This is a genomic window from Pseudomonas fluvialis (assembly GCF_014207935.1).
Lineage (GTDB): Bacteria > Pseudomonadota > Gammaproteobacteria > Pseudomonadales > Pseudomonadaceae > Aquipseudomonas > Aquipseudomonas fluvialis_A.
Genome location: NZ_JACHLL010000002.1, coordinates 1 through 55,780 on the forward strand (window position 1 = coordinate 1; position 55,780 = coordinate 55,780).

56 protein-coding genes, 2 tRNA genes and 1 pseudogene (1 of these 59 cut by a window edge) are annotated in these 55,780 nt (G+C 62.1%); 14 read left to right on the forward strand and 45 right to left on the reverse strand.

Translation table 11 applies throughout. From position 1 onward, the window contains the following. Window positions 1-126: 126 nt before the first annotated feature. From HNP49_RS05010 to HNP49_RS05030, 5 genes are all read right to left on the reverse strand, one after another. Window positions 127-3,195 carry an efflux RND transporter permease subunit gene (locus HNP49_RS05010; RefSeq protein ID WP_184681206.1) on the reverse strand — a complete coding sequence of 1,023 codons (3,069 nt, stop codon included), beginning with the start codon at window positions 3,193-3,195 and terminating at the stop codon, window positions 127-129. Further along, the gene (locus HNP49_RS05015) at window positions 3,192-4,217 is read right to left on the reverse strand and encodes an efflux RND transporter periplasmic adaptor subunit (RefSeq protein WP_184681207.1); all 1,026 of its coding nucleotides are present in this window, start codon (window positions 4,215-4,217) and stop codon (window positions 3,192-3,194) included. The genes HNP49_RS05010 and HNP49_RS05015 overlap by 4 nt, the downstream gene beginning before the upstream one ends. Before the next feature lie 83 nt (window positions 4,218-4,300). Beyond that, window positions 4,301-5,080, reverse strand: coding sequence for an ABC transporter permease (locus HNP49_RS05020; protein WP_184681209.1), 780 nt, complete (start codon window positions 5,078-5,080; stop codon window positions 4,301-4,303). Further along, on the reverse strand, window positions 5,077-6,009 hold the full coding sequence (locus HNP49_RS05025) for an ABC transporter ATP-binding protein (protein ID WP_184681210.1): 933 nt from the start codon (window positions 6,007-6,009) through the stop codon (window positions 5,077-5,079). The genes HNP49_RS05020 and HNP49_RS05025 overlap by 4 nt, the downstream gene beginning before the upstream one ends. A gap of 71 nt (window positions 6,010-6,080) precedes the next feature. Beyond that, window positions 6,081-6,737 (reverse strand): transglutaminase family protein, encoded by a 657-nt coding sequence (locus HNP49_RS05030; protein WP_184681212.1) that lies wholly within the window; start codon window positions 6,735-6,737, stop codon window positions 6,081-6,083. Between the two features lie 110 nt (window positions 6,738-6,847). Between HNP49_RS05030 and HNP49_RS05035 the strand changes: the two genes are divergently transcribed. Beyond that, window positions 6,848-7,258, forward strand: coding sequence for a PA2817 family protein (locus HNP49_RS05035; RefSeq protein ID WP_184681214.1), 411 nt, complete (start codon window positions 6,848-6,850; stop codon window positions 7,256-7,258). 98 nt (window positions 7,259-7,356) lie between these two features. Here HNP49_RS05035 and HNP49_RS05040 read toward each other — a convergent pair. Both HNP49_RS05040 and HNP49_RS05045 read right to left on the reverse strand, forming a co-directional pair. After that, a tRNA-Gly gene (locus HNP49_RS05040) sits at window positions 7,357-7,432 on the reverse strand. Between the two features lie 4 nt (window positions 7,433-7,436). Further along, window positions 7,437-7,512 (reverse strand) — tRNA-Glu (locus HNP49_RS05045). Between the two features lie 221 nt (window positions 7,513-7,733). Between HNP49_RS05045 and HNP49_RS05050 the strand changes: the two genes are divergently transcribed. Together HNP49_RS05050 and HNP49_RS05055 are read left to right on the forward strand one after the other, a co-directional pair. Continuing rightward, window positions 7,734-8,504 carry a hypothetical protein gene (locus HNP49_RS05050; protein WP_184681216.1) on the forward strand — a complete coding sequence of 257 codons (771 nt, stop codon included), beginning with the start codon at window positions 7,734-7,736 and terminating at the stop codon, window positions 8,502-8,504. 20 nt (window positions 8,505-8,524) lie between these two features. Next, window positions 8,525-9,187, forward strand: a complete 663-nt coding sequence (locus HNP49_RS05055; RefSeq protein ID WP_184681218.1) for a glutathione S-transferase family protein — start codon at window positions 8,525-8,527, stop codon at window positions 9,185-9,187. A 36-nt stretch (window positions 9,188-9,223) separates the two neighbouring features. On the opposite strand, the gene HNP49_RS05060 is transcribed toward HNP49_RS05055, so the two are convergent. Beyond that, window positions 9,224-10,108, reverse strand: a complete 885-nt coding sequence (locus HNP49_RS05060; RefSeq protein WP_184681219.1) for an ATP-binding protein — start codon at window positions 10,106-10,108, stop codon at window positions 9,224-9,226. A gap of 96 nt (window positions 10,109-10,204) precedes the next feature. On the opposite strand from HNP49_RS05060, the gene HNP49_RS05065 reads away from it, so the two are divergent. Further along, entirely contained in the window at window positions 10,205-12,523 is a 2,319-nt protein-coding gene (locus tag HNP49_RS05065; protein ID WP_184681221.1) for a response regulator, read from the forward strand. Here HNP49_RS05065 and HNP49_RS05070 read toward each other — a convergent pair. The 3 genes from HNP49_RS05070 to msrB all read right to left on the reverse strand — a co-directional run bounded on the left by HNP49_RS05070 (window position 12,504) and on the right by msrB (window position 13,963). Then, entirely contained in the window at window positions 12,504-12,977 is a 474-nt protein-coding gene (locus tag HNP49_RS05070; protein ID WP_184681222.1) for a MarR family winged helix-turn-helix transcriptional regulator, read from the reverse strand. The genes HNP49_RS05065 and HNP49_RS05070 overlap by 20 nt on opposite strands. After that, window positions 12,974-13,459, reverse strand: a complete 486-nt coding sequence (locus HNP49_RS05075) for a glutathione peroxidase (protein WP_184681224.1) — start codon at window positions 13,457-13,459, stop codon at window positions 12,974-12,976. The genes HNP49_RS05070 and HNP49_RS05075 overlap by 4 nt, the downstream gene beginning before the upstream one ends. A gap of 99 nt (window positions 13,460-13,558) precedes the next feature. Continuing rightward, window positions 13,559-13,963: a peptide-methionine (R)-S-oxide reductase MsrB gene (gene msrB, locus HNP49_RS05080; protein WP_184681226.1), complete on the reverse strand. Its 405-nt coding sequence runs from the start codon at window positions 13,961-13,963 to the stop codon at window positions 13,559-13,561. 178 nt (window positions 13,964-14,141) lie between these two features. Here msrB and HNP49_RS05085 point away from each other — a divergent pair, with 178 nt between their 5' ends. From HNP49_RS05085 to htpX, 4 genes are all read left to right on the forward strand, one after another. Continuing rightward, the gene (locus HNP49_RS05085) at window positions 14,142-15,353 is read left to right on the forward strand and encodes a pyridoxal phosphate-dependent aminotransferase (RefSeq protein WP_184681227.1); all 1,212 of its coding nucleotides are present in this window, start codon (window positions 14,142-14,144) and stop codon (window positions 15,351-15,353) included. Between the two features lie 12 nt (window positions 15,354-15,365). Continuing rightward, window positions 15,366-16,109 carry an SDR family NAD(P)-dependent oxidoreductase gene (locus tag HNP49_RS05090; protein WP_184681229.1) on the forward strand — a complete coding sequence of 248 codons (744 nt, stop codon included), beginning with the start codon at window positions 15,366-15,368 and terminating at the stop codon, window positions 16,107-16,109. Between the two features lie 11 nt (window positions 16,110-16,120). After that, window positions 16,121-16,567, forward strand: coding sequence for a hypothetical protein (locus HNP49_RS05095; RefSeq protein WP_184681231.1), 447 nt, complete (start codon window positions 16,121-16,123; stop codon window positions 16,565-16,567). A 90-nt stretch (window positions 16,568-16,657) separates the two neighbouring features. Next, a complete protein-coding gene (gene htpX, locus HNP49_RS05100; RefSeq protein ID WP_184681233.1) occupies window positions 16,658-17,530 on the forward strand; it encodes a protease HtpX in 873 nt (290 codons plus the stop codon). A 28-nt stretch (window positions 17,531-17,558) separates the two neighbouring features. Here the strand turns inward: htpX and HNP49_RS05105 are convergent, their stop codons facing one another. Beyond that, window positions 17,559-18,233 (reverse strand): thiopurine S-methyltransferase, encoded by a 675-nt coding sequence (locus HNP49_RS05105; protein ID WP_184682488.1) that lies wholly within the window; start codon window positions 18,231-18,233, stop codon window positions 17,559-17,561. A 128-nt stretch (window positions 18,234-18,361) separates the two neighbouring features. Between HNP49_RS05105 and HNP49_RS05110 the strand changes: the two genes are divergently transcribed. Further along, window positions 18,362-19,129 carry a dioxygenase gene (locus tag HNP49_RS05110; protein WP_184681235.1) on the forward strand — a complete coding sequence of 256 codons (768 nt, stop codon included), beginning with the start codon at window positions 18,362-18,364 and terminating at the stop codon, window positions 19,127-19,129. A gap of 59 nt (window positions 19,130-19,188) precedes the next feature. Here HNP49_RS05110 and HNP49_RS05115 read toward each other — a convergent pair whose 3' ends face one another. Then, window positions 19,189-20,118 (reverse strand): electron transfer flavoprotein subunit alpha/FixB family protein, encoded by a 930-nt coding sequence (locus tag HNP49_RS05115; RefSeq protein ID WP_184681237.1) that lies wholly within the window; start codon window positions 20,116-20,118, stop codon window positions 19,189-19,191. Beyond that, window positions 20,118-20,867, reverse strand: a complete 750-nt coding sequence (locus tag HNP49_RS05120; protein ID WP_184681239.1) for an electron transfer flavoprotein subunit beta/FixA family protein — start codon at window positions 20,865-20,867, stop codon at window positions 20,118-20,120. Before HNP49_RS05120 ends, HNP49_RS05115 begins: the two co-directional genes overlap by 1 nt. A gap of 322 nt (window positions 20,868-21,189) precedes the next feature. On the opposite strand from HNP49_RS05120, the gene HNP49_RS05125 reads away from it, so the two are divergent. Continuing rightward, window positions 21,190-22,845, forward strand: a complete 1,656-nt coding sequence (locus HNP49_RS05125) for an electron transfer flavoprotein-ubiquinone oxidoreductase (RefSeq protein ID WP_184681241.1) — start codon at window positions 21,190-21,192, stop codon at window positions 22,843-22,845. Window positions 22,846-22,897: 52 nt separating this feature from the next. Here HNP49_RS05125 and HNP49_RS05130 read toward each other — a convergent pair whose 3' ends face one another. From HNP49_RS05130 to HNP49_RS05210, 17 genes are all read right to left on the reverse strand, one after another. Then, window positions 22,898-23,467, reverse strand: a complete 570-nt coding sequence (locus tag HNP49_RS05130; protein ID WP_184681243.1) for a DUF1285 domain-containing protein — start codon at window positions 23,465-23,467, stop codon at window positions 22,898-22,900. An 11-nt stretch (window positions 23,468-23,478) separates the two neighbouring features. After that, window positions 23,479-24,084, reverse strand: coding sequence for a DUF4823 domain-containing protein (locus HNP49_RS05135; protein ID WP_184681245.1), 606 nt, complete (start codon window positions 24,082-24,084; stop codon window positions 23,479-23,481). Window positions 24,085-24,152: 68 nt separating this feature from the next. Next, window positions 24,153-25,049: a radical SAM protein gene (locus tag HNP49_RS05140; protein ID WP_184681247.1), complete on the reverse strand. Its 897-nt coding sequence runs from the start codon at window positions 25,047-25,049 to the stop codon at window positions 24,153-24,155. A gap of 170 nt (window positions 25,050-25,219) precedes the next feature. Then, window positions 25,220-25,858 (reverse strand): TetR/AcrR family transcriptional regulator, encoded by a 639-nt coding sequence (locus HNP49_RS05145; RefSeq protein WP_184681249.1) that lies wholly within the window; start codon window positions 25,856-25,858, stop codon window positions 25,220-25,222. Window positions 25,859-26,239: 381 nt separating this feature from the next. Then, complete coding sequence (locus tag HNP49_RS05150; RefSeq protein ID WP_184681251.1) at window positions 26,240-27,019, reverse strand: TatD family hydrolase; 780 nt, start codon at window positions 27,017-27,019, stop codon at window positions 26,240-26,242. Between the two features lie 46 nt (window positions 27,020-27,065). Beyond that, window positions 27,066-27,422 carry a PilZ domain-containing protein gene (locus HNP49_RS05155; protein ID WP_184681253.1) on the reverse strand — a complete coding sequence of 119 codons (357 nt, stop codon included), beginning with the start codon at window positions 27,420-27,422 and terminating at the stop codon, window positions 27,066-27,068. Between the two features lie 34 nt (window positions 27,423-27,456). Then, complete coding sequence (locus HNP49_RS05160) at window positions 27,457-28,443, reverse strand: DNA polymerase III subunit delta' (protein WP_184681255.1); 987 nt, start codon at window positions 28,441-28,443, stop codon at window positions 27,457-27,459. After that, on the reverse strand, window positions 28,436-29,068 hold the full coding sequence (gene tmk, locus HNP49_RS05165) for a dTMP kinase (RefSeq protein ID WP_184681257.1): 633 nt from the start codon (window positions 29,066-29,068) through the stop codon (window positions 28,436-28,438). Before tmk ends, HNP49_RS05160 begins: the two co-directional genes overlap by 8 nt. Continuing rightward, window positions 29,065-30,114: an endolytic transglycosylase MltG gene (gene mltG, locus HNP49_RS05170; protein WP_184681259.1), complete on the reverse strand. Its 1,050-nt coding sequence runs from the start codon at window positions 30,112-30,114 to the stop codon at window positions 29,065-29,067. Before mltG ends, tmk begins: the two co-directional genes overlap by 4 nt. A 3-nt stretch (window positions 30,115-30,117) precedes the next feature. Beyond that, complete coding sequence (pabC, locus tag HNP49_RS05175) at window positions 30,118-30,933, reverse strand: aminodeoxychorismate lyase (protein ID WP_184681261.1); 816 nt, start codon at window positions 30,931-30,933, stop codon at window positions 30,118-30,120. Further along, on the reverse strand, window positions 30,933-32,177 hold the full coding sequence (fabF, locus tag HNP49_RS05180) for a beta-ketoacyl-ACP synthase II (RefSeq protein WP_184681263.1): 1,245 nt from the start codon (window positions 32,175-32,177) through the stop codon (window positions 30,933-30,935). The genes pabC and fabF overlap by 1 nt, the downstream gene beginning before the upstream one ends. Before the next feature lie 102 nt (window positions 32,178-32,279). After that, entirely contained in the window at window positions 32,280-32,516 is a 237-nt protein-coding gene (gene acpP / locus HNP49_RS05185; protein ID WP_095938962.1) for an acyl carrier protein, read from the reverse strand. A gap of 191 nt (window positions 32,517-32,707) precedes the next feature. Beyond that, on the reverse strand, window positions 32,708-33,451 hold the full coding sequence (gene fabG, locus HNP49_RS05190; protein ID WP_184681265.1) for a 3-oxoacyl-ACP reductase FabG: 744 nt from the start codon (window positions 33,449-33,451) through the stop codon (window positions 32,708-32,710). A 14-nt stretch (window positions 33,452-33,465) separates the two neighbouring features. Further along, window positions 33,466-34,404 (reverse strand): ACP S-malonyltransferase, encoded by a 939-nt coding sequence (fabD, locus tag HNP49_RS05195; RefSeq protein WP_184681267.1) that lies wholly within the window; start codon window positions 34,402-34,404, stop codon window positions 33,466-33,468. A 98-nt stretch (window positions 34,405-34,502) separates the two neighbouring features. Next, on the reverse strand, window positions 34,503-35,513 hold the full coding sequence (gene plsX, locus HNP49_RS05200; protein ID WP_184681269.1) for a phosphate acyltransferase PlsX: 1,011 nt from the start codon (window positions 35,511-35,513) through the stop codon (window positions 34,503-34,505). Window positions 35,514-35,515: 2 nt separating this feature from the next. Further along, window positions 35,516-35,698 (reverse strand): 50S ribosomal protein L32, encoded by a 183-nt coding sequence (rpmF, locus tag HNP49_RS05205; protein WP_184681271.1) that lies wholly within the window; start codon window positions 35,696-35,698, stop codon window positions 35,516-35,518. A 13-nt stretch (window positions 35,699-35,711) separates the two neighbouring features. Beyond that, a complete protein-coding gene (locus HNP49_RS05210; RefSeq protein WP_184681274.1) occupies window positions 35,712-36,239 on the reverse strand; it encodes a YceD family protein in 528 nt (175 codons plus the stop codon). Between the two features lie 106 nt (window positions 36,240-36,345). Between HNP49_RS05210 and HNP49_RS05215 the strand changes: the two genes are divergently transcribed. After that, complete coding sequence (locus HNP49_RS05215) at window positions 36,346-36,924, forward strand: nucleoside triphosphate pyrophosphatase (protein WP_184681276.1); 579 nt, start codon at window positions 36,346-36,348, stop codon at window positions 36,922-36,924. 47 nt (window positions 36,925-36,971) lie between these two features. Here the strand turns inward: HNP49_RS05215 and HNP49_RS05220 are convergent, their stop codons facing one another. Genes HNP49_RS05220 through rluC form a run of 3 tightly spaced genes read right to left on the reverse strand, consistent with a single transcriptional unit; the run spans window position 36,972 to window position 39,565 of the window. Next, complete coding sequence (locus tag HNP49_RS05220; protein ID WP_184681278.1) at window positions 36,972-37,937, reverse strand: S49 family peptidase; 966 nt, start codon at window positions 37,935-37,937, stop codon at window positions 36,972-36,974. Further along, window positions 37,927-38,619 (reverse strand): HAD-IA family hydrolase, encoded by a 693-nt coding sequence (locus HNP49_RS05225; protein WP_184681280.1) that lies wholly within the window; start codon window positions 38,617-38,619, stop codon window positions 37,927-37,929. Before HNP49_RS05225 ends, HNP49_RS05220 begins: the two co-directional genes overlap by 11 nt. Beyond that, complete coding sequence (rluC, locus tag HNP49_RS05230) at window positions 38,612-39,565, reverse strand: 23S rRNA pseudouridine(955/2504/2580) synthase RluC (RefSeq protein ID WP_184681282.1); 954 nt, start codon at window positions 39,563-39,565, stop codon at window positions 38,612-38,614. The genes HNP49_RS05225 and rluC overlap by 8 nt, the downstream gene beginning before the upstream one ends. Window positions 39,566-40,126: 561 nt before the next feature. Between rluC and rne the strand changes: the two genes are divergently transcribed. Together rne and HNP49_RS05240 are read left to right on the forward strand one after the other, a co-directional pair. Continuing rightward, window positions 40,127-43,192, forward strand: coding sequence for a ribonuclease E (rne, locus tag HNP49_RS05235; protein WP_184681284.1), 3,066 nt, complete (start codon window positions 40,127-40,129; stop codon window positions 43,190-43,192). Between the two features lie 100 nt (window positions 43,193-43,292). Then, a complete protein-coding gene (locus HNP49_RS05240; RefSeq protein ID WP_184681285.1) occupies window positions 43,293-43,730 on the forward strand; it encodes a YqaA family protein in 438 nt (145 codons plus the stop codon). Here HNP49_RS05240 and HNP49_RS05245 read toward each other — a convergent pair. From HNP49_RS05245 to HNP49_RS05285, 9 genes are all read right to left on the reverse strand, one after another. After that, the gene (locus HNP49_RS05245; RefSeq protein WP_184681286.1) at window positions 43,691-46,219 is read right to left on the reverse strand and encodes a cation-translocating P-type ATPase; all 2,529 of its coding nucleotides are present in this window, start codon (window positions 46,217-46,219) and stop codon (window positions 43,691-43,693) included. The two genes, HNP49_RS05240 and HNP49_RS05245, sit on opposite strands and share 40 nt — an antisense overlap. 53 nt (window positions 46,220-46,272) lie before the next feature. Further along, the gene (murB, locus tag HNP49_RS05250; RefSeq protein ID WP_184681287.1) at window positions 46,273-47,292 is read right to left on the reverse strand and encodes a UDP-N-acetylmuramate dehydrogenase; all 1,020 of its coding nucleotides are present in this window, start codon (window positions 47,290-47,292) and stop codon (window positions 46,273-46,275) included. Next, entirely contained in the window at window positions 47,289-47,753 is a 465-nt protein-coding gene (locus tag HNP49_RS05255) for a low molecular weight protein-tyrosine-phosphatase (RefSeq protein WP_184681288.1), read from the reverse strand. The genes murB and HNP49_RS05255 overlap by 4 nt, the downstream gene beginning before the upstream one ends. Before the next feature lie 110 nt (window positions 47,754-47,863). Continuing rightward, window positions 47,864-48,625 (reverse strand): 3-deoxy-manno-octulosonate cytidylyltransferase, encoded by a 762-nt coding sequence (gene kdsB, locus HNP49_RS05260; protein WP_184681289.1) that lies wholly within the window; start codon window positions 48,623-48,625, stop codon window positions 47,864-47,866. A gap of 2 nt (window positions 48,626-48,627) precedes the next feature. Continuing rightward, complete coding sequence (locus tag HNP49_RS05265; protein WP_095938947.1) at window positions 48,628-48,813, reverse strand: Trm112 family protein; 186 nt, start codon at window positions 48,811-48,813, stop codon at window positions 48,628-48,630. Window positions 48,814-48,847: 34 nt separating this feature from the next. Continuing rightward, window positions 48,848-49,852: a tetraacyldisaccharide 4'-kinase gene (gene lpxK / locus HNP49_RS05270; RefSeq protein WP_184681291.1), complete on the reverse strand. Its 1,005-nt coding sequence runs from the start codon at window positions 49,850-49,852 to the stop codon at window positions 48,848-48,850. A gap of 1 nt (window position 49,853) precedes the next feature. Then, complete coding sequence (locus tag HNP49_RS05275) at window positions 49,854-50,285, reverse strand: biopolymer transporter ExbD (protein ID WP_095938945.1); 432 nt, start codon at window positions 50,283-50,285, stop codon at window positions 49,854-49,856. Further along, on the reverse strand, window positions 50,282-50,950 hold the full coding sequence (locus HNP49_RS05280) for a MotA/TolQ/ExbB proton channel family protein (protein ID WP_184681292.1): 669 nt from the start codon (window positions 50,948-50,950) through the stop codon (window positions 50,282-50,284). The genes HNP49_RS05275 and HNP49_RS05280 overlap by 4 nt, the downstream gene beginning before the upstream one ends. A 130-nt stretch (window positions 50,951-51,080) precedes the next feature. Next, on the reverse strand, window positions 51,081-53,297 hold the full coding sequence (locus tag HNP49_RS05285; RefSeq protein WP_260407078.1) for a DNA internalization-related competence protein ComEC/Rec2: 2,217 nt from the start codon (window positions 53,295-53,297) through the stop codon (window positions 51,081-51,083). A gap of 109 nt (window positions 53,298-53,406) precedes the next feature. Here HNP49_RS05285 and HNP49_RS05290 point away from each other — a divergent pair. Beyond that, window positions 53,407-53,947, forward strand: a pseudogene (locus HNP49_RS05290) (DUF2062 domain-containing protein). A 26-nt stretch (window positions 53,948-53,973) separates the two neighbouring features. On the opposite strand, the gene HNP49_RS05295 reads toward HNP49_RS05290, so the two are convergent. Then, the gene (locus tag HNP49_RS05295; RefSeq protein WP_184681294.1) at window positions 53,974-55,218 is read right to left on the reverse strand and encodes a lipoprotein-releasing ABC transporter permease subunit; all 1,245 of its coding nucleotides are present in this window, start codon (window positions 55,216-55,218) and stop codon (window positions 53,974-53,976) included. Window positions 55,219-55,225: 7 nt separating this feature from the next. After that, window positions 55,226-55,780: the 3' portion of a lipoprotein-releasing ABC transporter ATP-binding protein LolD gene (gene lolD, locus HNP49_RS05300; protein WP_184681295.1), read on the reverse strand. Its footprint extends 129 nt past the window's final position; only the last 555 of its 684 coding nucleotides appear in the window; its start codon lies beyond the right edge, outside the window — the gene reads right to left on this strand; it ends in the stop codon at window positions 55,226-55,228.

Consider the following 55,780-nt stretch of genomic DNA (forward strand, 5'->3'; position numbering starts at 1 on the left):
TCCCTGGATAAAACGCTTCATCGGCATTCCCCACTGATTTGAATCCATCAAATCACAGCAAGGTCGATGCCAGCGTTTTTACACAGCCTGGGCCGCTAGCCGCCCCAGGTACAGCCCTCAAACGACCTAACTCAACCCCACCTCGCCCTGCTCCACTTTGATCGGTTTCCAGCGCCGCAGCAGGCTGTAGAGCGTCGGCACCACGAACAGGGTGAAGAAGGTGCCGAGCAGCAGGCCGCCGACGATCACCATGCCGATCTGCTGGCGGCTCTCCGCGCCCGCGCCAGTGGCGATGGCCAGCGGCAGCGAGCCGAGCACCATGGCGCCGGTGGTCATCAGGATCGGGCGCAGGCGTTGCAGGGAAGCCTCCAGCACCGCCTCCTGCAGCGCCTTGCCTTCGCGCAGCAGGTGATTGGCGAACTCGACGATGAGGATGCCGTGCTTGGTGATCAGGCCGATCAGGGTCACCAGGCCGACCTGCGAATAGATGTTCAGCGTGCCACCGAACAACTGCAGTGCCAGTAGAGCGCCAGCCATCGACAGCGGGACGCTGAAGAGGATGATCAGCGGATCGAGGAAGCTCTCGAACTGCGCGGCCAGCACCAGGAAGATGAACACCAGGGCAAGGGCGAAGATCAGCGCCACGCCACTGCCGGAATCCTTGAAGTCCCGCGAGATGCCGGTGTAATCGAACTGGGTGTCGGCCGGGAAGATCGCACGCGCCTTGTCTTCCAGATGCTCCAGCGCTTCGCCGAGGGTGTAGCCGGAGCCGACGTTGGCGGTCACCGTCACCGCGCGCAGCTGGTTGAAGTGGTTGAGCTCGCGGGGCGCCACGGTTTCGCGCACCTCGATCAGGTTCGACAGCTGCACCATGCTGTCATCGCGCCCGCGCACGTAGATGCGGTTGAGGTCCTGCGGGTTGCTGCGATCGACCCCGGCCAGCTGCACCAGCACGTCGTACTGCTCGCCATTCTGCTTGAAGCGCGTCACCTGACGGCTGCCGAACAGGCTCTCCAGACTGCGACCGATGGTGGCGACATCGCTGCCCACCACCACCGCCTGCTCGCGGTTGACGCTGATCTTGAGCTGCGGCGTATTCAGCTTGAGGTCGGTATCCAGGCTCTCCAGCCCCGGATAGCCGCGCACCTCGGCCAGCAGCTTGTCGACGTACTGTTGCAGCTCGGCATATTCCAGCGAGGAGCGGATGACGAAGTTCACCGGCTGGCTACGGGCACTCTGCCCCAGCGGCGGACGGTTGATGGGAAAAGCGCGCACGCCGGGAATGTCCTGCAGTTTGGGCAGCAGCTCGTCGCGGATCTCGAACTGGCTGCGCTCGCGCTTGTCCCAGTCCTCCAGCTTCATGAACGACAGGCCCTGGGCCACCGTGGGGAAACCGACGATGACCATGTAGCGGTTGGTTTCCGGAATCGCCGCATAGGCCGCTTCCAGTTGCTCGGCATAACGGCTGGTGTACGCCAGGGTGGCGCCATCCGGGCCGTTGATGGAGCCGACGATGGTGCCGGTATCCTCGGTCGGCGCCAGTTCGCTGCGCAGGTTGGCAAACAGCACGGCGCACAGCACGAGAATTCCCGCCAACAGCGCCAGCACCAGCCACCAGGCCTGCAGCACGCGTCGCAGCATACGGCCATAGGCCAGGGTCAGGCGTTCGAGCACCTGCTCAATGGCCACATAGGCCCGCCCATGGCTGGCCGCGGCGCGGTGGGGTTTGAGCAGATAGGCGCACATCATCGGCGACAGCGTCAGGGCGACAAAGCCGGAAACCAGCACCGCACCGGCCAGGGTCCAGGCGAATTCGGTGAACAGTTTGCCCGAGGTGCCCTGCATGAAGCCGATTGGCGCATACACCGCGGCCAGGGTCAGGGTCATGGCGATCACCGCGAAGGCGATCTCGCGGCTGCCGGTGAAGGCTGCCTGCAGCGGCGCCATGCCGCGCTCGATATGACGGTGGATGTTTTCCAGCACGACGATGGCGTCATCCACCACCAGGCCGATGGCCAGGACCATGGCCAGCAGTGTCAGGTTGTTGATGGAAAAGCCCATCAGCGCCATCAGCGCGCAGGCACCGATCAGCGACACCGGTATGGTCACCAGCGGAATCAGGGTGGCGCGCAGCGAACGGAGGAACAGGAAGATGATCAGCACCACCAGCAACACCGCTTCCCAGATGGTGCTGTAAACGTTGCCGATCGACTCGCGGATGAACAGCGAGTTGTCGTTGGCCACGGCCATCTGCATGCCGTCCGGCAGCAGGCTGCGGATTTCCGGCAACGCCGCCTCAAGACCGGCGGAAATATCCAGCGGGTTCGCGGTGGCCTGCTTGACCAGCCCCACCGCCACCGCCGAACGGCCCTTGAAGCGCACCAGGGTGCGCTCGTCGGCGGCGCCCAGCTCGGCGTAGCCGACATCGGCCAGTCGCAGCAGGTAGCCGCGCGAATCGTCGAGGATCAGCTGGTTGAACTGCTCGGCAGTCTGCAGATCGGTTTCCGACAGCACGGAAAATTCGCGCTGCTGCGACTCGATACGCCCGGCCGGAATCTCTACGTTCTGCCGGCGCAGCGCGGCTTCGATGTCCTGCACGGTCAGGTCATGGGCGGCCAGCTTTTCCGGATCCAGCCAGATGCGCATGGCATAGGTGCGCGCGCCACGGATCTGCACCTCGGACACGCCGGGAATGGTCTGCAGGCGATCCTGCACCACCCGTTCGAGCACATCGGTAATGGCCATGGCCGACAGCTGCTCGCTGTAGAAGGCCAGCCAGATCACCGGCTGCGCATCGGCCTCGACCTTCTGCACCAGCGGTTCGCGGATTTCTTCCGGCAACAGCGCACGCACGCGACCGAGGCGGTCACGCACGTCGTTGGCGGCTTCGTCGGCATTGGTGTCCAAGCGGAACTGGGCCGTGATCTGGGTGTTTTCCGCCCGGCTGATAGAACTGACGAAATCCAGGCCTTCGATGCCCGACAGCACATCCTCGATTGGCTGGGCGACCTGGGACTCCATGATTTCCGGGCTGGCGCCGGGGTAGATGACGTTAACCGTGACGATCGGCACGTCGATGTTGGGGTACTCGCGCACGGTCAGGCGCTGGTAGGCCAGAAGGCCGAGCAGGACGATGATCAGCGACAGGACACTGGCAAAGACCGGACGACGGATGCAGATATCCGACAGGGTCATGCGCCCTGCCCCCGCGGCACGCTGCGCACCTCGCGTCCGGGCACGACCTTCTGCCAGCCGGCACTGATCACCGTTTCACCACCCTGAAGGCCCTCGACCACCTCGGCCCAGCCGTTCAGACGCTGGCCGATGCGGATCACCCGCCGCTCGACCTTGCCTGCCACCAGCAGATTGATCATCAGTTGCTGGCCCATGGGCATGATCGCCTCCTCGGGGATCAGCAGAGCCTGGGGACGTTCAGCAAGAATGACCGAGACCTTGACGAACTGGCCGGGCTTAAGCCGCTGATCGCGGTTGGCCACCTGGGCGCGAATCGCCTGGCTGCGGCCCACTTCATCCAGCCGAGGATTGAGGGCAATGATCTCGCCTTGGAAGCGCTCATTGGGGTAGGCATCCAGGCTCAACTCGATACGCTGCTGCAGGCGCACCTGGCTGACTGCCTTCTGCGGCACGCGGAAGTCGACCTTGAGCGGGTCCAGCACTTCCAGGTTGACGATATTGTCACCGGCGCTCAGGTAATCGCCGACGCTGACCTGGCGCAAGCCCAGCACACCGTCATAGGGCGCGCGGATCAGGGTCTTGTCCAGGCGCGCCTGAGCCAGGGCCAGGCTGGCGCGAGCGGCCTGCTGCTGCGACTGCGCCTCATCGAGAGCCTGAGCATTACTGGCTCCGCGCTTGAACAGCAGCTGGGCGCGCTGGAAGCTCTTTTCCGCCAGATCGAGGTTAGCCCGCGCCTGCGCCAACTCGGCACGGGCAATCGAATCATCCAGGCTGACCAGCAAGGCGCCGCCCTTGACCGCCATGCCCTCCTGAAAGTGCAGGGCCGCCACCCGCCCTTCAACCTCCGGGCGAATCAGGGTCGACTCATCCGAGCGCAGCGAGCCAAAGGTCACCAGTTCGTCACGCACCAGCCGCTGCTCGGGCTGCACCACCTCGACCAGTGGCGCCAGTTCGGCCTGAGCAGAACTGAACGGTGCCAGCAAAAAGAGCAGCAGCAGAATGACGGAGCGGCAGACGGACATGGGTAAACCTCGGCACAGGGCAGACCGGCAAGTCTACCGCCAGTCGGGCCCGCCGCCGACCATCGGAGATGTAACCCGGTGTATTACTGACGCATGCCCCGCCCGCTTTTCAGCAGGTTGATACACACACCGTAGAGCAGTGCCGCCGCCACCAGCATGGACGCCATCGCCCAGCCGATATTGATATCGGAAAACCCGAGAATGCCGTAACGGAAAGCATTGACCATGTGCAGGATGGGGTTGGCCATCGACACCTTCTGCCAGAACTCGGGCAGCAGCGTGATCGAGTAGAACACCCCGCCCAGGTAGGTCAGCGGCGTCAGCACGAAGGTCGGGATGATCGAGATATCGTCGAAGCTGCGGGCGAACACCGCGTTGATGAAACCGCCCATGGAGAAGATGGTCGCCGTCAGCAGCATCACCAGCACGGTCACGCCCAGGTGATGCACCTGCAACTTGGTGAAGAACAGCGACAGCAGCGTGACGATGAACGCCACCGCCAGGCCGCGCAGCACGCCACCCACCAGATAGCCCACCAGAATGGTATGCGGCGACACCGGAGACACCAGCAGCTCCTCGATATTGCGCTGGAACTTGCTGCTGTAGAAGCTCGACACCACGTTGCCGTAGGAGTTGGTGATCACCGACATCATGATCAGCCCCGGCACGATGAACTCCATATAGCTGAACTGGCCGACACCACCGACCTGGCTGCCGATCAGCCGGCCGAAGATGACGAAATACAACGCCATGGTGATCGCCGGGGGCAGCAGCGTCTGCGGCCAGATGCGGGTGAAACGGCGCACCTCGCGGATCACGATGGTTTGCAGGGCAATCAGGTTGGAACGCAGCTCGGGACTCATTTCGCCACCTTGGCCAGGTTTTTCTCGACCAGGGAAACGAACAGTTCCTCCAGGCGGTTGCTCTTGTTGCGCAGGCTCAGCACCTCGACCTTCTGCGCCGCCAGTTGGCGGAACAGCTCGGTAATGCCCAGGCTCTTCTCGACCTGCACTTCCAGGGTCTGCGCATCGACCAGCTGGCTCGGGTAGCCATTGAGCTGCGGCGCCACCAGTTGCGCCTCCTTGAGGTCCAGCAGAAAGGTCTCCACATGCAGGGTCTTGAGCAGCGCCTTCATGCTGGTGTTCTCGACGATGCGGCCGTGATCGATGATGCCGATATTGCGGCAGAGCTGCTCGGCCTCTTCCAGGTAATGGGTGGTGAGAATGATGGTGATGCCCTTGTCGTTGAGCTCGCTGAGAAAGCTCCACATCGAGCGGCGCAGCTCGATGTCCACGCCGGCGGTGGGCTCGTCGAGAATCAGCAGGCGCGGCTCGTGGATCAGCGCCCGGGCGATCATCAGGCGGCGCTTCATGCCGCCGGAGAGCATCCGTGCCGGCACATCGCGCTTGTCCCACAGGCCCAGCTGCTGCAAGTATTGCTCGGCGCGCTGGCGCGCCAGCTTGAGGGGAATGCCGTAGTAGCCGGCCTGGGTCACGACAATGTCGAAGACCTTCTCGAACTGGCTGAAATTGAACTCCTGCGGCACCACGCCGAGGCAGCGCTTGAGGGCATAGGGGTCCCGGTCGAGATCATGGCCGAACACGCTGACCGAGCCGCTGCTCTTGTTGACCAGTGTGGAAATGATGCCGATGGTGGTGGACTTGCCGGCACCGTTGGGGCCGAGCAGCGCAAAGAAATCGCCCTCGGCCACTTCCAGATCGATGCCATCGAGGGCCTTGAAGCCATTGGCGTAGGTTTTGGTCAGCTGACGAATACTGAGGGCGGCGCTCATACAGGACTACTTGGCTGGCAGGGAGATAGGCCTAGATAAGGCCAGTCCCCGCCAATTGCAAGGCCGCCCCCTCAGCCAAGCGCCACCTCGGCCTGCAAATCCCCGCTCAGGAGGGCCGCTCCCTCACTGAACAGATGCGGATAGACCTTGGCCAGATGCGCAAAGAACAGGTCTACCGGCAAATCGGCGAACTGGCCGTGGTCACACAGGTACTCCATGTAGCGTTCGCCGCTGGCGTTATAAGGATGAAAGACGCTGTCCTGGCGGCCATCGAATTCCAGCGGTGCCACCTTGAAAGCCTTGCACAGCGCAGCGTTGAACGCCGGCGTGGCCTTGACCCAGCGTCCGTCCAGATACAGTTCGGTATAGCCATGCATGGCGAACACTTCGCTGCGTAGCAGTTCCAGCAGGCGCGGCGACGACAGGTGATTACGCACATCGGCCAGCCCGATGCGCGCCGGGATGCCACAGTGACGAGCGCAAGCGGCAAGCAGCAGCGCCTTGGGCACGCAATAGCTCTCTCCAGCCTGCAGCGCGTGGCTGGCCTTCAGCGTTTCGCGCTCGGCACTGAAGCTGTAAGGGTTGTAGCGAATCTGATCACGCACCGCGAGGTACAGGGCGACCGCCTGCTCGCGCGGACTACCCGTGCCACGCCAACGCTCGGCAAAGGCGACGACCGCCGGGTGATCACTGTCGATGAAGCTGGCGGGTTGCAGATAGTCATGCATGCAGGCGTCCTCCGTGTCGTCAGTCTATGCCGAGGAGGCGGCCAGACCAGCAGGCATACCGGCCAGATGGCAGGTATACTCCGCCACCGTTTTCAGCCCGGAGCCCCGTCATGGTCAACGCCCACCTCAATTACCACCTGGCCCTGCTCGCCCACCTGCGTGGCATCCTGCAAGCCCTGGGCGAAGCTGAACAGGTCGCCGACGATACCCATGCCCTGTTTCTCGAGCGCTATGACGAGCTGCTCAGCGAACTGCCGCGCGACATGGAAAACAGCCTTTACCTGGGCCAGGACCTGATTCGCCAGATTTTCCACCGCTACCCGCAGATCGCCCACCTGGTACCGCGTGACCTGCTGTGGTTCTTTGGTGGCGACTGCCTGCACTTCATGCCGGACGAGGAAATCGAGCTGTACCAGCAACTGGACGAGCGCCGCTATGCCGCCGCCGAAGCCGGCGAGCCCTTCGACTGGGCGCAGGAGAAGCAATTGCTGGCCCTACCGGAGCAGAGCCCCAAGCACTGACCAGCCGCTACCCAAGAGCCCGCACCCGCGGGCTTTTTTAGGTCTGGTTTTTACGGACAAACAAAAACGCCGCTCAATGAGCGGCGTTTTTGTGAATTTGGAGCGGGAAACGAGACTCGAACTCGCGACCCCGACCTTGGCAAGGTCGTGCTCTACCAACTGAGCTATTCCCGCAAACTGGCGTCCCCTAGGGGACTCGAACCCCTGTTACCGCCGTGAAAGGGCGGTGTCCTAGGCCACTAGACGAAGGGGACGCGGCCCGGAACTTACAACAGCTTTTCCGGCTCCCTCAGCTGGCTTCGTGAAGTTCGCTGCGGGAGTGGCGCGCATTCTATGGATGCCTCAAAAGGTCGTCAACCCCTAATCTAAAATTTTTTTAAATCAACGACTTCCAACGTTTATCAAGGCGGGCCTATGAGCCAGAAAGACAACACACTACACTCCGAAGAAACATAAAAGCGCGGGAGCAAGCCTGGTGTCACCACTTCTGATAACCGTACTCATCGTTGCCGGCATTGTTGTCCTCGGCCTGATTGCCTTTATCAATCACAGCCTGGAAGCCGGCAAGCTGGAGCGCGCCCGGCAGAAGGCCGAGCTGACCGACCGCATCCGTCGCTGCAGCAACTTGTCCGAAAGCATGCCCGGACAGTTCATGACCCCGCCCCTCAAGCAACTGCTCAACCGTCTAGAAATGCAGCTATCGATCAACCTGAACAAGGTCGACCGCAGCAACCCACAACTGAGCGGACGGATTCAGGACCTGCGCACGCAGATCGCCATGGGCGAGGCGGTGCCGATTCGCAATCCCGCCCAGCCGGTACAGAACGAAGCCCAGGCCAAGGAAGTGCGCTTCCAGCTGGAAGCACTGCACGCCATTCTCAGTCACGCACAGCAGGAAGCACTGCTACCGCCACAGGAAGCCAAGCAGTGGGCCGGCGAGATCCGTCACATGCTGGTCATGCTGCATTGCGAGTTCTTCAACAACCAGGGCCAGCAGAACCTGCAACAAGGCCAGGCACGCCAGGCTCGACTGGCCTTCGAGCGTGGCGTGCAATACCTGCGCAAACAACCGGATATCAAGCGCTACGAGCAGCAGCTCAAGCAGCTGGAAACCCAACTGGCTCGCGCCAACGCCATGGTGCTCGAGACCGCGCAACCGGTCGCGGATGAGCCGAGCGAACTGGGTGAAGGCCTGAAGACGCTGGACGAAGAAGACACCTGGAAAAAGAAGAACATCTACGACTGACCGTCGCCAAGGAAATCTGCATGAGCCTGATCGTCTACGGAGCCCCACTCTCGCCGTTCGTGCGCAAGGTGCGCCTGTGCCTGCTGGAAAAGGACCTGCCCTATCAGCTGGAGATCGTCACGCCCTTCGGCCAGCCCGACTGGTACCGCGAGATCAACCCACTGGGCCGCATCCCGGCTCTGCGTGACGGTGAGTTGACCCTGGCTGACTCCAGCGTGATCTGCCAGTACCTGGAAGACAAGCACCCGGAGCAGGCCGCCCTGTATGGCAGTGAACCGGCCCACAGCGCTCAGATTCGCTGGCTGGAAAAATATGCCGACTACGAACTGGCGCCACTGTGCACCTTCACGGTCTTTCGCAACCGCGTGCTCAAGCCAACCATGGGCAAGAGCAGTGACGAAGCCAGCATTGCAATGGCGCTCAACGACAAGCTGCCACCCCACTTCGACTACCTGGAGCAGCAACTGGGTAACAAGGAGTACTTCGTCGACGGGCAGCTGAGCATGGCCGACCTGGCCCTGGCCTGCCAACTGGTCAACATGGAACATGGCGGCGAGCAGCTCGACGCTAACCGCTGGCCGGCTCTGGCTGCGCATTACGCGCGCATGAAGGCCCGCACGAGCCTGCAAAGCGTGCTGCCAGGCGAGCAACGCACCGTCGCCAAGCTCTGTGGTCAGGCGTGATTCAACGGGGACGAAAGCCCCCGTCAACCCGCTTCACTACCGATCCAGCAGCGCCCGCCCTACCCAGCTTCTGGCGAACTGACTGGCGCAACGGCCGTTGCGGTTGCCGCGGCCACCAGCCCAGCGGATGGCTTCCAACTCCAGCGCACGCCCCCACTCCCAAGCCAGACCGGCTGCGGCCGCATAATGCTGCAGCCAATGGCGAACCACCGCCAGGTACTGATCCTGAGTAAAGGGATAGAAGGACAGCCACAGCCCAAAGCGATCCGACAGGGCCACCTTGTCCTCTACCGCCTCACTGGGGTGCACTTCGCCCTCCACGGTCTGCCAGTGCTGATTGTCACTCTGCCGCTCTGGCAAAAGGTGCCGGCGATTTGAGGTGGCATACAGCAGCACGTTGTCCGGTGCCTGTTCCAGCGAGCCATCCAACACACTCTTGAGCTGGCGGTAGTCCCCCTCGCCCGCCTCGAACGACAGATCATCACAGAACAGCACGAAGCGCTGCGACAACCCGGCCAGACCCTCCACTATCCGCGGCAGATCGGCCAAATGATCACGCTCGATCTCGATCAGGCGCAGGCCCTGTCCGGCATACTCGGCCAGCAAGGCCCGCACCAGCGATGACTTGCCGGTGCCACGCGCGCCCCAGAGCAAGGCATGGTTGGCCGGCAGCCCCTGCAGGAACTGCCGGGTATTCCCAGCCAGCTGTGCGACCTGACGTTCCACCCCACACAGATCACTGATGCGCAACTGCAAATTGACCTGCAGCGCCTGCAGGCGCCCCTGACGCCCATCCCTCTGCCAGCGCGCCGCCAGGCACTGCTGCCAGTCGATACTGGCAGCCGGCGACGGCAGCCAGTTTTCAAGGCGCGCCAGCAAACCTTCGGCACGTGTCAGCAGCGGGCCCAATGATTCGTCCATTTCACTCTCTCTCACTACATGGCGTGACAGACTCGCTGCCGTTCAGCGGCAACGATCGGCTATGCTTTAGCAGCATTCTCTCAAGGCACCGTGCCGATGGTCATTCCTTTAAGTAATCGTCTGTCCTACAAACAGGCACGCCTGACCGTGGTGGTGGCCTTCATTCTCGGCACGCTGCTGAGCCTGGTACAGGTCAGCATCGATTATGCCAACGAAGATGCCTCGATCAATCGCGAAATCCACGCCCTGCAGCAGATCAGCCACAACCCCGCCGCACGCATCGCCTACAACATCGACAGCGAACTGGCTCAGGAACTGCTGCTTGGCTTGCTGCAATCGCCTTCGGTGATCCGCGCCGAGATCATTGACAGTTCCGGCGGCACCCTGGCCTCGGTCAGCCGCCCACGCATCGACAGCCGCTACCGGGTATTCAGCGACTTCCTGTTTCGTGACAGCCGCATCTTCGAAGATCCGCTTTTTGTCAGCCATGCTCCCGACGAGCCCCTTGGCGTATTGCGTCTGGAGGTCGACACCTACCCCTATGGCGCAACCTTCCTCAGCCGCGCGGCGCTGACTATGGTTTCAGGCTTCGTGCGCAGCCTGCTGCTGTCAATCCTGCTGCTGGTGCTGTTCTATTACACCCTGACCAAACCCCTGGTCAGCCTGATTCATGCCCTCAGCGAACGCGACGAGAAAAGCAGCAAGCGCACGCCGGTCGCCTGCCCCAGTGGCCACGAGAAAGATGAGATCGGCGTGCTGGTGACGGTCACCAACCATCAGCTGGAAAGCGTCAGCAAGGAAGTCGATCAGCGCCGCGAGGCTGAGAACCGCCTGACCGAGTACCTTGGCGAGCTGGAAAACATCGTCTCGGCGCGCACCGCTGAGCTCAAGGCCGCCAACAACCGCCTGCTGCAATCCAACGCCGACCTTGACCAGGCCCGCGAGCAGGCCCTGCATACGGCCCAGCTGCGCTCGGCCTTCCTGGCCAACATGAGCCATGAAATCCGTACTCCGCTCAACGGCCTGCTGGGAATGGTCGCCCTGGCCAGTGACGGCCCGCTCAACGATGAACAGCGTGAACAGCTGAGCGTGGCCCGCGAGTCGGGCAAGGTCCTGATGGACCTGCTCAACGACATCCTCGACCTGTCCAAGTTCGAGGCCGGCGAGCTGCAGCTCGAAAACATTCCCTTCGACCTGGCCAGCCTTGGCGAGGAGTGCGCCACCCTGCTCTCGCAGAATGCCGCCAGCGGTGTAGAGCTCAGCTGTCTGATCAGCCCACAGCTACCGACACAACTGCTGGGCGATCCGACGCGGGTTCGCCAGATCATCAACAACCTGCTGTCCAATGCCCTGAAGTTCACCCGCCAAGGGCAGGTGACCCTGGAGCTGCGCATGAATGCCCGGCAGGTCGAGATCGAGCTGTGCGACACCGGCATCGGCATTGCCGAGGACGCCATGCAGCGCATCTTCCAACCCTTCGTCCAGGCGGCCCCCGGCATCACCCGCCAATATGGCGGCACCGGCCTTGGCCTGGCGCTGACCCGCCGCCTGTGTGAAGCCATGCATGGCGAACTGCTGGTGCAATCGACCCTGCATCAGGGCAGCCGCTTCTGCGCGCGCTTACCCCTCCCGGTGCACACACCAGCCGCCGCATTGCCGCAACTGCAAGGCAGCGTATTCGCCCTGTGCCCTGACAGCAGTGGCCTGCAGCGTCAGCTGAGCCTGTGGCTGCCAGCCCTTGGCCTGCGCTATGAGCACAGCGCCCACCTGCCCGAGTCGATGCCGGACTGCGATCTGCTGATCTGCAACACCCCCGAACAGCTTGTCGCACTGCGCGAAAAAACCAGTACGCCACTGATCCTGGTCAGCAGCTATGGTCACTTCCTCAGCCAAACGGCCAGCAGTACCCTTGCCCCGCTGCAGCAGATCGCCCAGCCGCTAACCCGGCAGACGCTGCTCAGTCAGCTGCGTGAACACGTGCTACATCAGCCCAGGCTGCAGGTGGTCAATGAGCAGCAGGCGCCGCTGCAGCACGCCGACATCCTGCTCGTCGAAGACAATCCGGTGAACCAGATGGTGGCCAAGGGCATGCTGCTCAAGCTCGGCTGCCGCGTGAGCCTGGCAGAGAACGGCGAAGAAGCCCTGCAGCAGCTGGCCCAGCAGCGCCCCGACCTGATCCTGATGGACTGCAACATGCCGATCATGGATGGCTACGAGGCCACCCTGCGCATTCGCCAAGATAGCCGCTGGGCCGATCTGCCGATCATCGCACTCACAGCGAACGCCCTCGCCGATGAGCGCGAGCGCTGCCTGCAACTTGGCATGAACGACTACCTGGCCAAGCCGTTTCGCCGCGAGGACCTGATCAGCACACTGCGGCGCTGGTTGCCGCCAACTAGCGGCAACCAGGCGTGAGCCGGAGAAACTGCCCAAGCAGTTGATCGAGCTGCTGGCGCAGGGCGGATGGCTCCTCGCCATCCAGCCCGGCGCCCCCGATCAGTTGCTGGCGCAGCGGCAATACCCGCTCGCGCAACTGCACCCCAGCGGGTGTTAACTGCAGACAGACTTCACGTTCATCGACCTGCGAGCGCTGGCGCAGCAGCAACCCCTGCTGCTGCAGACGCTTGAGCAATGGGGTCAACGTGCCGGAGTCGAGCATCAGACGCTCGCCCAACGCCTTGACCGTCGCCTGCGCCGGTGGCTGCTGCTGCCACTCCCACAGCACCAGCATGGCCAGGTACTGCGGATAGGTCAGGCCGAGCGCATCGAGCATCGGCCGGTAGCCACGGATGATCGCCCGCGAGGCGGCATACAGCTTGAAGCACAGCTGGTGATCCAGCTGCAGCTGAGGATCCAGCCCCTGGTTCATTTGAGCAGTGCTTCAATCTCGGCAGTCAGCTCTTCCGGCTTGGTGGTGGGCGCAAACCGCTTGACCACCTTGCCATCGGCGCCGATCAGGAACTTGGTGAAGTTCCACTTGATGCCCTGACTACCGAGCAGGCCCGGAGCGCGCTGTTTCAGCTGGACAAACAGCGGATGGGCATCGCTGCCATTGACGTCGACCTTCTTGAACAGCGGAAAGCTGACGCCGAAGTTCAGCTCGCAGAACTCGGAAATGGCCCCTTCGTTGCCGGGCTCCTGCTTACCAAACTGGTTGCAAGGAAAGCCCAGCACCACCAGCCCCTTGTCCTTGTAGTCCTGCCACAGGGTTTCAAGGCCCTTGTACTGCGGGGTAAAGCCGCATTTGCTGGCGGTATTGACCACCAGCACGGCCTTGCCACCGAAGTCGGCAAGGGTCTTCTGTTCACCCTTGATGGTGGTGCAGGGGATGTCGAGCAGTTGGTCGGTCACGGTGAAATCCTCGGTATGCGGATAAATGTTGGCGCGACTTTAATGCCCAATTAGATTGCGCGCAATCTAATTTCCTAAAATCACACACTCAATAACACCTCACGACGCCTGATCGCGCGGGCGCAGCTTAAGTGCCACCGAGTTGATGCAGTAGCGCAAGCCGGTCGGCCGCGGCCCATCGGGAAAGACATGCCCGAGATGGGCATCGCAGCGGGCACAGAGCACCTCGACGCGCTGCATGCCGTGGCTGCTGTCCTCTTTCTCGCTGATCGCCGCCGCACTGACCGGCTGGAAATAGCTCGGCCAGCCACTGCCTGAATCGTACTTGGCATCCGAATCGAACAAGGCTGCGCCGCAGCAGGCACAGTGATAGGTGCCCGGCGTCTTGGTGGCGTAATACTCGCCACTGAACGGGTGCTCGGTGCCTTTCAGCCGGCAGACCTGAAACTGCGTGGGCGACAGCTCCTCGCGCCAGCTCTCCAGCGGTTTGTCCAGTTTGTCCACAATCACACCTCCACTGCCGAAAAATGCCACCGCGTACCTTTTCCCTGCCTGCCCCCGCACGTATCATGCGGGCTCTTTTTCACCGCCCGTCTGGTTGCTGCAAACGGGGCAGCCAGGGTGCATGGATTCATGCAGTTCGCCGAAATTACTGGCGGCTCACCTTGGGATATACAGGATCATGCAGGTCAGCAAATCGAACAAGCTCGCCAACGTCTGCTATGACATTCGCGGGCCGGTGCTCAAGCACGCCAAACGCCTGGAAGAGGAAGGCCAACGCATCCTCAAGCTGAATATCGGCAACCCAGCGCCGTTCGGTTTCGAAGCCCCGGAGGAGATTCTCCAGGACGTGATCCGCAACCTGCCCACCGCCCAGGGCTACAGCGACTCCAAAGGTCTGTTCAGCGCACGCAAGGCGGTGATGCAGTACTACCAGCAGAAGCAGGTGGAAGGCGTTGGCATCGAGGACATCTACCTCGGCAACGGCGTGTCCGAGCTGATCGTCATGGCCCTGCAGGCGCTGCTCAACAACGGCGATGAAGTGCTGATCCCCGCACCTGATTACCCGCTGTGGACCGCCTCCGTGGCCCTGGCCGGCGGCAAGCCGGTGCATTACCTGTGCGACGAGCAGGCTGGCTGGTTCCCGGATATCGCCGACATGCGCGCCAAGATCACACCGAACACCAAGGCACTGGTGCTGATCAACCCGAACAACCCCACCGGCGCGGTGTATTCCAAGGAAGTGCTGTTGGATATCGTCGAGCTGGCACGCCAGCACAATCTGGTGCTGTTCTCCGACGAGATCTACGACAAGATCCTCTACGACGACGCCGTGCACATCTGCACCGCCTCGCTGGCCCCGGACGTGCTGTGCCTGACCTTCAACGGCCTGTCCAAGTCCTACCGCGTGGCGGGTTTCCGCTCTGGCTGGGTGGCCATTTCCGGGCCCAAGCACAAGGCGCAGAGCTACATCGAAGGACTGGATATCCTGGCCAACATGCGCCTGTGCGCCAACGTACCGAGCCAGCACGCCATCCAGACCGCGCTGGGCGGCTACCAGAGCATCAACGATCTGGTGCTGCCCAATGGGCGCCTGCTGGAGCAGCGCAACCGCACTTGGGAGCTGCTCAACGACATCCCCGGGGTCAGCTGCGTCAAGCCCATGGGCGCACTGTACGCCTTCCCCAAGATCGACCCCAAGGTCTGCCCGATCCACAACGACGAAAAATTCGTGCTCGATCTGCTGCTCTCCGAGAAGCTGCTGATCGTCCAGGGAACGGCCTTCAACTGGCCATGGCCTGATCACTTCCGCGTCGTCACCCTGCCCCGCGTGGATGATCTGGAGCAGGCCATCGGCCGCATCGGCAACTTCCTCAAGTCCTACCGCCAATAAGAGGCCATCGCCATGGACAGGGCCAAGCGTTACCTGCTGACCGGCGCCAGCTCGGGCATCGGCGCGCAACTGGCTCGCGAGCTGGCCAGCCAGGGCTATGACCTGGCTCTGGCGGCGCGTCGTACCGACAGCCTGCAGGCATTGGCCAGCGAACTGCAGTCACGCCATGGCCGCAAGGTGGTGGTACTGCCGCTGGACGTCACCGACTACGACGCCTGCGCCGATGTCGTCGGCCTAGCTGCCAATGCCCTCGGCGGCCTCGACGGCATCATTGCCAATGCCGGTATCGCCCTTGCCGGCAAAGCGGGCGGCGGGCATTTCGAACGCATTCGCCTGACCCTGGAAACCAATCTGCTGGGGGCCATCGCCTGCCTGGAGGCCGCCGCCGTGCTGTTCCGCCAGCAGGGCCACGGTCACTTGGTTGGCATTGCTTCGGTGGCAGGCAAGCGCGGCCTGCCGCGTAGCCTGGGCTATTCGGCGAGCAAAGCCGGACTGATCGCCTACATGGAATCGCTGGCCGCCGAATTCCACGGCAAGCCGATCGACACTACCCTGCTGCTACCAGGGTTCATCGATACGCCGCTGAACGAAGACATGGCTAAGCGCCCCTTCCTGATAAGCGTCGAGCGCGGCGCCCAGCTGATTGCCAGGCATATCGATCGCCGCAGTCGCAGCGCCTATGTGCCCGGCTGGCCCTGGGCCCTGCTCGGACGCCTGCTGCCTTATCTGCCCAGCGCCTGGCTGGCCCGTTTTTGAGTACTGCCGCGATGGACCTGCAGATTGATGACTTCTACCACGATTGCGCGGCCGGGCTGCTCAACCTGTACCTGGCCTTCCCGCGCAAGGTAGCGCTGTACATCGAGGACCTGATCGGCCGCGAGGAGCCTGACGAGTTCGGCCTGCCCAGCAAGCGCCATCAGAGTTGCCTGGGCGCCCTGCTGTGGCTGGCCGATGAAGGTTATCTGCGCTACGAGAGCACCATCCATTACGAAGCCCTGGACCAGGCTACACTGACCGAAAAAGGCTTCGTCCGCCTGACCCGTTACATCCCCACCCTGGTCAGTGATGCCTGCCTCACGCCAAGTATTCGCCGCCAGCAGGGCACTCTCGCCCACCACCTGCGCCAAGCCCTGCACAACCGCGACAGCGAACAGGTCGCACGCCTGACCCGCCTGGTACTGGATCAGCGCAGCCCCGCCAGCGACATAGCTTGAAATAGTCTGCGCTTGAAGCGTTGGCGTTGCCGCCCTTATATACACGCCCATGACTATTCCGTTTTCTGCAGTTAGGAGTTCGACCCAACCATGATGCGCATCGCCCTGTTCATCGGCACCAACCTGGCGGTTCTGTTGATCGCCAGCCTCACGCTCAAGCTACTCGGCGTTGATCGGTTCACCGGCCAGAACTACGGCAGCCTGCTGGTTTACTGCGCCGTGTTCGGCTTTGCCGGCTCGCTGATTTCGCTGTTCATCTCCAAGTGGATGGCGAAGATGAGCACCGGCACCGAAATCATCAGCCAGCCACGCACCCGCCACGAGCAGTGGTTGCTGCAGACCGTCGAAGAACTGGCCCGCGATGCCGGCATCAAGATGCCTGAAGTGGGTATCTTCCCTGCCTACGAGGCCAACGCCTTCGCTACTGGCTGGAACAAGAACGATGCCCTGGTAGCCGTCAGCCAGGGCCTGCTGGAGCGCTTCTCGCCCGACGAAGTGAAAGCCGTACTGGCCCACGAAATCGGCCACGTAGCCAATGGCGACATGGTCACCCTGGCCCTGATTCAGGGGGTGGTGAACACCTTTGTCATGTTCTTCGCACGCATCTTCGGCAACTTCGTCGACAAGGTCATCCTGAAGAACGAGGAAGGCCCGGGCATTGGCTACTTCGTCGCAACCATCTTCGCCGAACTGGTACTGGGCATCCTGGCCAGCATCATCGTCATGTGGTTCTCGCGTAAGCGCGAATTCAAGGCCGACGAAGCGGGCGCCCGCCTGGCAAGCACCGCCTCGATGATCGGCGCTCTGCAACGCCTGCGTGCCGAGCAAGGCGTACCGGTGAATATGCCCAGCAGCATGACTGCCTTCGGCATCAATGGCGGTCTGAAGAACGGCCTGGCCGGCCTGCTGATGACCCACCCGCCGCTGGAAGACCGCATCGAAGCACTGCGCCGCCTGGCATAAGCCAATCGGCAACAAGCAAAAGCCGCCTTTAAAGGCGGCTTTTCTTTTCGCGGCGGGAAAGGCTGAAAACCGACTCATCCAGACGCGTCAGCCCGCGCTGGAGAAATCTCCAGTTCTCGCCCAGCACATCCTCCCGCGCCAGCAGATGCACATCCCAGCCATCAGCATAAAACGCCTGCACTTGCTCAGCAGGCACCGCAAAGGGCGGCCCATTCATCTGCTCCTGCGGATAATCCAGCGTCACCAGCAGGCCACGACAGACCTGCGGCAAAATCGCCTGCAAATGAGCCGCATAGCGCTGACGCATGTCCAGTGGCAGTGCGATCAGTGCCGCCCGATCGTAGAACAGATGGCATTGCGCTACATCGGCGGCCGTCAGGGCAAAGAAGTCGCCGCACCAGAGTTCAATGGCATCCGCACGAAAACGCACGAAAGCACCCTGCTCTTCAATCTGCGGCTGCAATCCCTGCTCTGCAAAGAAGTCCTCAATCGCCTTGCGTGACAGCTCAACACCCAGCACCTGCAGCTCCTGAGCCGCTAGCCAGCGCAGATCGAGAGTCTTGCCACACAGCGGCACCAACACCCGCTCGCCAGGCTGCACTGACAACTGTGGCCAGTAGCGCAGCAGGTAGGGATTCACCTCATACAGGTGAAAACCGATTTCATCGCGCGCCCAGCGCGCCTGCCAGAAGTCCTCGTGCAACACGCACCTCCTCTTGAACCACCCACCTGCCTGAAAACATCGAATAAAGCGATTAATCCGGCGCAAAAATGCCGTTATTAAAACGATACCAACGGCACGACAATAGCCTCAACGCGAAGGAGGCCATCATGCTACCCAGCCTGTTCATTTCCCACGGTGCACCGCTGCTTGCCCTGCAACCCGAAGCCACTGGACCGGCACTGCGTCAACTCGCAGACAGTCTGCCACGCCCAGAACTGATCCTGATCGTGTCGGCACATTGGCAGAGCCAGGCATTGCAAATCAGCAGCGCCGCGCAGCCTGACACCTGGCATGACTTTTATGGTTTCCCCCAGCCCCTCTACCAACTGCGCTACCCGGCGCCAGGCGCTCCAGGGCAGGCCCGCGTAATCGCCGAACACCTGGGCAATGCGGGATACCCCACTCAGCTCAATGCACAGCAGCCACGTGATCATGGCGTCTGGGTGCCCATGCTGCTGATGTACCCACAGGCGGATATTCCGGTCCTGCAACTGTCACTCCCCTATTCCGCCACACCGGAGTGGCTGATCGGGCTCGGACTGGCGCTCAAAGACCTGCGCACCAAGGGCGTATTAGTGATTGGCTCAGGTAGCCTGACCCACAATCTGGCGGAACTGGACTGGCAGGCCGGAAAGGATAATGTGGCCGACTGGGCAGCCAGTTTCTGCCAATGGCTGCTTGCCCGGCTTGAGAGCAACGACAGCGGGGCACTGCAAGACTATCGCCGCCTGGCGCCGCACGCCGTGCGCAACCATCCTACCGACGAACACCTGCTACCACTATTCTTCGCCTACGGCGCCGGCGGTGCCATGCATCCCGTGCATCAGGGTTTCAGCTATGGCGCCCTAGCCATGGACATCCTGCGCTTCGATTGAAGTCGTAAACAAAAAGCCCGCTCAGAGAGCGGGCTTTTTGCTGGAATGGAAACGCTGGATCAGACCAGGTTTTCCAGCTCCGGTACGGCTTCGAACAGGTCAGCCACCAGGCCGTAATCAGCCACCTGGAAGATCGGGGCTTCTTCGTCCTTGTTGATAGCAACGATGACCTTGGAGTCTTTCATACCGGCCAGGTGCTGGATGGCACCGGAGATGCCCACAGCCACGTAGAGCTGCGGAGCAACGATCTTACCGGTCTGACCAACCTGCATGTCGTTCGGTACGAAACCGGCGTCGACGGCGGCACGGGAAGCACCAACAGCAGCACCGAGCTTGTCGGCCAGGCTGTACAGCAGCTTGAAGTTGTCGCCATTCTGCATGCCACGGCCGCCGGAAACGACGATCTTGGCAGCAGTCAGTTCCGGACGGTCGGACTTGGCCAGCTCTTCGCCAACGAAAGCCGACTTGCCGGCATCGCCAGCACCGGAAACCTGCTCAACAGCAGCCGAACCACCTTCAGCAGCAGCGGCGTCAAAGCCGGTGCCACGAACGGTGATGACCTTGACCGCAGCCGAGGACTGCACGGTAGCGATGGCGTTACCGGCATAGATCGGACGCTTGAAGGTGTCAGCGCTTTCTACAGCAATGATTTCGGAGATCTGGTCAACGTCCAGCAGTGCAGCAACGCGCGGCAGGAAGTTCTTGCCATTGGTGGTGGCAGCAGCCAGTACGTGGCTGTAACCCTTGCCCAGTTCGGCAACCAGGGGAGCAACGTTCTCCGGCAGTTGGTTGGCGTAGGCAGCGTTGTCAGCAACCAGAACCTTGGATACGCCGGCTACCTTGGCAGCAGCTTCGGCAACTGCGCCGCAACCAGTACCGACCACCAGAACGTGGATGTCGCCACCGATTTTCTGGGCTGCGGTCACGGTGTTGAGGGTGGCAGCGCCCAGGGTAGCGTTATTGTGTTCAGCAACAACCAGGATAGCCATCAGATTACCTTCGCCTCGTTCTTCAGTTTCTCGACCAGTTCAGCCACGGACTTGACCTTGATGCCGGCGCTGCGGGCAGCCGGAGCTTCCACTTTCAGGGTCTTGACGGAAGAAGCGGTGGAAACACCCAGAGCGTCCGGGGTAACCACATCCAGCGGCTTCTTCTTGGCTTTCATGATGTTCGGCAGAGATGCGTAGCGCGGCTCGTTCAAACGCAGGTCGGTGGTGACGATTGCCGGCAGGCTCAGGGCAACAGTCTGCAGACCGCCGTCGATTTCACGGGTCACGTTAACCTTGTCGCCAGCCACTTCCACCTTGGAGGCGAAAGTGCCTTGCGGCATGCCGGTCAGCGCACCGAGCATCTGACCAGTCTGATTGTTATCGCTGTCGATGGCTTGCTTGCCCATCACAACCAGTTGCGGTTGCTCTTTATCGACAACGGCCTTGAGCAGCTTGGCCACGGCGAGGGAGTTCAGCTCCTCGTTCGACTCGACCAGGATAGCGCGGTCAGCACCCAGAGCCAGCGCGGTACGCAGTTGCTCCTGGGCAGTGTTCGGGCCGATGGAAACCACGACGATCTCAGTCGCAACACCCTTTTCCTTCAGACGAACTGCTTCTTCCACGGCGATTTCGCAGAAGGGGTTCATCGACATCTTGACGTTGGCGAGGTCGACGCCGGAGTTGTCCGCCTTGACGCGAACCTTGACGTTGTAGTCGACCACTCGTTTGACAGCTACAAGAACCTTCATGGATTCCTCGTTACTCTCCGGTGAATATAAGGGTGTCGCCTAGGCGAACCTGGCCGGTGATGCATGTCGGCCGGGACCGACGAGCTCAAAAATAGGGAGCGCAAAACCGCCCGTATCTTGACCGTAACAGGGGTTACGGTCAATACGAAGACGCCCGCAGGCAAGCGTCCGCGCGGGCATATTACCAGCCTCGGAAAAAATTCAAACAAACGTTTGTATTGGACCTAGACTTGCCTATAGATATAATGCTGCGGCTCGGGCTAGGGAACGCCAGGGCTCACCCTAAGAAAAGCACAGATTAGCCTTGAGTAGGAGATTGACTGTGGAACGCGAATACATGGAATTCGACGTCGTCATCGTCGGCGCCGGCCCCTCCGGCCTGTCCGCCGCCTGCCGACTGAAGCAGAAGGCCGCCGAAGCCGGTCAAGAGATCAGCGTTTGCGTGGTCGAGAAAGGTTCCGAAGTCGGCGCCCACATTCTCTCCGGCGCAGTATTTGAGCCCCGCGCCCTGAATGAACTGTTCCCTGACTGGAAGGAACTGGGCGCACCGCTGAATACCGAAGTCAAGCGCGACGACATCTATCTGCTCAAGAGCGAAGAGAAAGGCGTCAAGGTCCCGAACTTCTTTGTGCCTAAGACCATGCACAACGAAGGCAACTACATCATCTCCCTGGGCAACCTGTGCCGCTGGCTGGCTCAGCAGGCCGAAGGCCTGGGCGTTGAGATCTACCCGGGCTTCGCCGCCCAGGAAGCCCTGATCGACGAGAACGGTGTGGTGCGCGGCATCATCACCGGCGACCTGGGCGTCGACCGTGAAGGCCATCCGAAGGAAGGCTACTACACCCCGGGCATGGAACTGCGCGCCAAATACACCCTGTTCGCCGAAGGCTGCCGTGGCCACATCGGCAAGCAACTGATCAAGAAGTACAACCTCGACAGTGAAGCCGATGCCCAGCATTACGGCATCGGCATCAAGGAAATCTGGGATATCGATCCGGCCAAGCATGAGCAGGGCCTGGTGGTGCATACCGCCGGCTGGCCACTGTCCGACGAGAACCCAGGCGGCTCCTTCCTCTATCACCTGGAAAACAACCAGGTGGTGGTCGGCCTGATCGTCGACCTGTCCTACGGCAATCCGCACCTGTCACCGTTCGACGAGTTCCAGCGCTACAAGCACCACCCGGTGATCAAGCAGTACCTGGAAGGCGGCAAGCGCGTCGCCTACGGTGCTCGCGCCATCTGTAAGGGCGGCCTCAACTCCCTGCCGAAGATGGTATTCCCGGGCGGCGCGCTGATCGGTTGCGACCTGGGCACCCTGAACTTCGCCAAGATCAAGGGCAGCCACACCGCCATGAAGTCTGGCATGCTGGCCGCCGAATCCGTGGCCGAAGCCCTGCTCGGCGGCAAGGAAGGCGGCGACGAACTGACCAACTACGTCGACAACTTCAAGTCCAGCTGGCTGTATGAAGAGCTGTTCTGCAGCCGCAACTTCGGCGCTGCGATCCACAAGTTCGGCGCCATCGTCGGTGGCGCCTTCAACTTCATCGATCAGAACATCTTCGGTGGCAAGATTCCGTTCACCCTGCACGACAACAAGCCGGACTACGCCTGCCTGAAGCCGGCCGCAGAGTGCCAGAAGATCAGCTATCCGAAGCCGGACGGCAAGATCAGCTTCGACAAGCTCTCCTCGGTATTCCTCTCCAACACCAATCATGAAGAGGAACAACCCTGCCACCTGAAGCTGACCGATCCGAGCATCCCGCTGGGCAAGAACCTGCCGCTGTACGATGAACCGGCACAGCGCTACTGCCCGGCCGGCGTGTACGAAATCGTCACCCAGGAAGACGGCAATCAGCGCTTCCAGATCAACGCGCAGAACTGCGTACACTGCAAGACCTGTGACATCAAGGATCCTTCGCAGAACATCACCTGGGTGGCTCCGGAAGGCACCGGCGGCCCGAACTACCCCAACATGTAAGACCAGTAAAAAAGGCTCCCTAGGGAGCCTTTTTTATTTCCGCGTTTGCCTTCTAGGCCGGTAACAGCCCGATCGGGAAAAACTGCCCCGCGCTCCACACCCCCAGCCATTGCTGTCCCTCGATCTCGCGCTCTACCGCCATCTCCACCAGTTGGTAGAACACATTGCGATGGATCAGTGCCTCCAGGTTGCTACGCACCAGCAGGTAGGGGGACGGCTCACCAGACTGCTCATCCAGCACGACGCGCAGTGGATGATCTGCATCGGCCACCACCTCATCCTCGACATTGGTGATAAAGCGCAGGCACTGCTGCTCATCCTCGCCCTCCACACGCAATTCCACCGCGACAAAGGGCGCATCGTCGACCTGGATACCAACCTTCTCGACTGGCGTAACCAGCACGTAGTCGTCGCCATCGCGACGAATGATGCTGGAGAACAGCTTGACCATCGGCTTACGCCCGATCGGTGTGCCCTGGTAAAACCAGGTACCGTCGCGGGCAATGCGCATGTCGATATCGCCACAGAACGGTGGATTCCACAGATGCACCGGCGGCAAACCCTTGCCGGCGGCGGCAGTCACCTGACTCAACAGATCGCCCGCCTTGCCCACGCCCACCATGTCTGACTCCGTTATTGATCGTTAAGCCCCAGCAGACGCCGGGCATATTCCTGCAACGGCGGCCCGAGGAAATCCTCCGGGTTACTGTCGTACCAGGAGAACAGACCACCACGATTACGAATCCGCGCCGTATCAACCAACTGCCGGGTATTGGCCTCGATCAACATAATCTGAATCACCCCGCGATCAGTACCGAGGCGATCGACCGCCTCCTGATCCGCCCACTCGTCATAGGTGCCGATACGATCATCGACACTGGCAAAACGACAATACAGCAGGTAATGCGCTCCGGCCATGCGGGTTTCTGCCATGGCCTTTTCCAGCCCAAGCGGTCCGCTGGCCCGCCGCACCAAGGGGAAATACTCGACAAATCCTTCGAACGCCTCATCCGCGACCACGTTCGGCCGCACAACGCCATTACCCTGCGGTGCAAAAGTGCCCTGGGCGATATAGATGAAAGAGTCCGGCTGCAGGCGCCAGTTATAAGCTCGCCGAATGTCGCTGTGATCCAGCACACCAGCATCGCGCAGCTGATACTCGGTACCGGCGGCCATGTCACTGACCTTCATGCAACCAGCCAGCATGACCAGCAACAGCGCAAGCAACAGATTAGGCATTGCATCTCTCCCTTGCGGCAAGACGATGCCGCACCCAGGACCCTCTGCAGATTTTGCGCCAGACTGTGCTACAGACCGCGCTGCCACTCCTGACGCAGGCGAATCTGTTGCGGCTGCTCGATGGCCATGCGTACCTGTGCCAGCATGCGCGCCTTGTCCGCGCCCAGGTTGCCCTTGAGCACCAGATAGTTGGAGGCATGATCACTACGGAAAACCGTATCGCGCAGCTCGAGGGTTTGCAGCAGCCGCTCGACCTCCAGGAACAGCTCCTGCTGGGTCAAAGGCGTGAAATCAGGAAAACGGGAGCGCACACGCTCGTCACCCAGCGGAAAGCTCACCACCAGGGTCGACAGATATTCCGGCTGAGCATCGTTCATCAGACGCGCCGAGTTCAGCGCATGCTGCTCGCTGTAGCGCTGACCACCCAGACCGTTGAGAATCATCACCGAGCGGGTAATACCGGCCTGCCCCAGCTTGTCCAGAGCACTCAAGGTCGACTCGTAGGTCTCGCCCTTGTTGATCAGCTCCAGCACCTGATCATCCCCGGACTCGGCACCGACATAAGCCATGCGCAACCCGGCATCGGCCAGTTCCTTGAGTTCCTCCACCGACTTCTTGCGCAGATTGCGCGGCAGGCAGTAACTGGAAACCCGCTGCACATCGGGCATGTATTCGCGGATGGCGGTGAGGATATTGAGCAGCCGCCGGGTCGGCAGCACCAGAGCATCGCCATCGGCCAGGAAGATGCGCTGCACGATCAACTGTTCGCCGGCACGCCGGATCTCGTCCAGCACCTGCGCCTCGTCACGGGCGCGGAACTTCTTCTGCGGCGCGGTGTACATCTCACAGAAGGTGCAGCTGTTCCACGAACAACCGTTGGTGACCGGCAGAATCAGCGAGTGCGCTTCGCTCGGCGGACGGAAGACCGGTTCGATGTACTGAATGGGGAAAGCGGCAGGCGACATGTTGATAACACCCATGAAGGAACCAGCAAAACGCGCCCGCGCATCAAGCGCGCCCTTGTCTGTAAACAGTAAATGGCCTCTGCAACGGCCCGCAAGACTGCCTCACGGTTTGATCCGTGGAGGCTCACAGCATCCGCGGAGAGGATGCTGGCGCCCCCCCCGATGCCCCATCAGGCAGCCGGCTGCTCGCCGTCTCGCTTGCGCTTGTTGCCCATGCGCACGCCGATATCCATGAGGAACTGGAAGAAGCCATCCTGATCCTCCAGCACACCACTCCAGAACGGCGAGTGGTACAGCGCTACCGCGCCATGTACCAGCGCCCAGGCAGCACAGTAGTGGAAGTACGGCGGCACATCTTCCAGTTTGCCGTCGGCGATGCGCTCCTTGATCAGCTGGGTCAGGTGTTCGAAGTTGGAGGTGCGAATGGTGTGCAGCTCCTCGACCATCTCTGGCACCTGATTGCCCTTGACCACCTTTTCTTCCAGGCGGTCAAACAGGCGGTAGCGCTGCGGGTCGCGCATGCGGAACTCGAAGTAGGCGCGTGACAGCGCCTCTTTGTCGCGCGCGACGTCCTCGGAATGCAGCAGCGCATTCAGATCCCGCTCGTAATCGAGCATGAGGCGCAGGTAGATCTCCGCCTTGGACTTGAAGTGCTTGTAGATGGTGCCTTTGCCGATCCCGACAGCATCCGCGATCATTTCGACCGTAACGCTATCCTCACCCTGTTCAAGAAACAGCTTCAGCGCGGTGTCCAGGATCTCCTGTTCACGACGGCGAAATTCACGGACTTTTCTGGGTTCTTTTTGCATAAATGGACTGACTGATCAAATCGGGTCAAAAAACGAAGGCGCGTATTATGCCTATCCGCATTGAAAATGCACGGAACATCGCTGCCACAACCCCCACTTTCGTCGAGTTCTCAGCTGCGAGGCCAAAAGCGCTTCGCCTGGCACAGAACCAATCAGTCACTGCCAAGCGCTTCTTCTGGTATTCCAAAAGCGTTTAAAAAAAGCAGCCAGGGCCACTGGACTTCGAGCAAGTCTGACCAATACTCGTAACTACCGGTGCGCGGCAACTCCCCCCCTAACTGCCCCGCCGGTCGAGGTACCGTGGACCGCGTACCTTGTTTTACTCCTAATGGTCTTGACCCGGATTCATCCCCCAGAACCCGGGTTTTTTTTATCCGCGATTTAGCCCCGAGCCAAAGGAAACAGACGGAAGAAATTCTCACCCGTCTGCTCGACCAGGGTTTCATAACTCACGCCTCGCAGCACCGCCAGATACTCGGCGACCTCGCGTACATACTGCGGCAGATTCGGCTTGCCGCGATGCGGAACCGGCGCCAAGTAGGGCGCATCGGTTTCCACCAGCAGCCGGTCGCTCGGAATCTGCCTGGCCACATCACGTAGCGCCTCGGCATTGCGGAAGGTGACGATGCCGGAAAGAGAAATATAAAAACCGAGATCCAGCGCAGCCCGCGCCATCTCCCAATCCTCGGTAAAGCAATGCAGCACGCCGGCCTGCGGCAAGGCGGCTTCGCGTAGCAGCGCCAGAGTATCGGCCCGCGCTTCTCGGGTATGCACGATCACCGGCTTGCCAGTGATCTTTGCCGCCTGCAGATGCAAGGCGAACGACGCCTGCTGCAAGGCCGCTGCCTCCGGCTCATAGTGGTAATCGAGACCGGTCTCGCCAATGGCCACGACCCGCGGATGCGCCAGCTCGCTAAGCAACCAGTCCAGGGCAGGCGCCGCGCCAGGCTCAAGGTCCAGCGGATGCACGCCAACCGAGCAATGAACATCAGGATATTGCTCGGCGACCTGCTTGACCGCTGAGGCGTTGGCGGCACTGACGCCGATGCAAAGGAAATGTCCGACGCCGCGCGCGCGCGCCGCATCCAGAGCCGCCTGCAGCGAACCGCCGCAGGCACTCAGGTCGAGTCGATCAAGGTGACAGTGGGAATCAACCAGCATGTTCATAGCCCGGCGGCGCACTGCGCCGGGCAGCACGCCGTATCAATTACATGGTGTGGGTAGGACGATCGGACTTCAGCGCACCGGCCAAGTAGGTCTCGATCTTGTTCCGTGCTGTGGCGTCGCCATCATTGAACTGCACGCCAACACCAGCCGCGCGGTTGCCCTGGGCACCCTTCGGGGTAATCCAGACCACCTTGCCGGCCACCGGAATCTTTTCCGGCTCGTCCATCAGGTTGAGCAGCATGAACACTTCATCGCCCAGCTTGTAGCTCTTGTTGGTCGGAATGAACAATCCGCCATTTCGGATGAAGGGCATGTAGGCGGCATACAGCACCGACTTGTCCTTGATGGTCAGGGACAGAATGCCGTTACGCGGGCCCAGATTGGGTGGCAAGCTCATGCAGCGTTCCTAGCGAAATATCCGATGACCGATTCTAGCCCGGCCCAGGCAGGCTTGCCCACCTTACCAGCAAGGCTTCGAGAAGCAATACGCGGTTCAGGTTGGCTTTATTCAGGACCTTTTGCCGCTGTTCGAGCAACCACTGCTGCAGATCGAGCACCTTGGCCTGGGTACTCTTGTCGCCCAGGTACTGCAAAACCTTGTGCATGTCCGGCAAACCCAGCGCCTGCTCATCACCGCTCAACTGGTAACGCAGGAGCAGGTGCGCCCACTGGCTGAACCAGTCGAACAGCAGAATCAGCGACACGGCATTCCAGCCTTCGGCCAACTGCGATGCCGAGGCCTGCTGCTTAAGCAGCTTCTTTACCCCCTCCACCACCAGTGCCCGGGCTTCGCGCACACCCTGTTCCTGCAGCCGTTGCGCTGACAGCGGAGAGCCCGCCGCCAACTCCAGCAACTCGCGATGCTCATCCACATTCAGGGCCGGCAGGTTCTGCGCCAGCCAGGCCAGGCTTTGCACCTCGCTGGGAAACGGGCAGGCCTGCTGCACGCAACGACTCTTGATGGTCGGAAGCAAGCGGCTGGGCTGGTGACTGATCAGCAGCAGCACGGTATCGCCGCTGGGCTCCTCCAGGCTTTTGAGCAAGGCGTTGGCGGCGTTGATATTCATCGCTTCGGCCGGTTCCAGGAGAATCACCTTGCGCCCACCGAGCTGAGCGGTCTGCACAACGAAATCGACCAGCTCGCGCACCTGATCCACCTTGATGGCCTTGTCGGCCTCTTCCGGCTCCAGGGTAAAGGTGTCCGGATGAGTGCCAGCCGCGAGCAATAGGCAGCCCTTGCACTGACCACAGGCAAAGCCCGCCTGTGGCGACTGACAGAGCAGACGCGCGCGCAAATGCTCGGCCAGCTGGCGCTTGCCAATGCCGGCCGGGCCATGCAGCAGATAGGCATGGGCATGCTGGCGGCGCTCGGAGAGCTGCGTCCACAAGTGCGCCTGCCAGGGCAGCAGATCAGCCACGAACTCGCCCCAGCAATGTAGGGCAGAGCGCCGCGAGATCAGCCTGCACCTGACTCAGCGGCTGCGCCGCATCCAGTACGCGGTAGCGTTCCGGGGCCTGAGCCGCGCGCGCCAGATAGGTCTGCCGCACCGCCTCGAAAAACGACTGTTGCTCCTGCTCGAAACGGTCGAGCTTGCCGCGCGCCGCCGCCCTGGCCAGACCTACCTCGACCGGCAGATCGAACACCAGTGTCAGGTCAGGACGCAAATCGCCCTGGACAAACTGTTCGAGAATGGCGATACGCTCATACGCCACACCCCGCCCACCACCCTGGTAGGCATAGGTGGCGTCGGTAAAGCGGTCGCACAGCACCACCGCACCACGCGCCAGTGCCGGTCGAATCACACCGGCCAGGTGCTGGGCACGGGCAGCGAACATCAGCAGCAGCTCGGTATCGACCGCCATAACCTCACTGTCCGGGGCCAGCAACAGCTCGCGAATGCGCTCGGCAAGTGGTGTGCCGCCCGGCTCGCGGGTCAGCACCACTTCGATACCAGCCTGCATCAGCAGCTCGGCCAGATATTCCCGGTTAGTGCTCTTGCCAGCACCCTCGGGCCCTTCCAGGGTAATGAACAGTCCGCTCACGGTGTGTCCTTCTGCGCGGGAGCCGGGCTAGAGCGATAATCCGCCCGACGTTGCAACTGGTATTCACGCACGGCGCGGTTATGCACCGCCAGCGAATCGGAAAAAACATGGCTGCCATCGCCACGCGCCACGAAGTAAAGACTCTGGCCATCGGCCGGATGCAGTGCTGCATGGATCGCCTCGCGCCCGACCAGAGCAATCGGCGTCGGCGGCAGCCCCTTGATCACATAGGTGTTGTAAGGGGTTGGCTGACGCAGATGCGCCCGTGTCAGATTACCCTGATAGCGCTCGCCCAGGCCGTAAATGACCGTCGGATCGGTTTGCAGCAGCATGCCCAGGCGCAGACGGCGCACGAACACGCCGGCGATCTGCGGGCGCTCGCTGGCCACACCGGTTTCCTTTTCCACCAGGGACGCCATGATCAGCGCCTGGTAAGGCTCGCGATACGGCAGATTATCGGCACGCTTGGCCCACTCCTCGGCCAGCACCTGCTCCTGGCGCTGCAGCGCCTGACGCAACAGCTCGATATCACGCATGCCACGGATATAGCGGTAGGTATCTGGAAAGAAACGACCTTCAGGATGCATGCCCGGCTGGCCCAGCTTGGCCATGATCTCGGCATCACTCAGGGCAGTGAGCGTCTGCTGCAGACGCTCCTGAGCCGCCAGATGAGCACGCACCTGGCGAAAGTTCCAGCCCTCGACCAGGGTGAGGCTGTACTGCACCACCTCACCACGCTGCCACAGCCCCATCAGCTCCTCCGCACGCATGCCCGGCTGCAGCCGGTATTCACCACTGTGCAGCGGTTGTTTCAGGTTAAAACGCCAGTACAGACGCAACCACAACGCCCCGGACAGCACACCATCCTGCTCCAGGCGATTGAGCATCAAGCTGGGCGAGGAACCTGCCGGCACCTCCAGCAGGCGCTCCTGATGGAGATTGAGTGTCTGCTGCAGCGCCTGCTGCTGCGACCAGAACGCCCAGCCGATCAGCAGCGCGGCCAGCACGACGGCACCTTGCAGCAGGAGCAGCAGTTTGCGTATCAAGGATCAGCCTTCCAGCAGAATATGGGCAATGGCCTGCAGTTTACGGGTGAGCGGGCCGACCGGCCAGTGGCGCTGCAGGTAGCCACAGACCGGCCAAACCCCGTACAGGCTGTTGCACAGCAGAACCTCATCGGCCTGCAGCAGATCATCTACTGACAGATCGCCAATACGCGACTCGATGCCCTGCTCGCCAGCAACCTGCAACAAGGCGGCGCGCATCACCCCGGCAACACCGCAGCGCTGCAGGTCAGGCAGCAGCAAGACGCCATCCTTGACCAGCAGAAGATTGCTGAACACTCCTTCAATGATGCGCCCTGAGGTGTCGCACAGCAGCCCTTCGGCATAAACGGGATCCTGCCACTCGGCACGCGCCAGTACCTGCTCCAGACGATTGAGGTGCTTGAGGCCTGCCAGCAGCGGCTGCTCGGCCAGGCGAGTCTGGCAAGGAAACAGCCGCACACCCTGCTCGGCATGCTGATCCGGCCACTCCGGCAAGGCACTGGCCAACAGAATGCGCCGCGGCCGCGATTCGGCCGGCGGCGCATAGCCTCGCAAGCCATCACCACGAGTGATGATCAGCTTGGCAACACCCTGCCCCAGCAGTGCGGCAAAGGTGCGCAGCTCCTCTTCCACCTGTGCCAGGTCGAGCCCAATGGCCAAACGCTGGCAAGCAGCGGCAAGGCGCTGCAGATGCAGCGTCAGCAGCGGAATTCTACCGCCACTGACACGCAGGGTTTCAAACAGACCATCGCCATAAGCCAGACCGCGATCACTCAGCGGCAGCTGACTGGCCGGCTGCCCATCCACCCAACTGAGCATCAGCCGTTGAAGCGCCGGAACAGCAGCGAACCGTTGGTCCCGCCAAAGCCGAAGGAGTTCGAAAGCACCGTATCGATGGCCATGGCGCGCGCCTGGTGCGGAACGAAGTCGAGATCACAGCCTTCGTCGGGGTTGTCGAGGTTGATCGTCGGCGGTGCAACCTGATCGCGGATGGCCAGGACGCTGAAGATCGCCTCCACCGCACCCGCGGCGCCCAGCAAGTGACCGGTCATCGACTTGGTCGAGCTCACCGCCAGGCGATAGGCGTGCTCGCCGAAAACCGCCTTGACCGCGCTGGCTTCGGCCTTGTCGCCGGCCGAGGTGGAGGTGCCATGGGCATTGATGTACTGCACCTGATCCGGATTCAGTCGCGCATCCTGCAGCGCGTTGCGCATGCAGCGTGCCGCCCCCGCGCCATCTTCCGGTGGTGAAGTCATGTGATAGGCATCGCCACTCATGCCAAAGCCGACCAGTTCGGCATAGATCTGCGCGCCACGCGCCTTGGCATGTTCCAGCTCCTCCAGCACCAGGGCGCCGGCACCATCGGAAAGGACAAAACCATCGCGATCCTTGTCCCACGGGCGACTGGCACGCTGCGGATCGTCATTGCGCGTCGACAAAGCCCGCGCGGCCGCAAAGCCGCCGATACCCAAACCACAGGCAGCCATTTCCGCACCGCCGGCAATCATCACGTCGGCTTCACCGTAGGCGATGTTGCGAGCGGCCATGCCGATGCAATGAGTGCCGGTGGTGCAGGCGGTGGCGATGGCGTAGTTGGGCCCTTGCGCACCGAGATGAATGGAAAGGAATCCGGAAATCATGTTGATGATCGAGCCAGGCACGAAGAACGGCGAAATGCGCCGCGGCCCCTGCTCGATCAAGGACTTGCAGTTGTTCTCGATATTGGTCAGACCGCCGATACCCGACCCCATCGCCACGCCAATGCGTTCGCGATTGGCATCGGTGACTTCCAGCCCCGAGTCGCGCACGGCCTGGAAACTGGCTGCAAGGCCGTACTGAATGAACAGATCCAGCTTGCGCGCCTCTTTGGCCGACAGATACTGCTCGACGTCGAAACCCTTCACCGAACCACCAAAACGGGTGGTATAGGCGGAAAGGTCCATATGTTCGATGAGGCCGATACCACTCTGGGCGGCCAGAATGCCTTGCCAGCTGCTGGCGACATCCACGCCCAGTGGAGAAAGCATGCCCATCCCGGTGACCACAACGCGTCTACGCGACACAGCGAAATCCTCTACCTGTAGCGCCCCAGCGGCGCACCTAAAGAAAAACCGCACGCCTTGCGGGCTGTGCGGTTCTTCGGATCAGCAAACAGCGATTACAAATTACTTGCTGTGCGCAGTAACGTAGTCGATGGCTTCCTGAACGGTGGTGATCTTCTCGGCTTGCTCGTCCGGAATCTCGGTCTCGAATTCCTCTTCCAGAGCCATCACCAGCTCAACGGTGTCAAGGGAGTCGGCGCCCAGGTCTTCAACGAAGGAAGCGCTGTTGGTGACTTCTTCTTCCTTAACGCCCAGTTGCTCGGCGACGATTTTCTTGACGCGTTCTTCGATGGTGCTCATACCGTATTTTCACTCCTATGGAAAAATTCCGTGCAGCTCGGGCTGCAGTGTATAGAAAGGGTTTTCTAACTTTCAAGCCAAAGACCGCAGCCCCTTGCTCGGGCTTGCCCATCGGCCGGCAAACCGCGTGGCAGTTTTATAACCGATTTTAGACAGCCTGTATGACAGTTTCGCGCAGGGCCGAGTCACATTTAGCTCATGTACATGCCGCCATTCACCGGCAATGTCGCGCCAGTGATATAGGCAGCGGCGTCGGAAGCGAGAAAACTCACTACCCCGGCGATCTCTTCGGCCTGCCCCAGGCGACCCAGTGGAATCTGCGTCAGCATGGCCTCACGCTGAGCATCAGTGAGCTCACGGGTCATGTCGGTATCGATAAAACCGGGAGCCACGGCATTGACCGTGATCGCCCGCGAACCAACTTCCCGCGCCAGGGCACGGGTAAAGCCCTCGAGACCAGCCTTGGCCGCCGCGTAATTCACCTGCCCGGCATTGCCCATCGCGCCGACCACCGAGCCGATATTGATGATGCGGCCCCAGCGTGCCTTGGTCATGCCGCGCAGCACACCCTTGGACAGGCGATAAAGGCTGTTCAGGTTGGTGTTGATGACATCGAACCACTCGTCATCCTTCATCCGCAACATCAGATTGTCGCGTGTGATGCCAGCATTGTTGACCAGAATCAGCGGCTGCCCGAGGTGCTGCTGGATATGTTCCAGCGTAGTGGCCACGGACTCGTCATTGGATACATCCAGTACCAGGCCCGCACCTTCGACGCCATTGGCCTTGAGCGTTTCAGCAATACGTTCGGCGCCATTGGGCGTCGTTGCTGTACCGATCACCACAGCACCCTGACGACCCAACTCCAGAGCAATCGCCTGACCAATGCCACGGCTGGCGCCAGTGACCAGAGCTACTTTTCCTTGCAATCGCATATCGTCACTCCCTCTCAGAGCAAAGCCGCCCGAGCTGCCGCGAAGGCATCCGGGGTTTCCAAATTATGGGTATTCACGCCTTTGACGCAGCGCTTGTTGAGGCCGGACAACACCTTGCCAGGGCCACACTCAACCAGCTCGGTCACACCCTGCCCGGCCAGACACTGCACCGTCTCGACCCAACGCACGGGGCTGTACAGCTGCGCCAGCAAATCACGTTTGAGACCTTCAAGATCGGCCGGCACGGCCGCACTGACATTCTGTACCAGCGCGATGGACGGCATTTGCCAGTTGAGTGCCTCGATGGACGCCGCAAACTGCTCGGCGGCCGGACGCATCAGTGCGCAGTGCGACGGCACGCTCACCGGCAACGCCATGGCACGCTTGGCGCCGCGCGCTCTGCAGGCCTCGATGGCACGCGCCACCGCACTGGCCGCACCGGCAATCACGACCTGACCCGGCGCATTGAAATTGACCGCACTGACCACCTCGCCCTGCTCCGCTTCAGCGCAGGCCGCCAGGACATCGGCATCCTCCAGACCCAGGATCGCCGCCATACCACCCTGACCAGCCGGAACCGCCTGCTGCATCAACTGCCCACGGCGCTCGACCAGACGCACGGCATCCGCCAACGTCAGGCTACCGGCAGCCACCAGCGCCGAGTACTCACCCAGACTGTGACCAGCCACGAAAGCCGGCTGCACGGCTGCCTCGGCTTGCCACAGGCGCCACAAGGCAACGGAGGCAGTGAGGATAGCCGGCTGGGTTTTGTCAGTCTGATTGAGCGACTCTTCAGGCCCCTGCTGGGTCAGCGCCCACAGGTCATAGCCAAGCGCGTCGGAGGCTTCGCTAAAAGTGTGCTGGATCAGGGGTTGTTGCTGCGCCAATTCGGCCAGCATGCCAACCGATTGCGAGCCCTGACCGGGAAAGACGAACGCGAGAGATGCGGACATCGAGGCAACCTTCTACAGAGAACAGGAGAATGACGTCTGGCCTAGCCAGCCATAACAAACTGACAGTTGGATGACCACCTGACGTACAGGGTCACATCCTACAGCAGCAGATTCCCCAGTCGACTGTGCAGACGCTGCGGCAGATTCTCGCGCACCTCGACCACTGCACGCGCAATCGCCACCTTGAAGGCTTCCTCATCGGCACCGCCGTGACTTTTCACGACAATCCCCTGCAATCCGAGAAAGCTCGCGCCATTGTGCTGGGCCGGAGCCAACTCATCCTGCAGGCGCCGCAGCAGCGGCATGGCCAGCGAACCAACCAGACGCGAACCCAGACTTTCCTTGAACAACGAGGCAATCCGCGCCGACAACATGGTCACCAGGCCTTCACTGGACTTAAGCAGGATGTTGCCGACGAAGCCGTCACAAACCACGACATCCGCTTCACCACGGTAGAGACCATCACCTTCGATGAAGCCGCAGTAGTTCAGCTCATCCGCCTGCTGCAACAAGCTCGCAGCCAGCTTCACCTGCTGATTGCCCTTGATGTCCTCGGTGCCGACATTGAGCAGGGCAATGCGAGGCCTGATCGTGCCCTGCACCTCCGCCGCCACGGCGCCCATCACGGCAAACTGATAGAGGTGCTCTGCACTGCAGTCGACATTCGCCCCCAGATCGAGCAGCAGCGTACGCCCAGCCTGAGTAGGAATACCCGTCACCATCGCCGGACGATCAATGCCGGGAAGGGTTTTCAGGACATAACGCGCCAGAGCCATCAGAGCACCGGTATTGCCGGCACTGACACAAGCCTGTGCCTGCCCCTGACGAACCAGTTCCAGCGCCTGACGCATGGAGGAGTCGGGCTTGTTGCGCAGGGCCTGAGCGGGACGCTCATCCATGGCAATGATTTCACTGGCATGCTCGACGCGCAGGCGTGCGCGATCAACACCAGACTGGCGGGACAGAATTTCTTCGAGAACTGGTGCCTGACCGACGAGGATCAGTTCGAGCGAGGGATTTTCGGCCATTGCCGAAAGGCAGGCCGGAACAATGCAACGGGGACCGAAGTCCCCGCCCATTGCGTCAATCGCAACAACAGATGCTGACAAGATTACTCAGCAGCGTCCTTGTCGATGACTTTGCGGCCACGGTAAACGCCTTCCGGAGTTACGTGGTGACGCAGGTGGACTTCACCGGTGCTCTTCTCGACGGACAGGGTGCTGGCCTCGAGAGCGTCATGCGAACGACGCATGTCACGAGCGGAACGGGATTTTTTGTTCTGCTGAACAGCCATAACTGATTAACTCCTAAACGTTTGGGTCACGCTTTAACTGAGCCAGTACGCTGAACGGGTTGGACCGCGAAACCTCGTTCTCATTCGGCTCTGGCTCATCTTGGCCCGCCGGCTGCTGGCAAACTTTTGCATCATGGAGCGGAACAATAGGCAAAGAGAGCAGAAGCTCGTCTTCAACCATTGTCAGCACATCCAAGGGCTCTTCACCCACTTCCAGCGCATCGTAGCCCTTGGGCAGAGAACGATCTGAATCGCCCTCTCTGACCATGGCATAGATGTATTCGCCATGAACCGGCAAAGCCGCCGGTTCCAGACAACGCTGGCAAATCATCCTGACCTCAACATCGAGCGAGCCCCGGATAACCGGAATACGCTGCTCGTCACGCTCGAATGTGAGACGCACTTGCACTTCACCGAGGTCATCGGTCAACTGCTCGCACAACCGCGGCAGGCTTTTCACCGGCACAACCCCCTCAAGGGTTATACCGCGATCAACCAGCTTACGGGGATCGACATGAGGTGGAATCGGTGCATTCAACATAGGCGCGACATTCTAGGGATGCCCCCAGGCGCTGTCAAAGAAAATTCAGCCTTTCCCCTGATCGCCCGCTAAAATCGCAATTCCTTGTTCAGATTGGAATTTCGCCATGCTGCCGCTGGTCCTGGCCTCGACCTCCCGCTACCGCCGCGAGCTACTGGAGCGCCTGCACCTGCCTTTCAGCACCGCCCCACCAGAGACCGACGAGACTCCGCTACCCGGCGAGCCCCCCGAACAACTGGTTTGCCGACTGGCCGAAGCCAAGGCCCGCGCACTCCAAAGCAGCCACCCGACGCACCTGATCATTGGCTCCGACCAGGTAGCTACACTGGACGGACAGATCATCGGCAAACCCCACACCTTCGCCAACGCCAAAGCACAACTGCAGGCCGCCAGCGGCCGCAGCGTGACATTCCTGACCGGCCTATGCCTCTACAACAGCCAGAGCAATCACTGCCAAGTCACCTGCGCGCCCTTTACAGTACATTTTCGCCAGTTGAGCGACGCCCAGATCGAGCGCTATCTGCAAGCCGAGCAACCCTACGACTGCGCCGGCAGCTTCAAGTCAGAAGGTCTGGGCATCAGCCTGTTCGCCAGCACCGAGGGCATCGACAGTACCAGCCTGATCGGCCTTCCACTGATCCGCCTGGTCGACATGCTAATAAAGGAAGGAATTACCCTGCCCTGAAACAAAAAGCCCGGCACATGCCGGGCTTTCCGTCCGAACAGCAACATTCAACGCAGCTGCGGCCCGGAAAAACCAGCCCAGATCGCCACATGCTCAGCCACGCTGGCACCCAGCTTCTTGGCAAAGCGATCCAGCGGCGTGTCCTGACGCGTGTAATCCACCAACTCTTTGGCTCCGATCACTTCGCGCGCCACATAGCTGCTATTACCCAGACCATCGATCAGACCAAGCTGTAGCGCCTGCTCACCGGACCAGATCAGACCACTGAACAGCTCAGGATGATCCTTGTCCTTGAGCCGCTCGCCGCGCCCCTGCTTGACGCTGGCAATGAACTGTTTGTGCGTGGTATCCAGCACCGACTTCCAGAACGCCGTTTCATCAGCCTTCGGCGGCTGGAACGGATCCAGAAATGCCTTGTGCTCACCGGCGGTGTAGATACGCCGATCAACACCCAGCTTATCCATCACCCCGACAAAGCCGAAGCCGGATGCCGTCACCCCAATCGAACCCACCAGGCTGGCCTTATCGGCATATATCGCATCGGCGGCACTGGCAATGTAGTAAGCACCGGAAGCCCCCAGATCGGTAATCACCGCATAGACCTTGATGCCCTTGTGCTCAGCACGCAGGCGACGGATCTCATCGTAGATATAGCCGGATTGAACCGGGCTGCCCCCAGGGCTATTGATGCGCAGCACTACACCCTTGGTATTCGGATCCTTGAAGGCCGCCCGCAAGCTGCCCACGACATTGTCAGCGCTGGCCGCTTCCTGATCGGCGATCATTCCGCGCACTTCCACCACAGCGGTATGCGGCTTGCCGCGCACCGCAGCCTCCTGCAGATTCATCTGCGGAGCAAACAGCGCCAGAGCACCGAACAGATAAACGAACGTCAGCAACTTGAAAAAGATACCCCAGCGACGCGCGCGCTTTTGCTCCTGCACGCCGGCCAGCAGGGTTTTCTCCAGCAGTTTCCAGCTGCGCTCATCACTCGACTTCAGATCATCCGACATAGGTCTCTTCCTTTACCCTCGACGCCACCCCTGACTCCAGCCAGTGACGCAACTGATCAAAATGCTCAACAGCGAGTACCGGCCCATGCGCGCGCAATCCCTCGAGCGACTGCGCACCATAACCGACCGCCACCGAATCCATACCCGCATTACTGGCCATCTGCAGATCGAAGGAAGAATCCCCCACCATGACAGCCGCAGCGGCGGGCAACGCGAAATACTCCAGAATCTCCTCCAGCATGCGCGGATGCGGCTTGCTGGCTGTTTCGTCAGCGCAGCGGGTGATATCGAAATAATTCGCCCAACCCCGCCCCTCGAGCACTCTCTGCAAACCATGGCGACTCTTGCCGGTCGCAACCGCCAAACGATAGCCCTGATCACGAAAAGCCTCCAAGGCCTCGGCAACACCGGGAAACAGTCGCGAAGGCTCGGACTCCAGATGCAGGTAATGCTCACTGTAGGCCTGACGAAACCGCTGCACCTGCGCCGGATCAAGCACATCGGGATACAGCGCCCGCACCGCCTCAGGCAAGCCCAACCCGATGATGCCGCGCAAGGCAGCATCCGACAGTTGCGGCAGCGCGCACACCTCGGCCGCCTCGCGCAGTGACTCGACGATGCGACCGATGGAGTCGACCAGCGTGCCGTCCCAATCGAAAATCAGCGCCTGATACCTAGCCACCGAGACGTTCCAGGGTGCTCGCCCACATGGCGTCCACTGGCGCTTCCAGGCTCAGCTCCTGCCCATCTGGCAGAGTTACACGCAACGCATGGGAATGCAGGAACAGCCGCTTACCACCCAGCTCGCGAATCTCGCGACTGAAATCCTCATCGCCGTATTTGGGATCGCCAGCAATGGCATGCCCGGCATGCCTGGCATGCACACGGATCTGATGAGTGCGCCCGGTAATCGGACTGGCCTCGACCAGGGTGGCAAACTCACCGAAACGCCGCACCACACGGAACACCGTGAGCGCCTCTTTTCCCTCGGGATTGACCTCGACCATGCGCTCGCCGGAACGCAGATTGTTCTTTAAAAGCGGAGCACTGATTTTTTTCTTCGCGGTCGGCCAGCTGCCGCGAACCAGTGCCAGATAGCGCTTATCGACGCCATCACCGCGCAGCGCCTCATGCAGATGCCGCAACATGCTGCGCTTCTTGGCAATCATCAGCAGGCCCGAGGTATCGCGATCCAGGCGATGGACCAGCTCGATATCCTTAGCATCCGGACGCAGCTGGCGGAATGCTTCGATCACCCCGTAATTGAGGCCACTGCCGCCGTGCACAGCAATACCGGCCGGCTTGTTCAGCACGATCAGCGCCTTGTCCTCGTAGACAATGGCCGCTTCGAGGCGCTCCAGCAGACCCTGCGCCAGCGGCGCCGGCTCATCCCGTTCAGCCAGCCGTAGCGGCGGCACGCGCACCACATCGCCAGCCTGCAGTTTGTACTCGGGTTTGATGCGCCCCTTGTTCACCCGCACTTCACCCTTACGCAGAATGCGATAGATCAGGGTCTTGGGCACACCCTTGAGCTGGGTGCGGAGAAAGTTATCGATACGCTGACCGGCATATTCCGGCGCAACTTCCAGCATTTGCACGCCAGCAGTTGGAGAAGAAGGAGTTGTCATCGGTGAATGATAACAATTTTTTATGCAATTGAAGCACTTAATGGTTGCTGCTATAGTCGCGAAGCCGTCCAAAGCGGCCTGGCCGTGCCGCGAGGGGAAATGCCCCGTATGCGCCGCCTGCGACCCAATAAGAGGACGCCAGACCGTCCTTCGAATGACTGCCCCAACAACGTGCACCATTCGTAAACCGCGTACTGGACATGAGAACGAGCAAATCGCGTTGATGATTTGCCCAATGTGAAACCCGCTTCCGGATTCAGTGAGCGGCACCCGATTTTCTGGATTGATGTGTAGGGTGGAGACGCACAACCGGCCTGCAGCAAGTGACCCCGCATCGAGATGATGCGCTAGTTTGTCCGCTGCCCCCGATTGATTCCTCCTCCTGATTGATTGCTTCCTGTCGTTACAGCAAGCAGGAGACGCTGTCGCAATGTAGCCACAGGCTGCATTTGCTGGACACAGGGAAGGCCCGCCTCCCCTGCAGCGCACCTGAACACCGACCAAGAGAGTCGTGTGTGCCGACCGCCGCTTCCGGATAGCCCGGAGACCGAACGGTACTACATGAAAAGAATGCTGATTAACGCAACTCAACCCGAAGAGTTGCGTGTTGCTCTGGTAGATGGCCAGAAGCTCTATGACCTGGATATCGAATCCGGCGCTCGCGAGCAGAAGAAGGCCAACATCTACAAGGGCCGCATTACTCGCGTCGAACCCAGCCTCGAAGCTGCCTTCGTCGACTTCGGCGCCGAGCGCCACGGCTTCCTGCCGCTGAAAGAAATCTCCCGCGAATACTTCAGCAAGGCTCCCGAAGGCCGCGTCAACATCAAGGAAGTATTGAAGGAAGGCCAGGAAGTCATCGTCCAGGTCGAGAAGGAAGAGCGCGGCAACAAAGGCGCCGCCCTGACCACCTTTATCAGCCTGGCCGGCCGCTACCTGGTACTGATGCCGAACAACCCGCGTGCCGGTGGCATCTCGCGCCGCATCGAAGGCGAAGAGCGTAACGAACTGCGCGAAGCCCTGAACGGCCTCAATGCACCGGCCGACATGGGCCTGATCGTGCGCACCGCCGGCCTCGGCCGCTCCAGCGAAGAACTGCAGTGGGACCTCGATTACCTGCTGCAACTGTGGAGCGCCATCAAGGACGCCTCGGGCGAGAAAAGCGCGCCGTTCCTGATCTATCAGGAATCCAACGTCATCATCCGCGCCATCCGCGACTACCTGCGCCAGGACATCGGTGAAGTTCTGGTCGACAGCGTCGAGGCCCAGGAAGAAGCCCTGTCCTTCATCCAGCAGGTCATGCCGCAGTACGCCAGCAAGATCAAGTTGTACGAAGACAGCGTGCCGCTGTTCAACCGTTTCCAGATCGAAAGCCAGATCGAAACCGCCTTCCAGCGCGAAGTGAAGCTGCCGTCCGGTGGCTCCATCGTGATAGACCCGACCGAAGCCCTGGTGTCCATCGACATCAACTCGGCGCGTGCGACCAAAGGCGGCGACATCGAAGAAACTGCCCTGCAGACCAACCTGGAAGCGGCTGAAGAAATTGCCCGCCAGCTGCGCCTGCGTGACATCGGCGGCCTGATCGTCATCGACTTCATCGACATGACTCCGGCCAAGAACCAGCGCGCCGTGGAAGAGAAAGTTCGCGAAGCTCTGGAAGCCGACCGCGCTCGCGTCCAGGTCGGCCGGATTTCGCGCTTCGGCCTGCTGGAAATGTCCCGTCAGCGCCTGCGTCCGTCCCTGGGCGAGACCAGCGGCATCGTCTGCCCGCGCTGCAACGGCCAGGGCATCATCCGCGACGTTGAATCGCTATCGCTGGCCATCCTGCGCCTGATCGAAGAAGAAGCTCTGAAGGATCGTACTGCCGAGGTTCGCGCCCAAGTGCCAATCCCGGTTGCCGCCTTCCTGCTCAACGAGAAGCGCAACGCCATCACCAAGATCGAGCTGCGCACCCGCGCGCGCATCATCATTCTGCCGAACGACCATCTCGAAACGCCGCACTTCGAAGTGCAGCGTCTGCGCGATGACAGCCCGGAAGTCATGGCTGGTCTGTCGAGCTACGAAATGGCCCCGAGCGAAGCGGAAGATGCTCAACCGGTCAGCGCCACCCGCACCTTGGTACGCCAGGAGGCCGCGGTGAAAACCGTAGCCCCGAGCCAGCCGGCTCCGGCCGCAGCCACCCCGGCGCCGGCTCCGGCCGCCCTGGCTCCGCAGCCGACCCCCGAGCCGAGCCTGTTCAAGGGCCTGGTCAAGTCGCTGGTCAGCCTGTTCGCCAGCAAGGAAGAGCAACCAGTAGTTGCTGCTCCGGCTGAACCGACCCCGCGTCAGCCGCAGCGCAATGAGCGCCGCGACGGCCGCAGCCAGAATCGCCGCCGTGATGGTCGCCGCGATGAAGAGCGCAAACCACGTGAAGAACGCGGCAACCGCGAAGAGCGTGGCGAACGCCAGCCGCGTGAAGAGCGTCAGCCGCGCGAAGGCCAGGAAGCCCGTCGTGAGCGCGCTCCGCGTGAAGAGCGTCAGCCGCGTGAAGGTCAGGAAGCCCGCCGCGAACGCGCCCCACGCGAGGAGCGTCAGCCGCGCGAAGAGCGTGCCGAGCGCGCACCTCGCGAAGAGCGTCAACCCCGTGAAGAGCGTGCTCCGCGTGAAGAACGCCAGCCACGCGAAGAGCGCGCTGAGCGTGCTCCTCGCGAGGAGCGTCAGCCGCGCGAAGGCCGCCAGCCGCGTGAAGAGCGCCAGCTGCGTCCAACCCTGGATGCCGCACCGGTAGTCGAAGAAGAACTGCCAAGCAACGAAGAGCTGCTGCAGGATGAGAGTATCGAAGGCGCCGAAGGTAACGACGGCAGCGAAGGTGATCGTCCTCGCCGCCGCTCGCGTGGCCAGCGTCGCCGCAGCAACCGCCGTGACCGTCAGCGCGAAGCCGGTATCGACGTCGCTGAAGACGACAGCGAAAACACCAGTGCCGCGCCTGCCGACAACAGCGTAGTGGCTGCCAGCGTCGTCGCCGCTATTAGCGAAGTCGTCGAAGCCGCTGCAGAAGCTCAGACTGCCAGCAGCGTTGAAGCCAGCCCGGCTACCGTCGAAGCCAGCACTGCCAGCGAAGAACCGGCCAGCCCGGCTCAAGCGGTCGCTGCAGCTGAGCCGGAACCAGTCCCGGCACAGAGCGAGACCAGCAGTGAAGCGGCACCCGTTGTTGCTCAGCCCGTTGTCGAAGTCGCCGTTGAGGCCGTAACACCTGCATCGGTCGAAACCGTTATCGAAGCGGCACCGGCTGTGGCTGCTGAGGTCACCACCGAAGCCAGCGCTGCGGCTATCGCTGCCGAGACCGGACGCGCCCTCAACGACCCGCGCGAGCGTCGTCGTCAGCGCCTGGAAGCCGAGCGCCTGGCCCGTGAAGCTGCCGAAGCCGCCAAGGCTGCGCCGGTAGCCGCTGCTGTTATCGCCGAAGTGGTCGTCGCCGAAGCGGTTGAGGCTGTCGCGGAAAGCACCGAGAGCAGCGAGCAGCAAGCCGCAGCCGAAGCGCCGAAAGCTGCTGTCGAGCAAGCGCCTACCGCTGACGAAGAAGTCAGTGCCGAGCCGCAATCCGTTGCGCTCAGTGCCGATGACGCCGAAGTGGAAAAACCGCAGGTCTAATCGCCCGCGTAATTAAAAAAGGGGGATGCCACAAGCATCCCCTTTTTTATATCTGCCGCTCCACTGGCAACCCCTTACCCATTAAACCTGCACAACCCTCATGAGTTTACTCAGTCAGCTGCTCATGCTGTTTCTCAGTGCCTTCGGCGCCGCCACCCTGCTGCCACTGCAGTCGGAAGCGCTGCTGGTCGCCCTGCTGCTCGACCGGCCGTCAGCACTCTGGCTGCTGCTGACGGTCGCCAGCCTGGGCAATATACTGGGCTCCCTAGTGAACTGGTGGTTGGGACGCTATCTCCTGCATCTGCGCGACCGCCGCTGGTTTCCGCTCAACCCCGCGCAACTGCTGCGGGCACAACAGTGGTATGGCCGGTATGGCCACTGGAGCCTGCTGCTGAGCTGGATGCCGATCATTGGCGACCCCCTGACACTGATCGCCGGCACCCTGCGCGAACCGCTGTGGCGTTTTCTCATGCTGGTCAGCCTGGCCAAGGCCGGCCGCTATCTGCTGCTCTGCGCTCTGACGCTCGGCTGGAGCTGAGTCCCTGCCAGCAGCCACTTGAGCAGGCTGAAATAGCCCAGTAGTGACAGCGCCACCAGCACGACCAGTAGCCACTGCAATGCACTGGGCGGTTGAAAGGCGAACAGCGGCGCCACTGCCGGCACGCCACACACCAGCAGCACGCCGGCCAGCGTCACCGAAAGCACCCAGAAACTGGTGCGCGACAAACCGCCGAACATCGCCCGCCAGCCGGATTGCGCCGAGCGACAGGCAAAGATCAGCAGAGCATTGCTAAGCACCAGCGTACTGAACGCCATGCCACGCGCGACCTCGACCGCCACGCCCTGCCGTAGGCTGTAGCCATACAGCACAGCCACCGCCAGACCGACACCGGCGCCCTGTAACAGACTCATCAGCACATGCGCTCGACTGACCAAAGGTTCTGTCAGCGGACGCGGACGCTGTTTCATCAACTGCCGCGAGCCCGATTCGGCCTCGAACACGATCGAACAGGCCGGATCGATGACCAGTTCGAGAAAGGCAATGTGCATCGGTGCCAGTAACAGCGGCCAGCCAAACAGCAGCGGCAGGAGTGCCAGCAGAATGATCGGAACATGCACCGCCAGGGTATAGATCAGCGCCTGGCGCAGATTGGCGAAGATGCGTCGACCCAGCGCCACCGCTCGGACAATGGCGGTGAAGTCATCCTCCAGCAGGATCAGCGCCGCCGCTTCGCGGGCAACATCGGTGCCGCGTTTGCCCATGGCGATACCGATATGCGCCGCCTTCAGTGCCGGCGCGTCGTTGACTCCGTCACCGGTCATGGCCACCACTTCGCCATTACCCTTGAGCGCCTCGACGATGGCCAGTTTCTGCGCCGGCGAGACCCGGGCGAACACCGCACTGCGCGCCACGCAATCCGCCAGCTGCGAGGCCGACATGGCGGCCAGCTCCGCCCCGCTATGCACTTCTCCCGTCTGAATGCCGGCTGTCTGGGCAATAGCACGCGCGGTACGGGGATGATCACCGGTAATCATCAGCACGCGGATACCCGCCTGCTGACACTCGGCAATGGCCGCCGGCACTTCATCGCGCAGCGGATCGAGCAGACCGATCAGTCCGACCAGACTGAACTCGAAGTCATGCTGACACTCTGGCCAACCCAGCGCCTGCTGATGCCTGGCCTTGGCCACCGCCAGCACGCGCAGGCCGGCCTCGGCCATCTGCGCCGCCTGCCGCAGGACCTTGGCCTGCTCCTCGGCGCCCAAATGGCACAGATCGACAATCGCCTCTGGCGCGCCTTTGCAGGCCACGAACAAAGGCTCGTGGGGTTGCGCCTGCCACAGATGCGACATGGCAAGCTGCTGCGCCGACAGCTCGTACTCGCGCACCAGCGCCCAGTCGGCATGCAGGTGCTCGGTACCACTGAGAAAGTCATCGGCAAAACGCTGGAATGCCAGCTCCATCGGATCCTGCGGAACGGTCTCGCTGGCCAGTACGGCGTATTCGAGCAACTCGTGATAAGCCTCCGGCAGCGCCTGATCCTGCCAGGCCTGAACATCCAGGTAACCGTCGGCGACCTGCAGCGCCGCCACCCGCATGCGGTTATGGGTCAACGTACCGGTCTTGTCGACACACAGCACGGTGGTCTGCCCCAGCGTCTCGATACTGTTCAACTGCCGCGTCAGCACCTGATGCTGCGCCAGACGGCGCGCGCCCAAGGCCATGAACACAATGAGGATGACCGCGAACTCCTGCGGCAGGATGCCCATGGCCAGGGTGATGCCACTGAGCAAACCGGCCAGCCAGCCGCTGCTCAACCACCAGTGCAGCAAAGCCAGGCCCAGGCACAGCAGGCCAGCCAATACGGTCAGGCGCCGGGTCAGGCGGGCCATTTCCTGGCGCAGCGGTGAATCGCTGACCTCGATCGCCTGCAGCGACTGGCCAATCCGCCCCAGTTCCGTGTGTTTGCCCGTGGCGGTCACCTGCAGCACGCCCTGCCCCCGCACCACCAGCGTGCCGGCATAGGCGCAGGCGCCATCGGCAAACTTGGCCACCGGGACCGACTCGCCGCTGAGCATGGATTCGTCACACGCCAGCTCATGGGCCTGCAGCAGCAAGCCATCGGCCGGCACGCGATCGCCCTCGGCCAGCAGCAGGATATCGTCGCGCACCAACTCCGGTGCCGGGATGCGCCGCGGTTGGCCATCACGAACCACCAGCGCACGTGGGCTGGACAAATCACGCAGCGCCTCCAGCACACGCTCGGTGCGGCGTTCCTGCAACAGGGTGATCGACATGATGATGACCACGAAGCCGAGCAGGATCAGCGCTTCCCGGCTGTCGCCCATCATCAGGTAGAGGCCGCCGGCGGCCAGCAGGAGGACAAACATCGGTTCGCGCAGCAACTGGCCAAGCAGCACCGGCCAGCCGCGGGTCGCTTCCTGCTGCCACTGATTGCCGCCTTCAGCGGCCAGGCGCGCCGCGGCCTCTGCCTGGCTCAGGCCACGGGGAAACTCCTCCGGCATAGCGTCTCCTGAAGCAAGGCCTGAACCCTGACAAGCCTAGCCGAATGCCCGCCTCAGAGCAGATTCGGCTCCATCTCCAGGGTCACACCAAAACGTGCCTGGATATCGGCCTGAATGCGCTGGGCCAGCTGGTGAATCTGGCAACCGCTGGCCTGACCGTAGTTGACCAGCACCAGTGCCTGCTGGCGATGCACACCGGCATCACCTTCGCGAAAGCCCTTCCAGCCGGCCTTGTCGATCAGCCAGCCGGCCGCCAGTTTGACCATCCCCTCGCCTGCCGGATAAGCCACCAGATCGGCATGCTCGGCACGTATCCGCTCCGCCAGCGCCTGTGGAACTACGGGATTTTTGAAGAAGCTGCCGGCATTGCCCAGTTCGGCCGGATCGGGGAGTTTTTCCCGGCGAATGGCACAGATCGCCGCGCCGACATCCGTCGCCGTCGGCTGTTCGATACCCATTTCCAGCAGACGCTGACGCACCGGGCCGTAGTCCAGGTGCAAGCTGCCCGCCTGGCGCAGGGCAAAACGTACGCGCAGGATCAGCCAGCGTCCCTGCTCTCGCTTGAACAGGCTGTCACGGTAGGCAAAGGCACATTCTTCCAGGGTGAAGTCACGAAGCTCACCGGTTTGCCGGTCCAGCGCCGTCAGGCCGGCAAACACGTCCTTGATCTCGACCCCGTAGGCGCCGACATTCTGCATGGGCGCGGCACCCACCGTGCCCGGAATCAGGCTTAGGTTTTCAAGGCCCTGCAAACCCTGCCCCAGCGTCCATTGCACAAACTCATGCCAGGGCTCGCCCGCTTCAGCCTCGACGATGATCTGCTCGCCATCACCCGGCAGCACGCGCCGCCCACAGCTAGCCATGCGCAGCACCAGCGCCGGCACATCGGCGGTCAGCAGCAGGTTGCTACCGCCACCGATGACCAGCAGCGGCACCCCCAGCTGCTGCGCACGCTGCAACGCTTCGCGCACCTCGGTGTCGCTCTGCGCCTCGGCGAAATAACGCGCCGCCGCCTCGATACCGAAGGTGTTGAAGGCTTTCAGCGACTGGTTTTCCCGCACTATCAGACTCACAGGCGCCCCCGGATTTCACGGATCAGGCCATCACAAGCGTCTTCGATCAGATCGAGCACCTGCTCGAAGCCTTGCGCACCACCGTAATAGGGGTCGGGAACTTCATCGAGAGACGAATCATAGCGGCGCAGGAACAGATCCAGTTCCGCTCGCGGCTGCGACGGGCGCAGGCCCTGCAGATGCGCCAGGTTGTGGGCATCCATGGCGAGAATCAGGTCGAAGCGGGCAAAGTCGCCTGCTGTTACCTGACGGCCACGCAGGGACGAGAGATCATAACCTCGCTGGGCGGCCGCCTCGCGGGTACGCGGATCGGGGGCCTTGCCCACGTGCCAGTCGCCGGTGCCGGCCGAGTCCACCAGCACTTGGTCGCTCAGCCCCTGCTCCGCCAATTTGTGGCGCAGAACGCCTTCGGCTGTGGGCGACCGACAGATATTGCCCAGGCAAACAAACAGCACGTGCATCAAGGTACCTCAATCAGCTCGTTAGCCGGTCTGTTGCCCGGCTCACCCCGGAGAGCTTGTGGCACAACCCGGGTGAAAATGGTCGTTCACCGCGTGGGCGACCGACCAAGTCAGGCCAGCAAGCGGCGTACCCGCTCCAGGTCCTCGGGAGTGTCCACCCCGGCTGGCGGCGATTGCAGGGCATCGGCGACGTGGATACGCACGCCATGCCAGAGCGCACGCAGCTGTTCCAGACACTCGGTGTCCTCCAGCAGGCACGGCCCCCAGGCCACGAAATTGTGGAGGAAGCCCGCGCGGTAGGCATAGATGCCGATGTGCCGACGGTACGGCACGCCGGCCGGCAGTTCATCACGGCTGCGGGCCAGGGCATCACGCGCCCAGGGCAGCGGCGCACGGCTGAAAGTCAGGGCCAGGCCATTGATGTCGCAGGAGACCTTGACCGCGTTCGGATTAAACAGCGTCTCGATGCTGTCGATCGGTTCGGCCAGGGTGGCAATGCCCGCCTCGGGATGCGCCGCCAGATTGGCAGCGACCTGATCGATAATGGCCGGTGGGATCAGCGGCTCATCGCCCTGTACGTTGACCACAATGGCGTCAGAGGCCAGTTGCAGCTGAGTGGCCACCTCGGCCAGGCGATCGGTGCCGGAGTTGTGCCCAGGATCGGTCAGCAGAACCTCCGCACCAAAGGCCTGACAGGCCTCGACAATGCGCGCATCGTCGGTGGCGATGACCACGCGGCTGGCGGCACTTTTCTTCGCCTGCTCCCAGACATGCTGGACCATGGGCTTGCCGGCGATGTCCTGCAGCGGCTTGCCGGGCAGGCGGCTGGACGCATAGCGGGCCGGAATGACGACGGTAAAGGCGATGCTCATGCTTACTTGTCCAGGCGCTCGTCGGTACTCAGGGTGCGGGCTTCGCTTTCCAGCATCACCGGAATCCCGTCGCGGATCGGATAGGCCAGGCCGGCGCCCTTGCTGATCAGCTCGGTCTTGTCTTCGGACAGTTGCAGCGGGCCCTTGCAGACCGGACAGGCGAGGATATCGAGCAGTTTGGGATCCATCGGGCGGTTCCTTGAATGAAGACGGCGGGTACGGTTACAGGCGTCCGGGCAGCAGGCGCTGCAGCTCCCCGTCCAGCCAGGCGATAAAGGCAGCCGATGGCTGCGCCTGCACCGCCAGGTACCACCAGTCAGGGGCGGCAAAGTGGCGGCATTTCACGGCATCTTTCTCGGTCATCACCAGTGGCAGCGGCGGCGCAAAACGCAGCAGCTCGGCACTCAGTGGCGCATGATCGGCGAACGGATGCTCGACAGGCTGCCAGTTTAACCCCTTGAGGGTGGTGAAGAAACGCTGCGGATTGCCAATCCCGGCGACCGCATGCAGCGCCTGACCGGGCGGGAAATGGCTGAGCGAAGCGCGTTCACCATTGCCCAGGTTGACCAGTTCGGTGGGATTGAGACAAAAGGCAAAGCCCGCCGCCGAGTCAGCCGAGGCGCCGTTGAACAGACAGGCATCGACGCTCTGCAGACGCTCGACCGGCTCACGCAGCGGCCCCTCTGGCAGGCAGCGCCCATTGCCCAGGCCGCGGGCGGCATCGATCAGCACCAGTTCCAGATCACGGGCCAGACGGTAATGCTGTAGGCCGTCGTCACAGAGAATGAGGTCGAGGTCTTCTTCCGCCAGCAGCGCACGCACGGCCGCACTGCGGTCCGGGTCGATCATCAGCGCAACGCCGCTGCGCTGCACGATCAGCAGCGGCTCATCGCCCGCCTGGCTGGCCGGCTGCTCGGCGCGTACCCGCCAGGGATAGCTCGGTGGCCGCGCGCCATAGCCGCGGCTAACCACGCCAACCTTGAGGCCAAGGCCGCGACAATGCTCGATCAACCAGAGAATCAGCGGTGTCTTGCCGGTACCGCCGACGGTGATATTGCCGACCACAATGACCGGTACCGGTGCGCGGTAAGCCGGCTTGCGACCACTGATGAAGGCCGCGCGCTTGCCAAGCACTACCCGCCGGTACAGCGCCGACAAGGGTCTGAGCACACACAGTGCCGGATGGCCGTTGTACCAGGCCGCCAGCAGGCGATCGGCAACGGCCATGTCAGGGCTGTTCCGCCTGCGCCTCGACCGTGGTGATGCGCAGGTGAGCAAAGCCCAGCTTGCCGGCCGCATCCATGGCGGTAATCACCGCCTGGTGCGGGGTCTTGGCATCGGCCGAGATCACCACCGGCAGGCTGTTGTCGCCCTCGGACTCTTTCTGCAGCGCGCTCATCAGGCTGGGCAGATCGCTTTTCAGCAGAGTCTGACCATTGAGCGAGTAACCGCCATCCACACCAATCAGCACTTCCAGGGTTTTCAGCTCACTGGGCTGCGGCGGCGTACCGCTGGCCGCCTCGGGCAGATCGACCTTGAGCTGGGTCTCGCGGGTAAAGGTGGTGGTGACCACGAAGAACAGCAGCAGGATGAACACCACGTCGATCAACGACGCCAGGTTGATCTCGACGTTCTCCCGCGCCTTGCGCCGGAACTTCACGCCTTCTTGCCCTCTTTCTTGTCCTTCTTCGCCGCCTCTGAGCTCTCGCCCATGTCGACGTCGCGATCACCTTGCAGCACTTCCACCAGCTTGATCGCTTCCTGCTCCATACCGACCACCAGTTCATCGACGCGGCGCTGCAGGAAACGGTGGAAGAACAGTGCCGGAATGGCAACGAAAAGACCGGCTGCCGTGGTGATCAGCGCTTTGGCAATACCACCGGCCAGCACCGAGGCATTGGCCATGTTGCTGCCCATGAAGGCACTGAAGATGTCAATCATGCCCAGCACCGTACCCAGCAGACCGAGCAGCGGTGCGATACCGGCGATGGTGCCGAGTGCATTGAGGTAGCGCTCCAGCTCATGCACCACACGAGCCGCAGCCTCTTCGATGCACTCTTTCATGATCTCGCGACCATGCTTGGAGTTGGCCAGACCGGCCGCGAGGATCTCGCCCAGCGGCGAGCTGGCACGCAGCTCCTTGAGTTTCTGGCTGTTGAGCTGTTTGTCCTTGATCCACAACCACACCTGACCGAGCAGGTGGCTGGGGGTAATGCGCGCCGGGCGCAAGGTCCACAGACGTTCGGCAATGATGCCGGCTGCGGCGATCGAACACAGGATGATCGGCAGCATCATCCAGCCACCAGCTTTAACCAGCTCCCACACGGTGTGAATTCCCCTAGATCAAGCACAACGTTTTTTATTGGATGACCGGCGGCCACAAGCCTCAGCGACAGCGCGCGATCTGGGCAGAGAGACTATCACAGAGCCCTTGGCGCGCCGACGGCCTTCGTTCTCATTTTTCCTGCCAGAAGCCACCCTGCTGCCGCCAATGCAGCGCCGGCCGCTGCGCACCCAGTTCAATACGTATGGCGCCTTGCTGCGCGGTGTCGTGCACCTTTGCACCGGCCTCCCGATAACGCGCCAGCACCTCGGCATGGGGATGGTCGAAGGGGTTGTAGCGGCCTCGGGCCACTAGGACATGACGCGGTCGTGTCGCCGCCACAAATGCAGGGGAAGAGGAAGTGCGACTGCCATGATGCGGCGCCAGCAGCCAGTCCACGCGGATACCTGGGTGAACCTTGAGCCACTGCTGTTCAGCCGCGCTATCCATGTCACCGGTCAGCAGCAGACGTTCACCGGCGGCCTCGATGAGCAGGACACAGGAGGCACTGTTGCCCTCTCCCGCCGCCCACTGCCACTGACTGAACTGCACGGCATCCCAGCGCCACTGACGCGTCTGACAGCGCTGTGCGCCCCAGCTGACTGGCAACTGGCTGGGCTCGCCGCTGACCACCTTCTTAACCGGAAAAGCATCCAGCAGTGCCTGCGCACCGCCGATATGGTCGCGGTCGGCATGACTGAGCAGCAGCTGATCGAACTGGCGCACCCCCAGATAACGCAGGCTGGGCAGCACAATCCGCGCCCCACTGTCGAAGCCCGGCACGGCGGGCCCGGCGTCATACAGCAGCGCATGTTCGCGGGTGCGCACCAGCACGGCCAGCCCCTGGCCGACATCCAGCAGCCAGACCTGTGCCTGTCCCACCGGAGACAGCGTTGTCGGCGGCCAAAGCAGCGGCAGGCAGAGGAGCGCACCGGGCAACCGCACAGGCAAGCCGCCAGGCAGCGACACACAGGCGACGCCGAGCAGCGCCAGCAGTACCGCCCAGCCCGAAACGGAGGGGGCGTACCAGGGTGCAATCCAGCCGGAGATGACCTGCAGCAGCCAGAACAGACCGTGCAGCGAGGCCCCGGCCAGCCACAGCAATCCCTCGCCGAGCAGCGGAACCGGCAGACAGAGCGTTCCCAGCAGCGCCAGAGGCACACTGACAAAACTGACCCAGGGCACCGCCAGCAGATTGGCCAGCGGCGCACTCAAGCTTTGCGGCAGCCCTAGCACCAGCAGGACCGGCAACAGGCCCAGGGTCAGCAGCCACTGTGGACGCCAGAGCAGCTGCCAGAACGAATAACCGCCCAGTCGGCCGGCCAACCCCCAGATCAGCCAGCCCACCGCGCCGAACGACAGCCAAAAGCCGGCCTGCAAACTGGCCAGCGGCTGCCAGAGCAGTACCAGCAGCATCGCCAGCAGCCAGCCATCCCAGACCCGCAACTGGCGAAAGCGCCAGCGCCACAGCAGGATCAGCGCCAGCATCACCAGGGCACGCTGCACCGGCACTTCCAGGCCCGCGAGGACGCCATACCCCAGGGCCGCCAGCCAGGCACAGAGACAGGCCAGCCCGAGCCAGGGCCAACCCGTCGGCCACCAGCCAAGACGCGCCAGCCCGGCGATCAGGGCATACACCAACGCCGCCAGCAGCATCACATGCTGACCGGAAATCACCAGCAGATGCACCGTACCGGTCGCCTGGAGCACCTGCCAGTCGGCCTCACTCAGGCCACTGTCATCGCCCAGCACCAGCGCCGCTACCGCGCCCTCCCGGCCCGTAGCGGCGTGACTGAGCAGGCTCTGACGCAGCTGTTCGCGCCAGCCTGCCAGCGGCACAGCGGACAGGCGTTGTCCGGCCTTGACCGAGCCCAGCGCGCCTATGCCTTGGGCGGTCAGCCAGGCCTCGTAGTCAAACCCCTGAGGATTGCTCATGCCCACCGGCCGACGTAGCTTCACCGCCAGCCGCCAGCGCTCACCCGCACGCACCTCGGGGGCATCGCGCCAACTCAGGCGCAGGGTGGTCGGCAGCGAGGCACGGCGGGTTGTGGCGTTTTCCAGCTGAAAACTGAGCAGACCCTCGCGTCGTTCAGGCAGACCGCTGACCTGCCCCTCCACCCACAGAGTGCGGCCATCCAGCGCCGGGTCCAGGCGGTCGGCCAATACCCCATGGGCTAGCAGCACCGACCAGCAGAACCCAAGAATAAAAAGCCCCAGCCAGTACAGTCGGTAAGGCAGCAGCATGAGCGCCACGACCAGCAGCGGCAGCAGCCAACCCAGTGGCGGCAGTTCGCCCAAGCCGCGCAGGCTGAGCAAACCGGCAATCAGCGCCAGCATCCCTGTGCGCATCGGCAATCATCCCTGTGGCCAGTCAGGCCTGCGCCCTGTCACACCTTGTGACAGCCAGCGTCATGACCTGCATGCATAATAGCCGGCGGTTTTCGCCACGAGCCCGGCCATGCCCCGTCACCTGATCAAACGCTATATGCCCAACCCGGACAGCATCCGCGAACACAAGTCGCTGCGCTTTCTCGGCCCCCCTGCTGCATGACCCCAACCTCTGGCACCTCAACCGCCACTCGGTAGCCCGCGCAATGGCCGCCGGCCTGTTCGCGGCTTTCATCCCCATGCCCATGCAGATGCTGCTGGCCGCCTTCCTCGCCGTCTGGCTACGCGGCAACCTGCCGATCGCCGTGGGTCTGGTATGGCTGACCAACCCCATCACCATGCCGCCGATCTTCTACTGCACCTACCAGTTAGGGGCCTGGCTGATGGACGTTGCGCCGCGCAGCCTGCCGGACGAGCTAACCTGGGCCTGGATCACCGATGAACTGAGTACCCTGTGGCAACCCTTCCTGCTGGGCTCGGTGATCACAGGACTTGTCAGCGCCGCTGTGTGCTTTTTCCTCACCCACTGGCTGTGGCACCTGCATGTGGCGCACAGCTGGCGCAAACGCTGCGCGCAGCGGCGTCAGCAGCATGAAAAAAGCCAGCAGTAGCTGGCTTTTTTCTTACCCCGACAGGCTCATTCGTAACGCAGCGCTTCGGCTGGCTGGGTACGTGAGGCCCGCAGCGCCGGGTAGAGGGTCGCGAGAAAACTCATCAGCAGCGCCGCGCTGCAGATCAGCAGCACATCGCCAGTCTGCAGGTCGGAGGGCAGTGAGCTGACGTAATAAGCATCCGACGTGAACACATGGCTGCCCAGCAACTGCTCGAACTTGAGCACCCACTGGCTGATGTTCAGTGCACCGATCACGCCGAGCACACCGCCAATCAGTGTGCCGATCACGCCGATCACCGAACCCTGCACCATGAACACCGCCATGATCTGCCGCGGCGTGGCGCCCAGCGTGCGCAAAATGGCGATATCAGTGCGTTTGTCGGTCACCACCATGATCAGGGTGGCAATGATGTTGAAGGCCGCCACCGCGATGATCAGCAGCAGGAGCAGGCCGATCATGGTCTTCTCCATCTTCATGGCGCTGAACAGGCCACCCTGGGTGTGGGTCCAGTCGTCCGCCTTGAAGCCCAGGCCCAGCTGCGCCGCCAACTGCTGGGAAACCTGCGGTGCCTGATACAGATCGCGCAGCTGCAGACGAACGCCACGCACCTGCTCGGGCTGCCAGCGCTGCAGGCTGGCGGCATCGGCGACATGGATCATCGCGAGGCTGCCATCCAGCTCGGCACCGACCTTGAATATGCCGACCACGGTGAAGCGCTGCAGCCTCGGCGTGATGCCGGCGGCGCCCGTGGACGCCTCCGGTACGATCAGGGTCAGGTTGTCACCCACCGAAACGCGAAAGCGCCGCGCGGTCAGGTCGCCAATGACGATGCCCTGCTCACCGGCCACCAGGTTCTCGAGTTTGCCGCGCACCAGATGACGGGCGACGATCGAGACCTTGGCCTCTTCGGCCGGCAGCACGCCATCGATCTGCACCGGCTGCATCATGCCGCGGAACGACAGCATGCCGTCCAGCTGGGTCAGCGGCGCCACGCCGATCACCTGCGGGTGCTGCGCGGCAGTCGCCGCCACCGCCCGCCAGTCATCCAGCGGCTGCACGCCGTTGAGGCTGGCATGCGGCACCATGCCGAGGATGCGCGAACTCATTTCCTTCTGGAAACCGTTCATCACCGACAGCACCAGGATCATCGCCAGCACGCCGAGCGACAGGCCGATCATCGACGTCAGCGAAATGAAGGAGATGAACTGGTTGCGCCGCTTGGCCCGGGTGTAGCGCAGACCGATATAGATCGCCAGGGGTCTGAACATGGTCTGATCAGGCCGCCACCAGGCGACCCTCCTCCAGGCGCAGGACACGATCCATCTGCCGCGCCAGGTTCATGTCGTGGGTCACCACCAGAAAGGCTGTGCGCAGCGACTGAGCCAGCTCGTGCATCAGCTCCTGAATGCCCTGAGCCGTGTGCTGATCGAGGTTGCCGGTCGGCTCATCGAGCAGCACCAGTTGCGGCTGATTGACCAGAGCGCGGGCAATCGCCACGCGCTGGCGTTCGCCACCGGAGAGTTCGGCCGGCTTGTGCGACAGGCGATGGCCCAGGCCGACCCGCTCCAGCAAGGCCGTGGCGCGCTGACGGGCCTCGGCGATCGGCGTGCGGCCGATCAGCAGCGGCATGCAGACGTTTTCCAGAGCACTGAACTCCGGCAGCAGGTGGTGGAACTGGTAGACGAAGCCCAGCGCACGGTTGCGCAGCATGCCGCGCGCCGTTTCGCTGAGCGCCGAAAGCTCCTCGCCGGCCAGCCAGACACTGCCCTCACTGGGCACGTCGAGGCCGCCGAGCATGTTCAGCAGGGTACTTTTCCCCGAACCGGACGA

What these genes read in the sequence shown, in the direction of transcription:
- rluC (WP_184681282.1), bottom strand. Translation starts at nt 39,565, where the DNA reads ATGACAACTCCTTCTTCTCCAACTGCTGGCGTGCAAATGCTGGAAGTT.
- HNP49_RS05240 (WP_184681285.1), top strand. Translation starts at nt 43,293, where the DNA reads ATGAGTTTACTCAGTCAGCTGCTCATGCTGTTTCTCAGTGCCTTCGGC.
- HNP49_RS05220 (WP_184681278.1), bottom strand. Translation starts at nt 37,937, where the DNA reads ATGTCGGATGATCTGAAGTCGAGTGATGAGCGCAGCTGGAAACTGCTG.
- acpP (WP_095938962.1), bottom strand. Translation starts at nt 32,516, where the DNA reads ATGAGCACCATCGAAGAACGCGTCAAGAAAATCGTCGCCGAGCAACTG.
- HNP49_RS05145 (WP_184681249.1), bottom strand. Translation starts at nt 25,858, where the DNA reads ATGCAAAAAGAACCCAGAAAAGTCCGTGAATTTCGCCGTCGTGAACAG.
- HNP49_RS05295 (WP_184681294.1), bottom strand. Translation starts at nt 55,218, where the DNA reads ATGTTCAGACCCCTGGCGATCTATATCGGTCTGCGCTACACCCGGGCC.
- kdsB (WP_184681289.1), bottom strand. Translation starts at nt 48,625, where the DNA reads ATGAGCATCGCCTTTACCGTCGTCATTCCGGCCCGCTATGCGTCCAGC.
- lpxK (WP_184681291.1), bottom strand. Translation starts at nt 49,852, where the DNA reads ATGGCCGTTGCCGATCGCCTGCTGGCGGCCTGGTACAACGGCCATCCG.
- rpmF (WP_184681271.1), bottom strand. Translation starts at nt 35,698, where the DNA reads ATGGCTGTTCAGCAGAACAAAAAATCCCGTTCCGCTCGTGACATGCGT.
- HNP49_RS05095 (WP_184681231.1), top strand. Translation starts at nt 16,121, where the DNA reads ATGGACCTGCAGATTGATGACTTCTACCACGATTGCGCGGCCGGGCTG.
- htpX (WP_184681233.1), top strand. Translation starts at nt 16,658, where the DNA reads ATGATGCGCATCGCCCTGTTCATCGGCACCAACCTGGCGGTTCTGTTG.
- HNP49_RS05285 (WP_260407078.1), bottom strand. Translation starts at nt 53,297, where the DNA reads ATGCGCACAGGGATGCTGGCGCTGATTGCCGGTTTGCTCAGCCTGCGC.
- HNP49_RS05065 (WP_184681221.1), top strand. Translation starts at nt 10,205, where the DNA reads ATGGTCATTCCTTTAAGTAATCGTCTGTCCTACAAACAGGCACGCCTG.
- HNP49_RS05210 (WP_184681274.1), bottom strand. Translation starts at nt 36,239, where the DNA reads ATGTTGAATGCACCGATTCCACCTCATGTCGATCCCCGTAAGCTGGTT.
- HNP49_RS05130 (WP_184681243.1), bottom strand. Translation starts at nt 23,467, where the DNA reads ATGGTGGGCGTGGGCAAGGCGGGCGATCTGTTGAGTCAGGTGACTGCC.
- HNP49_RS05140 (WP_184681247.1), bottom strand. Translation starts at nt 25,049, where the DNA reads ATGTCGCCTGCCGCTTTCCCCATTCAGTACATCGAACCGGTCTTCCGT.
- HNP49_RS05090 (WP_184681229.1), top strand. Translation starts at nt 15,366, where the DNA reads ATGGACAGGGCCAAGCGTTACCTGCTGACCGGCGCCAGCTCGGGCATC.
- HNP49_RS05115 (WP_184681237.1), bottom strand. Translation starts at nt 20,118, where the DNA reads ATGGCTATCCTGGTTGTTGCTGAACACAATAACGCTACCCTGGGCGCT.
- HNP49_RS05020 (WP_184681209.1), bottom strand. Translation starts at nt 5,080, where the DNA reads ATGAGTCCCGAGCTGCGTTCCAACCTGATTGCCCTGCAAACCATCGTG.
- rne (WP_184681284.1), top strand. Translation starts at nt 40,127, where the DNA reads ATGAAAAGAATGCTGATTAACGCAACTCAACCCGAAGAGTTGCGTGTT.
- HNP49_RS05070 (WP_184681222.1), bottom strand. Translation starts at nt 12,977, where the DNA reads ATGAACCAGGGGCTGGATCCTCAGCTGCAGCTGGATCACCAGCTGTGC.
- fabG (WP_184681265.1), bottom strand. Translation starts at nt 33,451, where the DNA reads ATGCGATTGCAAGGAAAAGTAGCTCTGGTCACTGGCGCCAGCCGTGGC.
- HNP49_RS05150 (WP_184681251.1), bottom strand. Translation starts at nt 27,019, where the DNA reads ATGCTGGTTGATTCCCACTGTCACCTTGATCGACTCGACCTGAGTGCC.
- HNP49_RS05120 (WP_184681239.1), bottom strand. Translation starts at nt 20,867, where the DNA reads ATGAAGGTTCTTGTAGCTGTCAAACGAGTGGTCGACTACAACGTCAAG.
- HNP49_RS05155 (WP_184681253.1), bottom strand. Translation starts at nt 27,422, where the DNA reads ATGAGCTTGCCACCCAATCTGGGCCCGCGTAACGGCATTCTGTCCCTG.
- HNP49_RS05055 (WP_184681218.1), top strand. Translation starts at nt 8,525, where the DNA reads ATGAGCCTGATCGTCTACGGAGCCCCACTCTCGCCGTTCGTGCGCAAG.
- HNP49_RS05215 (WP_184681276.1), top strand. Translation starts at nt 36,346, where the DNA reads ATGCTGCCGCTGGTCCTGGCCTCGACCTCCCGCTACCGCCGCGAGCTA.
- HNP49_RS05010 (WP_184681206.1), bottom strand. Translation starts at nt 3,195, where the DNA reads ATGACCCTGTCGGATATCTGCATCCGTCGTCCGGTCTTTGCCAGTGTC.
- HNP49_RS05245 (WP_184681286.1), bottom strand. Translation starts at nt 46,219, where the DNA reads ATGCCGGAGGAGTTTCCCCGTGGCCTGAGCCAGGCAGAGGCCGCGGCG.
- HNP49_RS05085 (WP_184681227.1), top strand. Translation starts at nt 14,142, where the DNA reads ATGCAGGTCAGCAAATCGAACAAGCTCGCCAACGTCTGCTATGACATT.
- HNP49_RS05015 (WP_184681207.1), bottom strand. Translation starts at nt 4,217, where the DNA reads ATGTCCGTCTGCCGCTCCGTCATTCTGCTGCTGCTCTTTTTGCTGGCA.
- HNP49_RS05265 (WP_095938947.1), bottom strand. Translation starts at nt 48,813, where the DNA reads ATGGATCCCAAACTGCTCGATATCCTCGCCTGTCCGGTCTGCAAGGGC.
- fabD (WP_184681267.1), bottom strand. Translation starts at nt 34,404, where the DNA reads ATGTCCGCATCTCTCGCGTTCGTCTTTCCCGGTCAGGGCTCGCAATCG.
- HNP49_RS05060 (WP_184681219.1), bottom strand. Translation starts at nt 10,108, where the DNA reads ATGGACGAATCATTGGGCCCGCTGCTGACACGTGCCGAAGGTTTGCTG.
- HNP49_RS05135 (WP_184681245.1), bottom strand. Translation starts at nt 24,084, where the DNA reads ATGCCTAATCTGTTGCTTGCGCTGTTGCTGGTCATGCTGGCTGGTTGC.
- HNP49_RS05255 (WP_184681288.1), bottom strand. Translation starts at nt 47,753, where the DNA reads ATGCACGTGCTGTTTGTTTGCCTGGGCAATATCTGTCGGTCGCCCACA.
- HNP49_RS05110 (WP_184681235.1), top strand. Translation starts at nt 18,362, where the DNA reads ATGCTACCCAGCCTGTTCATTTCCCACGGTGCACCGCTGCTTGCCCTG.
- HNP49_RS05030 (WP_184681212.1), bottom strand. Translation starts at nt 6,737, where the DNA reads ATGCATGACTATCTGCAACCCGCCAGCTTCATCGACAGTGATCACCCG.
- HNP49_RS05035 (WP_184681214.1), top strand. Translation starts at nt 6,848, where the DNA reads ATGGTCAACGCCCACCTCAATTACCACCTGGCCCTGCTCGCCCACCTG.
- HNP49_RS05025 (WP_184681210.1), bottom strand. Translation starts at nt 6,009, where the DNA reads ATGAGCGCCGCCCTCAGTATTCGTCAGCTGACCAAAACCTACGCCAAT.
- pabC (WP_184681261.1), bottom strand. Translation starts at nt 30,933, where the DNA reads ATGCTCAGTTGGGTGGATGGGCAGCCGGCCAGTCAGCTGCCGCTGAGT.